The organism is Streptomyces sp. NPDC055025 (assembly GCF_053608565.1).
In genome coordinates, this window is the sequence record NZ_JBSGVS010000036.1 from 1 (window position 1) to 57671 (window position 57671).

Here is a 57671-nt window from a genome sequence, read left to right on the forward strand (position 1 = left end):
ATCCTGGCAGCCACCCAGGCCGCCATCGAATCGGCCGGCTTCGAACTGGATGCCGAGCTGTGGCAGGTCGGCCCGAAGGCCGTGGCCGCAGCCGAGTGCCAGCACGTGCCGTCCTGCGGGGACAACGACTGTGAGGTGGAGTGCGAATCGGGCCCGAACTGACCTGGCTGGACCCTATGGTGCTGGTATGAGCGCATCTGAACGCGACCAGCAGATGGCCGCGGTCCGCGAGTGCCAGCGTCTGTGGCGCACCATCAGGAGCCAGCGATCCGGGCGCCGCCAGTGTCCAGGTCCGGGGCCCACCGTGATGGTCACCAGCGGCGGCCCCGTCACCATCCCGTGCCTACGCTGCGGCGAAGGATCGTCGTAGCCGAACAACCAGAGAGCCCCGGCCGCACACGCGGCCGGGGCTCTTCTGTGTCCGCCGTTGCCCTGGGCGGAGGCGGTAGGGGAGAATGGTGAATGCGCTGGTCAGGGGCTCGGATCCTCCACGGATTGCGTGAGCGGTGCGTGAGCGAACTTCCCGGAGTGGGGCGGAGTGAGCCGGTGTGAGCCGGAGTGGAGAGCCCGAAACGTGTGGCTATTCATAGTGAGACGGAGTGGGCCGGTGTGAGCCGGAGTAACTGATCTCGTCCTACTATGCAGACGACGGGTCCGGTGCCCGTCAACGCCAGCGACGGCGTCAGGGGAGGAAGCCCGGTGAGAATCCGGCGCGGTCCCGCCACTGTGAGCCCGGCAGCAGCCGGGTGAGCCAGGAACTCCCGCCGTCCTCCCTACCGCCCGGGGCGCGGACCCCGAGGAAGGCAGACGCCGCATGATCCTGCTCCTGTCGACGTCCGACACCGATCTGCTCAGCGCCCGTGCTGCGGGCGGTCCGGTCCCGTACCGGTACGCCAATCCGGCCCGGCTCGCGCTCGACGAACTGCCCGCGCTGCTGGAGGGTGTCGGCCTTGTCGTCGTACGCCTCCTCGGCGGACTGCGCGCCTGGCAGGACGGGATCGATCTCCTCCTCGGCGACGGCGCGGCCGGCCGAAGCGCCGACGCGGACGAAGATGGGGACGGGGACGCGGAGGGGCCGGCGCCGCGCACGCCCTTCACCAGCCGTCCGCCCGTCGTGGTCCTGACCGGCGAACAGGCCCCGGACGCCCAGTTGATGGAGGCCTCCACCGTCCCCATCGGAATCGCCGCCGAGGCGCACGCGTATCTCGCCCACGGCGGTCCCGCCAACCTGGAGCAGCTCGCCCGCTTCCTCTCCGACACCGTCCTGCTGACCGGCCACGGCTTCGAGCCGCCCGCCGCGGCGCCCACCTGGGGCCGGGCCGAGCGCAGGGGCGAGCACCGAGCCGGCCACCAAGCCGAGCGCCACACCACCGAAGGCAGTCGCACGACGGCGGGCAGTCACGCCACCGCAGCCAGCCACGCCACCACGGACGGCCCGGACGCGGTCCGCCCGGACGCGGTCCGCCCGCACGAGGTCCGCCCGCTCGTCGCGGTGCTCTACTACCGCGCGCACCATCTGAGCGGCAACACCGCCTTCGTCGACACCCTGTGCGACGCCATCGAAGACGCCGACGGCCGCGCCGTCCCCATCTACGTGTCCTCGCTGCGCGCGCCCGAGCCCGCACTGCTGGAGGCGCTGAGCGGCGTCGACGTCATCATCACCACCGTGCTCGCCGCCGGCGGCACCCGGCCCGCCGAGGCCTCGGCGGGCGGCGACGACGAGGCATGGGACGCGGGCGCCCTGGCCGCGCTCGACGTACCGATCCTCCAAGCCCTGTGCCTCACGACCAGCCGCGCCACCTGGGAGTCCAGCGACGAGGGGCTGTCCCCGCTGGACGCCGCGTCGCAGGTCGCGGTGCCGGAGTTCGACGGCCGGCTCATCACCGTCCCGTTCTCCTTCAAGGAGATCGACGAGGACGGCCTTCCCGCCTACGTCGCCGACCCCGAGCGCTCCGCCCGGGTCGCCGGAATCGCCGTACGCCACGGCCGGCTGCGCCACCGTCCGAACGCGGACAAGCGCCTCGCGCTGGTGCTCTCCGCGTACCCGACCAAGCACTCCCGTATCGGCAACGCCGTCGGCCTGGACACCCCCGCCAGCGCCGTGGCCCTGCTGCGCGAACTGCGCGCCGAGGGCTACGACTTCGGTGACGAGGAAGTCCCCGGTCTGGAGTCGGGCGACGGCGACGAGCTGATCTACGCGCTCATCGAGGCCGGCGGCCATGACCAGGAGTGGCTCACCGAGGAGCAGCTCGCCCGTAACCCGGTCCGCATCCCGGCCGCCGACTACCGGCGGTGGTACGGGAAACTCCCCGCCGCGCTGCGGGAGTCCGTCGAGGAGCGTTGGGGACCGCCGCCCGGCGAGATGTTCGTGGACCGCAGCCGTGCCGCCTCGGGCGGGGACCCGGACGGTGACATCGTGCTCGCCGCCCTCCGGCGCGGCAATCTGCTGATCCTCATCCAGCCGCCGCGCGGCTTCGGCGAGAACCCCATCGCGATCTACCACGACCCCGATCTGCCGCCGTCGCACCACTATCTGGCCGCGTACCGCTGGATCCAGGCCGACCGCGAGGACGGCGGCTTCGGCGCCGACGCCATGATCCACCTCGGCAAGCACGGCAATCTGGAGTGGCTGCCCGGCAAGAACGCCGGTCTCTCGGCCGCCTGTGCCCCCGATGCCGCGCTGGGTGATCTGCCGCTGATCTATCCGTTCCTGGTCAACGACCCGGGCGAGGGTACGCAGGCCAAGCGGCGCGTACACGCCACGCTTGTGGACCATCTCGTACCGCCCATGGCGCGCGCCGAGTCGTACGGCGACATCGCGCGCCTGGAGCAGCTCCTCGACGAGTACGCGGCGATCTCCGCCATGGACCCGGCGAAGCTGCCCGCGATCCGCGCGCAGATCTGGACGCTGATCCAGGCCGCGAAGCTCGACCACGACCTCGGCCTCGAAGACCGGCCGGACGACGACGGGTTCGACGACTTCCTGCTCCATGTCGACGGCTGGCTGTGCGAGGTCAAGGACGCGCAGATCCGCGACGGACTGCATGTCCTGGGCGGCGCGCCGACCGGCGAGGCGCGGGTCAATCTGGTCCTCGCCATCCTGCGCGCCCGCCAGATCTGGGGCGGTACGACCTCCCTCCCCGGGCTGCGCGAGGCGCTGGGCCTGGACGAGTCGGCCGCGACCCGTACCGGCGCCGACGAGACGGAGCGGCGGGCCCGCGCGCTCGTCCAGGCGATGGAGGACGCGGGGTGGGACCCGGCGGCGGTGGCGCGCGTCGTGGCCGGGGATCCGTCCGGACCCGTGGTCGGTGAGGCGTCGGACGGCGCGACCGGTGCCGGGGCCGACAGCTCGTTCGCCCCGGGTCCCGTTCCCGCCGACCCGAAGCAGATCGCCGACATCCTCGATTTCGCGGCCCGTGAGGTCGTGCCGCGGCTGGCCGGCACCGTGGACGAGATCGACCATGTGGTGCACGCGCTGAACGGCGGGTTCGTACCGGCGGGCCCGTCCGGATCACCGCTGCGCGGACTGGTCAATGTGCTCCCGACCGGCCGTAACTTCTACTCCGTCGACCCCAAGGCCGTCCCGAGCCGGCTCGCCTGGGAGACCGGACAGGCCCTCGCCGACTCCCTCCTGGAGCGCTACCGCACCGACAACGGCGACTGGCCGACCTCGGTCGGGCTCTCGCTGTGGGGTACGAGCGCGATGCGCACATCCGGCGACGACATCGCCGAGGCCCTCGCGCTCCTGGGGATCAGGCCCGTCTGGGACGACGCCTCGCGCCGGGTCACCGGTCTGGAGCCGATCGCACCCGAGGAGCTGGGCCGGCCCCGTATCGATGTCACCCTCCGCATCAGCGGCTTCTTCCGTGACGCCTTCCCGCACGCGATCGGGCTGCTGGACGACGCGGTACGGCTGGCCGCGTCGCTGGACGAGCCCGCCGAGGCGAACCACATCCGCGCCCACGCCCAGGCCGATCTGGCGGCGCACGGTGACGAGCGCCGGGCCACCACCCGTATCTTCGGCTCCCGGCCCGGTACGTACGGCGCGGGCATCCTCCAGCTCATCGACAGCCGCGACTGGCGTACGGACGCCGATCTCGCCGAGGTCTACACGGTGTGGGGCGGCTACGCGTACGGCCGTGAACTCGACGGCCGGCCCGCCCGCGCCGAGATGGAGACCGCGTACAAGCGCATCGCGGTGGCCGCGAAGAACACCGACACGCGCGAGCACGACATCGCGGACTCCGACGACTACTTCCAGTACCACGGCGGGATGGTCGCCACGGTCCGCGCGCTGAAGGGCACGGCACCGGAGGCGTACATCGGTGACTCCACCCGTCCGGAGACCGTCCGTACGCGCACGCTGGTGGAGGAGACGTCGCGCGTTTTCCGCGCCCGTGTGGTCAACCCCCGCTGGATCGAGGCGATGCGCCGCCATGGTTACAAGGGCGCCTTCGAGCTTGCCGCGACCGTCGACTATCTCTTCGGGTACGACGCGACGACGGGCGTGGTCGCCGACTGGATGTACGACAAGCTGACCGAGACCTATGTCCTGGACCCGGAGAACCGCGCCTTCCTCCAGGAGGCCAACCCCTGGGCCCTCCACGGCATCGCGGAACGCCTGCTGGAGGCGGAGTCCCGCGGTATGTGGGCGAAGCCGGACCCGGCGGTACTGGACGAGCTGCGGAAGGTTTTCCTGGAGACAGAGGGCGACTTGGAGGGCGGGGAGGACGAGGAGGACGGGGAGGGCTGACCGCCTTCCCGTATCCCCGCCGGGTGACCGCCTTCCCGTATCCCCCCGGGGCCGGTTCCCGTGTCCCGGGGCCAGGCAGCGGGCCCGGGGCGTAACGAGAACGCCCTCCCGGGCCGCGACGAGAACGCCCTCCCGGGAGGACGCGACGAAAACGCCCCCTCCGCGAGGAGGGGGCGCATTGCTGCTCGGTCACGCCGGCTCGATCACATCGACACGGGGCCGACGGCGGGATTCGTACCCGCGATCCGAGATCACTGTAGCGCGGGGCGACCGTGATTCCGTGGAGGTTCGACGGACACGCCGACGCGATCTGTTTTAGCCATGCCCATGACGGAAATGGCCAAAGCGGATGTCACCTCCGTGTTGCCGCCGCGTAAAGGTGCACGTGACTCCGGCATAGGCCACTGTCCAACCTCGCACTGGCGTGTGTGCTTTGAGACAACGTTGTCTCGCGCTGCTGACAAAATACATCTTCCGCTGAAACGATCAACACACCGCGCGGTCGTCACATCCACATCGCACATCTCCCTGCCGTCATGAGCAAGCCGGACAGAAGGAGCACCAGGAGTGACGCACACCCCCCGTATGTCCCGTACGTCCCGCACCTCTCGTAACTCCCTTACGGACATGGCCGCTTCACCTCACCGTCGGCGCGTGGTGACGGCCGCGGCCATCACCGTGGCCGCGCTCTTCGTATCGGTCCTCCCTGCCACGGGCGCCGTCGCCGGGCCGGCCGGCCCGGCCGACGCGGACGGCGCGTCGCGGCAGACCGTGAACGAGCCCGGACTCGGCGCGAGACCCGTCGAGCTCTCCCCCGGGCAGAGGGAGAAGCTGCTCAAGGCGGCGGCCGACGCCGGGGCCGTCACCGCCCGCTCCCTGAAGCTGGGCGGCAAGGAGAAGCTGTTGCCGAAGGACGTCGTCAAGGACGCAGACGGCACCGTGCACACCCGTTACGAGCGGACCTACGCCGGACTCCCCGTTCTCGGCGGCGACTTGGTGGTCCACGAGCGCGCCGGCGCGCGTACGGGCGGCGCCACCGGCTCCGCCTCCTCCGCATCCGCACCTGCCTCCGCCTCCGCCACCGCGCCCGCTGTCACCGTCACCTGGGCGTCGGACGGGGCGATATCCGTGCCGACGACCAAGGCGACCGTCCCGGCCGCGGCGGCGAAGAAGACGGCCCTGGCCACCGCCAGGACCGAGGGGACCGGCGAGCCCGTCCCGGACGGAGCGCCGCGGCAGGTCGTCTGGGCGAAGGACGGCGTGTCCACCCTGGCCTGGGAATCCGTCGTCGACGGTGTACGGGAGGACGGCACGCCCAGCGAGCTGCACGTCGTGACCGACGCCAGGAGCGGCAAGAAGCTCCAGGAGTTCGACACGAAGCACGCCGGGGTGGGCAACGGCCAGTTCAGCGGCAAGGTGCAGGTCGGCAGCGTCCGCAACGGCGATGTCTACGAACTGACCGAGACGCAGGGCGGCAACCACAGGACGTACGACCTCAACGGCCGCACGTCCGGCACCGGAACGCTCTTCACCGACGCCGACGACCTCTGGGGCGACGGGACGGTGGCCGACCGCCAGACCGCGGCCGTGGACGCCGCCTACGGCGCGCGGAAGACGTTCGACTTCTACCACGACCAGTTCGGCCGCAACGGCATAGCCAACGACGGCGTCGGCGGCTACTCCCGGGTCCACTACGGCAACGAGTACGTCAACGCCTTCTGGGACGACGACTGCTTCTGCATGACCTACGGCGACGGTTTCGACAACGTCAACCCGCTGACCGCGCTCGATGTCGCCGCCCACGAGATGACCCACGGCGTCACCTCCACCACCGCCAACCTGTACTACTACAACGGCGAGTCCGGCGGTCTGAACGAGGGGACGAGCGACATCATGGCCGCCGCCGTCGAGTTCTTCGCCAACAACCCGAACGACGTCCCCGACTACGAGGTCGGCGAACTGATCGACATCAACGGCGACGGCACCCCGCTGCGCTACATGGACGAGCCCTCCAAGGACGGCATCTCCCAGGACTACTGGTCCACCGCCACCGAGGGACTCGACCCGCACTTCTCCTCCGGTGTGGCGAACCACTACTTCTATCTGCTCGCCGAGGGCAGCGGAAACAAGACCATCAACGGCGCCGCCTACCACAGCCCCACCTACGACAACGAGCCGGTTCCGGGCCTCGGCCTGCACAACGCCTTCAACGTCTGGTACCGGGCGCTGACCCTCTACATGACCTCCACCACGGACTACGCGGGCGCCCGCGTCGCCACCCTCCAGGCGGCCGCCGACCTGTTCGGCCGGTCCAGCGAGGCGTACGAGACGGTCGGCAACACCTGGGCGGCCGTCAACGTCGGCCAGCGCTTCGTCAACCACATCACGTTGAGCCCGCCCGCCGCCCAGGAAGCGGCCGTCGGCCAGCCGGCCGCCCTTCAGATCGACGCGGCGACCAGCCAGGCGGGCGGTCTGACGTACACCGCCTCCGGCCTGCCCGGCGGTCTGACGATCGGTGCCACCACCGGTCTGATCTCCGGCAGTCCGACGGAGGCCGGTGACTTCACCCCCACCGTCACCGTGAAGACCTCCGGCGGGAACTCGACCACGGCGGCCTTCCCCTGGACCGTCATCCCCTCCGGCGGTGACTTCTTCGTCAACCCCGGCAATGTGAACATCCCCGACGGCGGCGGCGACCCGGCCGAATCCGCCCTCGTCGTCACCGGCCACGACGGCGGCGCCCCCAGCGACCTCCAGGTCACGGTCGACATCGTCCACACCTGGCGCGGTGACCTGGTGATCGATCTGATCGGCTCCGACGGCACGGCCCACCGCCTGAAGAACTCCAACAGCGACAGCGCCGACGACGTACACGAGACCTACACCGTCGACGCCTCCGCGATCCCCGCCAACGGCACCTGGAAACTCCGCGTGCAGGACGTCTACGCCTACGACACGGGCTACATCGACAGCTGGAAGCTCACCTTCTGACGCTGTTTCCCCACCACCCTTCCCCACCACACCCACCCTCCCCGCCGCGCCCACCACCAGGGCGCGGCGGGGCCATCTCCCGCTCTGCACGCTTCGGTCACAGGTGTGTCACCAAGAGCGCACATACCCTCCATACCTCTGGGCGCCCCCGATACGTTCGTCCCTCTCGAACCACCCATAGGGGGACGCATGTCGTACAACCAGCCGCCTCAGCAACCGCCCTGGGGCCAGCCCCCTCAGCCGCCCCACCCTTCCGGGGCCCCGAACCCGTACGTGCCGTCCATACCCCCGCCGAGCAGGCCCGGGTGGACGCGGAAGCGGGTCCTCCTCCCGTGCGCCGCGCTGCTGCTGTTTGTCGGCGCCGCCATCGGCGCGGCCGACGACGGCACGAAATCCGGGCAGACGGTGAGCGAGAAGCCCCACCCCTCGGTGACGGTCACGACGACGGCGACCACCACCGCCGAGCCCCTCCCCGCCACAACAGTGACGGCGAGCGCGAAGCCGGCCCCGACCGTCACGAAGACGAAAACGGTCCGCGTCACCGTCGCCCCTGCCGCCGCCCCGGCCGACGACGAGGGCAGCGACACCTCGGACGACTCAGGCGGCTCCACGTACTACGCCAACTGCACGGCGGCCCGAGCAGCGGGCGCGGCCCCGGTCCACACCGGCGACCCCGGCTACGGACGCCACCTGGACAGGGACGGCGACGGCGTCGGCTGCGAATAACCCGCCCCGCCCAAAGAAGCAGTCCTTTTCCCGCCGACCTCGGCACAGGCGCCGCATGCCGACATCCTTCCGACGGCCACCGGCAGAATCCCAATGCGGCGTCGAGGACATTCCCCCTGACCCCAGGCCGACAGAGCGCGTCGGGGCCCGCGGACGGCGCCGGACCAGGCGTCCGTCAGTGGGCCCCAACTGCGCAGGTCAGGGCCAGACCAGGCAGTACGGCTGATGCCCCGCCTCGTGGAGGCGGTGGCTGAAGTCCTGCCATTCGTGCAGCAGTTGGTAGACGTTGTACGCGTCCCTCGGGCCGCCTCGGTCGGGGACCGTGGACCAGATGAAGGCCGCGGCGCCCACCGATTCCTCTCCTATGCCGCGCAGCGGGTCCACCACCGTCATCGGGAGCTTGACCACGGCGTAGTCGGGGTGGAGGACGACCAGTTCCAGTGGGGGGACCTTGTGGAGGGGCATGCCCTGGATGCCCGTGAGGACCATCGCCGCGATCGTCTCGGGCTTGATCTTGGTGAACATGCCACCCATGCCAAGCTCGTCCCCGCCCAGTTCCTCCGGGCGCATGGAAATGGGGACACGGGCGGCCGTGGCTCCGTCGGGCGCACCGAAGTACTTGTAGGTCACCCCCACCCGGCCACCACTCCTGCTCTCCGGACGTTGTTCGCTTCCCGGAGGTTGCTCACGCGCCTTGTGTTCGCGGCGCCGGTGCTTTCCACGCCGGGCAGGCTCGGGACCCAGGTCGTCGGTCCCCTCGCCCAGTCCGCCACCGCGATGCATATCTCCACCCGACCACTCGCAGCCCCGGCCGCGCAACCCGATCATCGTGACAGTGACCTCCCCCACGAGCGTGCGGTGAAACACCTGTCCGCAAGAACGTCCGAGGCTCTGACACCATGGATTGCGTGAGCTTCCCCTATGACGCCCCAGTTTCGCAGACGCTCTTCGACCGCGCGGCCCTCGTGACGCCCGGCGGCGTGAACTCTCCCGTCCGTGCCTTCCGCGCGGTGGGTGGTACGCCCCGGTTCATGGTGTCCGGTAACGGTCCATACCTCATCGATGCGGACGGTCGTGAATATGTCGACCTCGTATGTTCTTGGGGGCCGATGATTCTCGGTCATTCCCACCCGGAGGTCATCGAAGCGGTCCAGGCGGCGGTAGCCCGCGGTACGTCCTTCGGGACTCCGGGTGAGGGCGAGGTCGCGCTCGCCGAGGAGATCGTGGCCCGGGTGGCCCCCGTCGAGCAGGTACGGCTGGTGTCGTCGGGCACCGAGGCGACCATGTCCGCGATCCGGCTCGCCCGTGGGTTCACCGGGCGCGCGAAGGTCGTGAAGTTCGCCGGCTGCTACCACGGCCATGTCGACGCGCTCCTCGCCGCGGCCGGGTCCGGGGTCGCCACCTTCGGGCTGCCGGACACGCCCGGTGTGACCGGTGCCCAGGCCGGCGACACCATCGTCCTGCCGTACAACGATCTGGACGCCGTACGGCAGGCCTTCGCCGCGCACCCCGGCGAGATCGCCTGTGTGATCACCGAGGCATCGCCGGGCAACATGGGCGTCGTGCCGCCGCGCGACGGCTTCAACGCCGGGCTCAAGGAGCTCTGCGCCGCCGACGGCGCGCTGTACATCTCCGACGAGGTCATGACCGGTTTCCGTACGTCGAAGGCCGGCTGGTACGGCATCGACGGTGTCGCACCCGATCTGATGACCTTCGGCAAGGTCATGGGCGGTGGCTTCCCCGCCGCCGCGTTCGGCGGCCGGGCCGATGTCATGGGACGACTCGCCCCGGCGGGGCCCGTCTACCAGGCCGGCACGCTCTCGGGGAACCCTGTCGCCACCGCCGCCGGCCTCGCGCAGCTCCGGCTGCTGGACGACGCGGCGTACGAGAAGGTCGACGCGGCCTCTGTCCAGATCCAGCGACTGGTGACGGACGCGCTCAGCAAGGAGGGCGTCGCCCACCGGGTGCAGACGGCGAGCAATATGTTCTCCGTCTTCTTCACGGCCGACGAGGTGCGCGACTACGAGGACGCCAAGAAGCAGGAGTCCTTCCGCTTCACCCCCTTCTTCCACTCGCTGCTCGCGGATGGCGTCTATCTGCCGCCGTCCTCCTTCGAGTCGTGGTTCGTCTCCACCACGCACGACGAGCGCGCGATCGAGCGGATCGCCGCCGCACTGCCGGCCGCCGCTCGGGCCGCCGCGGAAGCCACCGAACCGGAGACGCCGAAGAAGCCGGAGAACGCCGCATGAGCGCCCCGAACGACATGAGCGACCTGAACGGCCCGGACGATGTGACCGTCGTCCATCTCATGCGGCACGGCGAGGTCCACAACCCCGACGGTGTCCTCTACGGCCGCCGTCCCGGCTATCACCTCTCCGAGCTGGGCCGACGGATGGCCGACCGGGTCGCCGAGCATCTCGCGGACCGTGACATCACCCATGTCGTCGCCTCCCCGCTGGAGCGTGCCCAGGAGACGGCGGCGCCGATCGCCACGTCCCATGGACTGCCCCTCGGCACCGACGCCCGGCTGATCGAGGCCGCGAACATCTTCGAGGGCAAGGCCTTCGGTGTCGGTGACGGCGCGCTGCGCAAGCCCGCCAACTGGAAGCATCTGACCAATCCCTTCCGGCCGTCCTGGGGCGAGCCGTACATCGATCAGGTCACACGGATGATGGGCGCGCTGGACGACGCCCGTGACGCGGCCCGCGGCCATGAGGCGGTCTGCGTCAGCCATCAACTGCCGATCTGGATCGTGCGCAGCTTTGTCGAGCGGCGCCGGCTCTGGCACGATCCGCGCCGGCGGCAGTGCACACTCGCGTCCCTGACGAGCTTCACGTACCACGGCGACAAGATCGTCGCCGTCGCCTACTCCGAGCCGGCCCGTGATCTCGTCCCCGCCCATCTCCTCGCCGGTGCCAAGCCGGTGAAGGGCGGAGCCAAGGCTTTCGGGGCATAGGGCGGGGGTCCGCCGCAGGCGCGGACCGCGGCAGGTATGGACTCCCGCAGGCATGGGCCGCCGCCGGTCGGTTCTCGTTGGACATCAGTAAAGATATGACAAGTCATGGAACCTCCGCGTTCAGTACGACCTCTCTCGTATTGCCGCTTGTAAAACTCGTACGAGCGGCATACGGACGAGATGAACGCGGATGGGATCTGTATGCGGGAGATCAGCCGAAGGGGTCTGCTCGGAGCCGGTATGGCCGGGATGGGTGCCGTCGCGACCGGAATCGCGGGATGCGGCTCCACCGGCTCCACCAGATCCGGCGACACCGTCGGCGCCGGTACACCGCGTCCTTCCGACGGAGGCGAAGGCGGTGGTGAGAGCGGAAAACCGGCACCCCGTTCCCGTCCCACCGGCAGAGACGTCAGACTGATCGGCGACGGTTCCACCGCCGACACCGGAAAGCAGCCGCGCCAGCCGCCCGCGCCTGTTCCCCTCGAACCCGGCGAGACCCCGCCGCAGTTCGTGGTCTTCTCCTGGGACGGGGCGGGTGAGGTCGGCAACGGTCTCTTTCCGCGCTTTCTCGAACTCGCCGAGAACCACGGCGCGGCCATGACCTTCTTCCTCTCCGGTATCTATCTGCTGCCCGAGTCGAAGAAGACCCTCTACCGCCCGCCGAACAATCCCGTCGGCGCGTCCGACATCGGCTATCTCACCGACGCCCATATCAAGGACACACTCCGGAATGTGCGGCAGGCATGGCTGGACGGCCATGAGATCGGCACCCACTTCAACGGACACTTCTGCGGCGGCTCGGGCTCGGTGGGCAACTGGACCCCGGAGCAGTGGCGCAGCGAGATCGACCAGGCCGTGTCCTTTGTCACGGAGTGGCGTACGAACAGCGGCTGGACCGATCTCGACCCGCTGCCCTTCGACTACCGCAAGGAACTCATAGGCGGCCGTACGCCGTGTCTGCTCGGCCAGGGAAAACTGCTGCCGACCGCGAAGAAGCTGGGATGGCGCTATGACGCCAGCTCCCCGGGCGGCACCCAGATATGGCCGGACAAAACGCATGGCGTCTGGAACCTTCCGCTTCAGGGTGTACCGTTCCCCGGTCATTCCTTCGAAGTCCTCTCCATGGACTACAACATGCTCGCCAATCAGTCCGTGAACGCGACCAGGGGCAGGACCTCCCGTTACGCGGGCTGGCGCAGACAGGCCACCGGCGCCTATCTCGGCGGTTTCCGCCGGGCGTACGAGACGAATCGCGCGCCGTTCTTCATAGGCAACCACTTCGAGCAGTGGAACGGCGGAATCTATATGGACGCCGTCGAAGAGGCTCTGAAGCGGATGGCGGAGAAGAAGGACGTACGGCTGGTCTCCTTCCGCCAGTTCACTGACTGGCTCGATGTCCAGGACCCGGCCGTACTCGCCAGGCTCCGTACGCTGGAGGTCGGACAGTCCCCGGCCGGCGGCTGGAACGCCTTCTTTAAGGCAGCCTGACAAGGGGCCTAACGGGCACCGAGGGGGGTGCCCAAGATCCTCGAAACGCCCATGCGAAACTTTTCACATGAACTCAGGCCGCGCCCCCCTACGCCGCTCCGACCGCAGGCTCCGCGCCATCACGCCGGTCGTGGCCGTCGCGGCGGCGCTGACGCTCTCGGCGTGCGGCGGCGGGGGTAAGTCCGGTGGTGGCGGCGACACCAATTTCGTGACGAACACCGGTGGTATCTCCACCGTCGCGGTGGCGGAACGCCGGCCTGTCAACAAGATCGCGGGCGAGACTCTCGACGGCGCGAAGCTCGATGTGGCCGATCTCAAGGGCAAGATCGTCGTGCTCAACGTCTGGGGCTCCTGGTGCCCGCCCTGCCGCCAGGAGGCCAAGCACTTCGCGAAGGTCGCCAGGGAGACCGAGTCCCAGGGGGTCGCGTTCGTCGGGATCAACACCCGCGATCCCAACAAGGGCCCCGCGCTCGCCTTCGAGAAGGACTACGGCGTCCCCTACCCGAGCCTGTACGACCCGATGGGCAAGCTGATCGTCAACGGCTTCCCCAAGGGCAGTCTCAATCCGCAGTCCATCCCCTCCACCATCGTGCTCGACCGGGACGGCAGGATCGCCGCCCGCTCGCTGATGGCGCTCAACGAGGAGAAGCTGCGCAAGATGATCGACCCGCTGATCGCGGAGAAGTGATCCCGTGCAGGTTCTCGTCGCGGCCTCGGGCATGAATGAGACGGTCTACAGCGGAGCGCTGCTGATCGCGCTGCCGATCGCGCTGCTCGGTGGGCTCGTCTCCTTCTTCTCGCCCTGTGTGCTGCCGCTCGTGCCCGGCTATCTCTCGTATGTCACCGGCGTCAGCGGCACCGATCTGGCCGAGACCAGACGCGGCCGGATGGTCGTCGGCGCCACGCTGTTCGTGGTCGGCTTCACCGCGGTCTTCGTCTCGGGCGGCGCGCTCTTCGGCTACTTCGGGGCGACGCTCCAGGGGCATCGGGAGATCCTCTCCAAGGTGCTCGGCGGGCTGATGATCGTGATGGGTGTGTTCTTCCTGGGGCTGATGCCCTGGCTCACCCAGCGTGAATTCCGCTTCCACCGGCGTCCGGTGACCGGTCTGGCGGGAGCCCCCTTGCTGGGCGCGCTCTTCGGGATCGGCTGGACGCCCTGTCTCGGTCCGACCATCTCCTCCGTCAACGCCCTCGCCTTCAGTGAGGCGAGCGCCGGCCGGGGGGCCATACTGACCGTCGCGTACTGCCTCGGTCTCGGTGCGCCGTTCGTGCTCGCGGCGGTGGCGTTCCGCAAGGCACTGGGCGCGTTCGGCTGGGTCAAGCGCCATTACGTCTGGGTGACGCGGATCGGCGGCGCGATGATGATCGCGACCGGTCTGCTGCTGCTGACCGGTGCGTGGGACAGCATCGTGCAGGAGATGCAGGGCTGGTCCAACGGCTTCACGGTGGGGATCTAGTTCCATGAGCAAGGCTTCCATGAGCGGCGGGACAACGGCGGCGGAGTCGACGGACGGCGCGAGGGACGGCACGGCGGACGGGACGCCGACGGAGACCTCGGCGGGGACGGCGGCGGAAGCGGCCGCGGCCGACCGGGCGGCCTCCGAGGCACGGGACGCGCGTGAACTCGGCGCCGCGGGCTCCCAGCTCTCCACCGCGCCCCGCGAGGAGACCGTCATCGGCGGCCCCACGCTCGGACTCGTCGGCTGGCTCCGCTGGTTCTGGCGGCAGCTCACCTCCATGCGGGTCGCGCTGATCCTGCTCTTCCTCCTCTCCCTCGGCTCCATCCCCGGTTCGCTGATCCCGCAGGCCGGTGTCGACGAACTGAAGGTCCAGGACTTCAAGGACCGGCACGAGACGCTGGCCCCGGTCTACGACAAGCTCCAGCTCTTCCACGTCTACAGCTCGGTGTGGTTCTCCGCGATCTACATCCTGCTGTTCATCTCCTTGATCGGCTGTATCGTCCCGCGCACCTGGCAGTTCGTCGGCCAGCTCCGCTCCCGTCCGCCGGGCGCCCCCAAGCGGCTCACCCGGCTGCCCGCGTACACCACCTGGCGCACCACGGCCTCGCCCGAGGCCACCCGCGAGGCCGCGCTCGCGATGCTGCGCAAGCGCCGCTTCCGCGTCCATACCGCCGCTGACGCGGTCGCCGCGGAGAAGGGCTTTCTCCGCGAGGCCGGAAATCTGATCTTCCATATCGCGCTGATCGTGCTGCTGGTCGCCTTCGCCACCGGACAGCTCTTCAAATCGGAGGGCGGCAAGCTGATCGTCGAGGGCGACGGCTTCTCCAACACCCTCACCCAGTACGACGACTTCAAGTCCGGCTCCCTCTTCGACACCGACGAACTGGTCCCGTTCAGCTTCACCCTGGACAAGTTCACCGGGACCTATGAGCGCAGCGGACCGCAGCTCGGCACCCCGCGGACCTACAAGGCCGACGTCCGCTACACCACCGGGGCGGGCGGCGAGGAGAAGAAGTCGGTCATCGAGGTCAACAAGCCCCTCGAACTCGACGGCACCAAGGTCTATCTGAACGCCCACGGCTACGCCCCCGTCGTCACCGTCCGGGACGGCTGTGGTCAGGTGGTCTTCAGCGGCGCGGTGCCGCTGCTGCCCATCGACAACAACGTCTCGTCCACGGGCGCCATCAAGGTGATGGACGGCTACCGCGACAAGAACGGCGAGAAGGACCAACTGGGCTTCGCCGCCTTCTTCGTACCGACCTATGGCGGGAAGGGGTCGGGCCAGATGTTCTCCCGCTTCCCCGCGCTCGACTTCCCGGTGCTCAACGTCGGCGCCTACCACGGCAGTCTGGGGGTCGACGCGGGGCTGCCGCAGAACGTGTACCAGTTGGACACCAGGAAGCTGAAGGCCTTCAAGGACGCCAAGGGCGATCTCCTGAAGAAGACCCTGCTGCCCGGTGAGAAGCTCACCCTGCCCGACGGTGCCGGCTCGATCACCTTCGAGAAGGAGGTCAAGGAGTGGGCGAGCTTCCAGATCTCACAGCAGCCCGGCACCTCCTGGGCCCTGGTCGGTGCCGTCGCCGCCATCGCGGGACTGGCGGGCTCCCTCTTCATCCAGCGGCGCCGGATCTGGGTCCGGGCCGTGCGGGGCGCCGACGGCGTCACCGTCGTCGAGATGGCGGGACTCGGCCGCAGCGAGTCCGCCAAGCTCCCCGAGGAACTGGCCGATCTGGCCGGCACCCTCCATTCAGAGGCGCCCAGCGCGCCTGATCCCGCGGACGATTCCGCAGAACAGACTGTCGAAGGGGCTGAGAAGTGAATCTCGCCGCCGCAGCAACCAATGAGAGCCTGGCACAGACCAGCAATGTGCTGATCTACTCCTCCATGGCCGTCTACACGCTGGCCTTCTTCGCGCATATCGCCGAGTGGCTGCTCGGCAGCCGCAGCAAGGTGGCCCGCACCGCCGCCGCGCTGACCGGCGACGCCCAGGGGTCCGCGGCGGGTTCGGTGAAGGTCCAGGTCACGCGCGAGGGCGGCGCGACAGCCGTGCTGGAACGGCCGAGGATCATCACCCGCTCGGCGTCCGGCACCCGCGACATCCCGGACGGCCCCGGCGCGCACGGCGGTGACGCGCAGGGCGATCTGTACGGCCGGATCGCCGTGTCACTCACCGTCCTCGCCTGGGTCATCGAGGCCGCCGGTGTGGTCGCCCGCGCGCTGTCCGTACAGCGGGCGCCGTGGGGCAACATGTACGAATTCAACATCACCTTCTCCACCGTCGCCGTCGGTGTGTATCTCGCCTTCCTCGCGCTGAAGAAGAACGTCCGCTGGATCGGCCTGCCGCTCATCACCACGGTCCTCCTCGATCTCGGCCTCGCTGTCACTGTCTTGTACACCGACAGTGACCAATTGGTTCCCGCCCTTCACTCGTACTGGTTGTGGATCCATGTCTCCACGGCGATCTTCTGCGGCGCGGTCTTCTATGTCGGCGCGGTCGCCACGCTGCTCTATCTCTTCCGTGAGCGGTACGAGACCAAGCTCGCGACCGGTCTGAAGCCCGGCTCCTTCGCCACCTCCGTGATGGAGCGGCTGCCCGCCTCCGGGACGCTCGACAAGTTCGCGTACCGCGTCAACGCCGCCGTCTTCCCGCTCTGGACCTTCACGATCATCGCGGGCGCGATCTGGGCGGGCGACGCCTGGGGCCGCTACTGGGGCTGGGACCCCAAGGAGGTCTGGTCCTTCATCACCTGGGTCGCGTACGCCTGCTATCTGCACGCCCGCGCCACCGCCGGCTGGAAGGGCCGCAAGGCCGCCTATCTGGCGCTGATCGCCTTCGGCTGCTGGCTGTTCAACTACTACGGCGTCAATATCTTCGTCACCGGCAAGCACTCGTACGCGGGCGTCTGACCTACGGCCGCGAGCGACGACGCCGGCGAGCACGCCGGACGCCGGACAACAGACGCCCCACGCGGCACCGGCTCCGCGTGGGGCGTCTTCGCACATGGGGGCGTCCGCGCACATACCCGGCCCGTCAGCCGTGCCCGTCAGTCGCGGCCGATGTCCTCGTGCCACAGCTCGGGCCGCTCCGCGATGAACGTACGCATCATCGCCGCGCATTCGGCGTCGTCGAGCAGCACGATCTCCACGCCGTGCTCCGCCAGCCAGTCATGACCGCCGCGGAAGGTCTCCGCCTCGCCGATCACCACCCGCGAGATCCCGAACTGCCGTACCAGCCCCGAGCAGTACCAGCACGGCGAGAGCGTCGTCACCATCGTCGTGCCCCGGTACGACCGCTGCCGCCCGGCCGCACGGAACGCGGCCGTCTCGGCGTGCAGGGACGGATCACCGTCCTGGACACGGCGGTTGCGGCCCCTGCCGAGCAGCGTTCCGTCCGCGCCGTACAGCGCCGCGCCGATCGGGATACCGCCCTCCGCCAGCCCCGCCCGCGCCTCGGCGACGGCCGTCGCCAGCCACCGCCGCGCCTCCGCGGCTCCCAGCGCCCGTGCCCGTACCGCTGCCATGGCGTCGTCGTCCGGCTCAGGCCTTCGGCGGCGTGTCGTCCGAGGCCGAGGTGCCGCCGTCCTGCTCACGCCGCTTGATCTCCTCCTCGCGGCGGCGCAGATCCGCTTCCCAGTCCTTCAACAGGGCCTCGTCCTTGGTGTTCTCCTCCTTCAAGGAGGCCAGGAACGCGGGGTTGTCATCGGGAGCCGTCCACTTCCCGCGGTGGCCGCGGTGCCACTCGGCGGGCGTCGAGCCGCCGGCCGGTGCGCGCCGGACCTTGCCCACCACCAGCCAGGCGACCGGACCGACCAGCACCTCGCCGAAGAGCAGGATGATGATGACCCATACCACCTTGGGGAGGCCCTTGATCTCTTCCTCGGGGGTGTTCAGACAGTCGATGAAGGCGTAGATCCACAGCGCCAGGACCAGCAGGAACGGCAGATACCTGAGCATGGTTGGACGGTCCCCCCGGGAACGGTTGGAGGCCGCGCGACGGCCCCGGTGACCGGCCCAGGGTACCGGGTGGCCGATACTGGGACGCATGGCTTACGACGATCTTCGCTCGCTGCTCCGGGCGCTGGAGCGCGAGGGCGACCTCAAGCGCATCAAGGCCGAAGTCGACCCCTATCTGGAGGTCGGGGAGATTGTCGACCGGGTGAACAAGTCCGGTGGGCCCGCGCTGCTCTTCGAGAACATCCGGGGCTCGTCGATGCCGCTGGCCATGAATGTGTACGGCACGGACCGCAGACTTCTCAAAGCGCTGGGCCTCGGCTCGTACGCCGAGATCGGCGAGAAGATCGGCGGGCTGCTCAAACCGGAGCTGCCGCAGGGCTTCATGGGGGTGCGCGAGGCCTTCGGGAAACTCGGCGCCATGGCCCATGTACCGCCGAAGAAGATCAAGGACGCGCCCGTCCAGGAAGTGGTCCTCACCGGTGAGGACGTGGATCTCGACCAGCTTCCCGCGCTCTTCACCTGGCCGGGGGACGGCGGGTCCTTCTTCAACCTCGGTCTGACACACACCAAGCACCCGGAGACCGGGGTCCGCAATCTCGGGCTCTACCGCCTCCAGCGCCATGACCGGCGCACCATCGGTATGCACTGGCAGATCCACAAGGACAGCCGCAACCACTACCAGGTGGCCGCCAAGCGCGGCGAACGGCTGCCCGTCGCGATCGCGTTCGGCTGTCCGCCGGCCGTGACGTACGCCTCCACCGCGCCGTTGCCCGGTGACATCGACGAGTACCTCTTCGCGGGCTTCGTACAGGGCCGGCGGATCGAGATGGTCGACTGCAGGACCGTGCCGCTCCAGGTCCCCGCCAACGCCGAAGTCGTGATCGAGGGATGGCTGGAGCCGGGGAAGACCCTCCCCGAGGGCCCCTTCGGGGACCACACCGGTTTCTACACCCCGCAGGAGCCGTTCCCGGCGCTCACCATCGACTGTGTGACGATGCGCAGGCGCCCGCTGCTCCAGTCGATCGTGGTGGGCCGCCCGCCGACCGAGGACGGACCGCTGGGACGTGCGACGGAACGGTTCTTCCTGCCGCTGCTGAAGATCATCGTGCCGGACATCGTGGACTACCACCTGCCCGAGTCGGGCGGTTTCCACAACTGTGCGATCGTCTCGATCGACAAGAAGTATCCGAAGCACGCGCAGAAGGTGATGCACGCGATCTGGGGCGCGCACATGATGTCGCTGACCAAGCTGATCGTGGTCGTTGACGCGGACTGCGATGTCCACGATCTGCACGAGGTGTCCTGGCGCGCGCTGGGCAACACCGACTACGCGCGTGATCTCACGGTCGTCGAGGGACCGGTCGATCATCTCGACCACTCCTCCTACCAGCAGTTCTGGGGCGGCAAGGCGGGGATCGACGCGACGAGGAAACTCCCCGAGGAGGGGTACACGCGGGACGGCGGCTGGCCGGAGATGGTCGAGTCCGACCCGGAGACGGCGGCGAAGGTCGACCGCCGGTGGAGGGAGTACGGCCTGTGAGCGCAGCGGAGATTCTCGGGCCAGGACCGGCACAGCCCGGCAGCAGGACCCGGGCGTTCCTGCGGCTGGTGATGATCGAGCACTCGGTCTTCGCGCTGCCGTTCGCGTATATCGCGGCACTGACCGCGATGTTCCAGTTCGACGGGAATGTCCACTGGGGCCGGCTGCTGCTGGTCACGATCGCGATGGTCGGTCTGCGTACCTTCGCGATGGCCTGCAACCGGATCATCGACCGTGAGATCGACGCGCGCAATCCGCGCACCGCGGGACGGGAGTTGGTGACGGGCGCGGTGTCCGTGCGCTCCGCGTGGACGGGCGCCCTGGTCGCCGTCGTGGTCTTCCTCGCGGCCGCGGCGGCGCTGAACCCGCTCTGTCTCGCCCTCGCGCCGATCGCCGTGATCCCGATGGTGGTCTATCCGTACGGGAAGAGGTTCACCAACTTCCCGCACGCCATCCTCGGACTCGCCCAGGCCATAGGGCCGGTGGGCGCCTGGATCGCGATCACCGGGGCATGGTCGTGGGACGCGGTGATCCTGGGGCTGGCGGTCGGGATCTGGATCGGAGGCTTCGATCTGATCTTCGCCTGCCAGGACGTCCAGGCGGACCGCGCGCACGGCGTGATGTCCGTGCCGGCCCGCTTCGGTATCCCCGGGGCGCTGTACGGAGCGCGCGCCTGCCATGCCGTCACGACCGTACTGCTGGTGTGGTACGCGCTGGCCACGGACGCCGGGGTGTTCTTCTGGACCGGGCTGGTGATCGTGGTGGCGGCCTTCCTCTACGAGCACACGATTGTGAGGCCGCACGATCTGTCGCGGCTCAACCGCGCCTTCTTCACGGTCAACGGTTTCATCGGGATCGCCCTGTTCGTGTGCGCGCTGCTCGACCTGCTGGTGCGCGGTCTCACGGGGTGACGGCGCTCCGGGCCGCCGGCCGGCGGAACATGAACGCCGTGGCGACGCCCGCTGTCAGACCGATCAGATGGCCCTGCCAGCTCACGGTCGTATTGGCCGGGGAGATGCCGAGCAGGATCGAACTGCCCCATATCGCGCCGATCACCAGACCGACGAGGATGCCGGCCGGCTTGCGCTCGACGAAACCGCGCACCAGGAGATAGCCGAACAGCCCGAAGATCAGACCGGACGCGCCCGCCGTGTTGGTGCCCGAGGGGGAGATCAGCCAGACGCCGAGGCCGTCGGCCACGATGATCACGGCGCAGACGGCGATGAAGCGGCGGATGCCGCCGAGGGCGGCTATGAAACCGAAGACCAGCAGCGGAACGCTGTTGGCCGCGACATGGGCGAAGCCGAAGTGGATGAAGGCGGCCGGGATGACATCGGCCAGCTCGGACGGCTCGCGCGGCACGATGCCGTACCCGTCGAGCGAGTGGGCCGTGGCCACATCCACCACTTCGAGGACCCAGAGCAGGGCCACCCAGCCCGCCATCAGCTTGGCGGCCGTCCTGGTCCGGGCCGTGCGGGGCCAGTCGAATCCGGTACCGGTCACGCCGACCCCCCTCGGTTCACCTGCTCGTACCCCGGGAACGGCCGGGGCACCTTACCCGGTTCCCGGTGGAGTGTGCCGGATAGGCTCGGATCCGTGAAGCCCGGATCGTACGCACAGCACGAAGGCCAGGAAGACCGGGAGGCCCCGGCGGCCCCGGAAGACCGGGACAGGGGAGACCGGGCGGACCGCGACGGCCCTCGGCTGCCGCCCCCGCCCCGGCGCCCCTGGGTCGTGGGTGTCTCCGGCGCGTCCGGTACGCCGTACGCCGCGGCCGTACTGCGCGCGCTGCTGGCGGCCGGGGAGAGCGTGGACCTGGTCGTGTCACGCGCGTCACGGCTGACCCTGCTCGACGAGACCGGGATCGCCTTCAGGGACGCGCACTGGCGGGACGACCTGCGGTCCTGGCTGTCCAGGGGCGCGGACGGCAAGCCCGACCGCTTCGGACCCGGAGGCCTGGACCTCGACGACGTACGGCACTGGGGCGCCGGGGATCTGGCGGCGGGGCCGTCATCCGGCTCGTACCCCGTCCAGGGGATGCTGATCGTGCCGGCCTCCACGGCGTGTGTGGCCGGGGTGGCGCTCGGACTGTCGAAGGATCTGCTCCAGCGCGCGGCGAGCGTGACCCTCAAGGAGCGCCGGAAGCTGGTCGTCGCCGTACGGGAGACACCGCTGAACGGCCAGACGCTCAGGCACCTTGTGGCGCTGGACGAGGCGGGCGCCGTGGTGCTGCCCGCCTCACCGGCGTTCTACGCGGGGGCGACGCATATCCAGGATCTGGTGGACTTCGTCGCCGGGCGGGTGCTGGACGCGGCCGGGGTGCCGCACCGGCTCTACCGCCGTTGGGAGGGGGAGCTTGGCGGCTCTCGCGGCGACTGACGGAGCGTCCGGCAGGCCGGCCCGGCCGATCGGGCAGCGCCGGCCGGCCGGACGCGCGGACCGCGCCGTGTCCGACGCGGTGACCGGCGAGGTGCCCCGCGAGGTGCCCCGCGAGGTGACCGTCAGGGGCGGACCGACTCGTCGGCCGTGCCCGTGGGAACGGCGCGGTGCGAAGAGCGGCCCGCCTGCTCACGGCGGCGCGCGGCGAGCACCTGACGGGCACGCGAGCGGTTGGCGTGCTCCTGGAGCGACCGCATCCGGGCATAAGCCATCTCGATCGTGTACACGGTGAAACTCACTCCTGAAAGTCTGAGGGATCTGAGGTCCGAGAGGTCCGAGGTCTGAGAGGTCCGCGAGGTCAGAGGATTCGGACATTCGTCGCTGATTACTTGATCGTTTGAAAGATTCGCAGGACTAAACCCCCTGCATGCCTTAGATTCTACATGTAAGTTTGCGAGATCGCTGAACAATGGAAGGCTTCAGGCTTATGGACGCCGTGGATAGGCAGCTCATCCAGGCCCTCAGGGAGAACGGCAGGGCTTCGTACGCCGAACTGGGCCGCCTCGTGGGGCTCTCCGGGCCGAGCGTCACCGACCGCATCAACCGGCTCGAAGCGGCCGGCGTCATCACCGGCTACCGCGCCACGGTCGACTCGGCCTCGCTCGGCCTCGGCGTCACCGCGCTGATCGGGATCTCGCTCTCCGACGCGGCCGACCACGAGGACGTCGCCCGCCGGATGCGCGATCTGGGGGAGATCGAGGACTGCTGGTTCATCGCGGGCGACGACTCGTACATGCTCAAGGTGCGGGCCGGCGACGTGGACGGGCTGGAGAGGACGATCCGCCGGCTGAGCGGTACGAAGGGGGTCTCCCGGACCCGTACCACCATCGTTCTCTCCACGAAATGGGAGAACAGAGTCGGTGAACTGCCCGAGGAGTGACGGCCGGGCGGAGGGCCGCGTCAGCACTGTCCGACCGGGGGCGTAGGCTCGACTGGCCCGATTGGTAGACGTATGGGAGGCGGCCTGATGACTGCATCTGTCCAAGATGTAGGTCTCAAGCGCGAGCTGGAGGAGAAGGTCAGATCCGGGGAGAGGCTGACCCGCGAGGACGGCATCGCCCTGTACGAGACGGACGATCTGGCCTGGCTCGGCGGTCTCGCCCACGAGGTGCGGACACGCAAGAACGGCGATGTCGTCCACTTCAACGTCAACCGTCATCTCAATATGACGAACGTGTGCACCGCCTCCTGCGCGTACTGCTCGTTCCAGCGCAAGCCGGGCGAGAAGGACGCGTACACGATGCGTATCGAGGAGGCCGTCCGTCTCGCCAAGGCGATGGAGGGCGAGAGCCTCACCGAGCTGCACATCGTCAACGGCCTCCACCCGACGCTGCCGTGGCGCTACTACCCGCGCTCGCTCAGCGCGCTCAAGGAGGCCCTTCCGGAGGTCTCCCTCAAGGCGTTCACCGCCACCGAGATCCACCACTTCGAGACGATCTCGGGGCTGTCGGCCTCCGACATCCTCGACGAACTGATCGACGCCGGACTCGAATCGCTGACCGGTGGGGGCGCCGAGATCTTCGACTGGGAGGTCCGGCAGCACATCGTCGACCACAACACCCACTGGGAGGACTGGTCGCGCATCCACCGGCTCGCGCACGCCAAGGGGCTCAAGACCCCGGCCACGATGCTGTACGGGCATATCGAGGAGCCGCGCCACCGCGTCGACCATGTGCTGCGGCTGCGTGAACTCCAGGACGAGACCGGCGGTTTCCAGGTCTTCATCCCGCTGCGCTACCAGCACGACTTCGTGGACATGAAGGACGGCAAGGTCCGCAACCGCCTCCAGGCGCGTACGACGATGGCCACGGGCGCCGAGGCGCTGAAGACGTTCGCGGTCTCCCGGCTGCTCTTCGACAATGTTCCGCACGTCAAGGTCTTCTGGGTGATGCACGGCGTCCAGACCGCGCAACTGGCGCTCCAGCACGGCGCGGACGACATGGACGGCTCGGTCGTCGAGTACAAGATCACGCACGACGCGGACAACTACGGCACGCCCAACAAGCTCGGCCGCGAGGATCTGCTCGACCTCATCCGTGACGCGGGCTTCCGTCCCGTCGAGCGGAACACCCGTTACGAGATCATCCGCGAGTACCCCGGCCCGGACCCCGACCGCCGTGAGTCCCCGCAGCCGATGCGGGTCTGAGAGGGCACGCGATGACCCTCATATTCGAGCTGGATCCACCGGTGGACCGGGCCCTGCGTGACGGTGTGCTCGCGCTCTGGACGGATGTCTCGAACGCGGGCGGTGCGGTCGGGTTCGTCCCGCCGGTGACGGCCGACGACATACGGCCCGAGCTGGTCAAGCATCTCGTGGCGATGGCCGACGGCCGGTGCCGGCTGCTGGTCGGGTACGACGAGGAGGGCGCCGTCGCCGCGACGGTGTTCCTCACGCTCAACACCCACCGGCTGATGCGGCACTGGCTCTGGCTCTACACCGTGATGGTCCATCCCCGGCATCAGGGGCGGGGGTACGGCCGCGATCTCATGGCCGCGGCGGCCGAGGCCGCGAGCGGTATGGAAGGCATCGAGGCGATCCGGCTCACGTGCCGGGGCGGCACGGGCCTCGACCGCTTCTACGCCTCGTGCGGTTACAAGGAGGTGGGCCGGGTACCGGACGCGATCAGGGTCGGCCCAGGTGACGACCGTGATGACATCTTCATGCTGCTCCCCCTGAATCAGTACTGAAGGGGACGTGCTTGACTGTTCGGGCAGGAGCGGAACCTGCCCGGCAGGAACCAGGACCCAGGAAGAGAGAGAAGGCCCGCTGTGACCGCTGTGAAGACAAGCGCCACGATCCGGTACACCGCGATGCGCCTCGGCATCTTCGCCGGCTGCTTCGTCGTGGTCGCCGGCCTGGTCCAGGTCGGTGCGCTGCCGAAGGGCCTCGGCGGGTCCAACTTCATCTGGGTACTGCTGCTCGCCCTGGTGATCTCGGCACCGCTCAGCCTGGTCCTGCTGCGCAAGCAGCGCGACGAGATGTCCGCGCAGCTCGTCACCAAGGTCGACGGGGCCAAGGCGAAGCTGGAGGCCAACCGGGCCCAGGAGGACGGCGCGACGCAGTGACGGCGCGGGCCTGGTAGGACCGGGCTCCGTGACGGAGCGATCCCGTGAGGACGCCGCCCCGTGAGGACACCGCTCGGTGAGGACACCGCCTGGTGAGGACGCGGTCCCGTCACGGCACCTCGCCGACGACCTCACGACACGCCCGGCGGAGCAGCACGCCCGGCGGGACAGAGCGCGGAGAAACCGGCCGGAAAAGAGGCAGGAGTCCTGCTTGCCCCACCCGAGTGGGGCAAGCAGGACTCCTTGGTGGTGCGTAAGTCGTGCGCGATCGCCGACCCGGGCAACTAGGCCGGGGTGACGTTCTCCGCCTGCGGGCCCTTCGGGCCCTGAGTGACGTCGAAGTTCACGACCTGGTTCTCCTCGAGGGAGCGGAAGCCGGTCGCGTTGATCGCGGAGTAGTGGACGAAGACATCCGGGCCGCCGCCGTCCTGGGCGATGAAGCCGAAGCCCTTTTCAGCGTTGAACCACTTGACGGTTCCGGTAGCCATAAGCCCTCCTTGGGCCAAAGGGTTGCCCTGCTCCAGAACCTGCAAAGAAGTCTGAAAACTACAAAAGCCTGCGGGTCACATGCTCCGCAGGCTCTGTACTGCAAGGGAAACCAAACTGCAACTTGCGGCGAGCCTAGCACGCACTCCGCGCTCGGCGGTAGAGGGAAAGATCACTTCACCCGGACGTTTGTATAGGCGTCTGACGTGCTGACGAACCGTGCCCCGGGGCGCTCGTCCGCGCGCCGCGGGGCTAGCCTCGCGCTGTGGACAGTCCCGTGGAAAACACAGAGGCAGAGACCGCGCCGGAGGCGGCGGAGCCGGTGCCGGAGCCCGCGGCATCGCGCCGGGCGGCTCCCGCGACAGGACCCGCAGGAAGCGATCACCCCCGCAGTCGGCCGCGTGTCGGCCATATCCAGTTCCTGAACTGCATGCCCCTCTATTGGGGGCTCGCCAGGACCGGAACCCTTCTTGATCTGGAGCTGACCAAGGACACGCCGGAGAAGCTCAGCGAACAGCTCGTGCGAGGTGAGCTGGATATCGCCCCGATCACCCTTGTCGAATTCCTCCGCAACGCCGACGATCTTGTCGCATTCCCCGATCTCGCGGTCGGCTGCGACGGGCCGGTGATGTCCTGTGTGATCGTTTCGCAGGTGCCGCTGGAGCAGCTCGACGGTGCCCGGGTGGCCCTCGGCTCCACTTCTCGCACTTCTGTGCGACTTGCTCAGCTTCTGCTCAGCGAGCAGTACCGCGTCCGGCCCGAGTACTACACCTGCCCGCCCGATCTCGGTCTGATGATGCAGGAGGCGGAGGCGGCCGTCCTGATCGGTGACGCGGCGCTGCGCGCCTCGCTGCACGACGCGCCCCGGCTCGGTCTTCAGGTCCACGATCTGGGGCTGATGTGGAAGGACTGGACCGGTCTGCCGTTCGTCTTCGCGGTATGGGCGGCGCGCAAGGAGTATCTGGCGCGCGAGCCGGCGGTCGTACGGAAGGTCCACGAGGCGTTTCTCGCGTCCCGGGACCTCTCCCTGGAGGAGGTCGCGAAGGTGGCCAAGCAGGCGGCGCGCTGGGAGGCCTTCGACGCGGAGCTGCTGGAGCGCTACTTCACGACGCTCGACTTCCGCTTCGGCCCCGAGCAGCTCGCCGGTGTGCGGGAGTTCGCGCGCAGGACGGGCCCGACGACGGGGTTCCCGGCCACGGTGAACGTAGAACTGCTCACGGCCTGAACCGGGCCATCCTTCCTCAACCCCCTCGCCACCCCCACCCCCTACTCTGCTGCTACGCGTACAGGCGGAAGACATGACGAGGGGGGACGGGCATGCGGAGTCTGGAGGCAGGTGAACCGCCGGCCATCGGTCCGTACCGGCTGCTCGGGCGGCTGGGGTCGGGCGGAATGGGCCGGGTCTATCTCGCGCGCTCGGCCGGCGGCCGTACGGTCGCGGTCAAGGTCGTCCATCCGCACTTCGCGACGGACGAGGAGTTCCGCGCCCGCTTCCGGCGTGAGGTCGAGGCGGCGCGGCGTGTCGGTACGGCCCCCGACGGTCCCCGCTGGTCCGCGCCGGTGCTGGACGCGGATCCGGAAGCGGCCGTTCCGTGGGTGGCCACCGCCTATGTGGCGGGCCCTTCGCTGACCCAGGCGGTCGCGGGGCACGGCCGGCTGCCCGAGCACTCCGTACGGGCACTGGGCGCGGGGCTCGCGGAGGCGCTGACGGCCGTCCACGCCCTCGGACTGGTCCACCGGGACGTCAAACCGTCCAACGTCCTGCTCTCCCTCGACGGCCCCCGGCTGATCGACTTCGGTATCGCCCGTGCCACGGACGGCACCGCCTCCCTCACCTCCACCGGGGTCTCGGTCGGCTCGCCCGGCTATATGTCGCCGGAGCAGATCCTCGGCAAGGGCGTCACCGGCGCCGCCGATGTCTTCTCGCTGGGCGCGGTCCTCGTGTACGCGGCGACGGGCGAGAGCCCCTTCCCCGGTGACTCCTCGGCCGCCCTGCTCTACAAGGTGGTGCACGAGGAGCCCGCGCTGGGGGCCCTGCGGGGCGATCTGCGGGACCTGGCCGCGCGCTGTCTCGCCAAGGACCCGTCCGCACGGCCCGCGCCGGGCGAGGTCGCGGGCGTACTCGCGCCCGGCGGGGCCGCCGGGCTGGTGGCGGCGGGCTGGCTGCCGGGGCCGCTGGTCGAGGAGGTCAGCCGGGCGGCGGTGCGGCTGCTGGATCTGGAGGCGGCGGCACCGGTCGCGGCCGACGGACACGGCTTCCCGGCGGGCGGCTTCCCGGCGGGCGGTGGCGCGGCGGGCGGTGGCGCGCCGCTGGGGGTCTTCGGCCCGCCGGTGGATCCGGCCGCGGGCCCGGCCACGGACCCGCCGGTGGATCCGGTGCGGGATGCCTCTGTCCCGTCTCTCCCGGGACAGCGGGCATCCGACGGACGGCTGTCGGTCTCCTTCACCACGGACGCCGGTCCGGGCACCGGATCGGGTACGGGTACGGCCCCGGGCGGCGGCACCGGCACCGGCAACGGGACCGGCGCGGGCACCGGCACCGGTCGGCGCGGGCGCAGGGTGAGCTGCACGGTGGCCCTGACGGTGGCGGGCGCGCTGGCCGCCGTGATGGTGGGCAGCGCCTTTCTTTTCGACCTGCTGCCGGGCGGCGGAGACGACAACGAGACCAACGGCTCGGCGTCCCGCCCGCCCTCGGGCGTCTCCACCTCGAAGCCGTCCGCCGATTCGAGCACGGGCCCGGACCCGTCCCCGGACAGCCCGTCCCCGGAGGATTCGTCCTCGGACGCACCCGGGCAGGTAACCGAGGTGCCCGCGAGATTCATCGGCACCTGGAAGGGGCCGACCACCGAGCGCGGCGGGGTGACGCACGGCGACGCCACCGCCGTGATCAGCGAGGGCGCCAAGGGCGACGACGTGGTCCGTATGACGTACACGATCTCCGTCCTCGGGGTGGACACGGAGTGCCGCAGCATCGGCACCTTCGTCTCGGGCACCGCCGAGCGGCTCCGGGTCACGGAACGGACCGACGAGGACAACGCCGGTACCCAGGGACTGTGCACCGGTGCCGAGGCGGGACTGACCTTCACCGTCAAGGGTGATGGGGCACTTCTCTACGAGTCCGACGAGGCGGCGGCCGGCAGCCCGAGCGGCACGCTCACCAAGCAGTGAACCCCGACGAACGGGCGTGAACGGCCGTCAGCCGGGGCGGGTCCGGGCCTGGCCGACGGCGCCCACGGTCCGCGCCGCGCCCTGACGTAGGCTGGACCGTCGTCTACAGCCCCCTTGGGAAGGACCCGCCCCGGTGACCGAGAAGGCCGACCCCACGTCCGTACATGTCACTGGCGTCCTCGACCGCGCCGCCGCGGGCGGTCGTATCACTCCCGAGGAGGCGCTCGATCTGTACCGCTCGGCGCCCCTGCACGCGCTGGGCGCCGCGGCCGACGCCGTGCGCCGGCGCCGGTACGCCGGGACGGAGCACATCGCGACGTACATCATCGAGCGGAACATCAACTACACCAACGTCTGTGTGACGGCCTGCAAGTTCTGCGCCTTCTACGCCGCGCCCAAGGACACCGCCAAGGGCTGGACCCGCGACCTCGACGACATCCTGCGCCGCTGCGCGGAGACCGTGGAGCTGGGCGGTACGCAGATCATGTTCCAGGGCGGGCACCACCCGGACTACGGCGTGGAGTACTACGAGAAGCACTTCCGCGCCATCAAGCAGGCCTTCCCGCAGCTCGTCATCCACTCCCTCGGCGCCTCCGAGGTCGAGCACATGGCCCGGATCTCCGGTGTCTCCGTCGAGGAGGCCATCCGGCGTATCCATGACGCGGGTCTCGACTCCTTCGCCGGCGCGGGCGCCGAACTCCTGCCCGCACGGCCGCGCAAGGCGATCGCCCCGCTCAAGGAGTCCGGCGAGCGGTGGCTGGAGATCATGGAGACGGCGCACGGGCTGGGTGTCGAGTCGACGTCCACGATGCTCATGGGGACGGGCGAGACCAACGCCGAGCGCATCGAGCACCTTCGGATGATCCGTGACGTACAGGACCGTACGGGCGGTTTCCGCGCCTTCATCCCGTACACCTACCAGCCCGAGAACAACCATCTGAAGGGCCGGACGCAGGCCACGCTCTTCGAGTACCTGCGCATGATCGCGATCGCGCGGCTCTTCCTCGACAACGTCGCGCACATCCAGGGCTCCTGGCTGACCACGGGCAAGGAGGTCGGCCAGCTCTCGCTGCACTACGGGGCGGACGATCTCGGCTCGATCATGCTGGAGGAGAACGTCGTCTCCTCGGCCGGCGCCAGGCACCGCTCCAACCGGCTGGAGATCATCGATCTGATCCGCAAGGCGGGCCGGGTCCCGGCGCAGCGCGCCACCACCTACGAACACCTCGTCGTGCACGACGACCCGGCGAACGACCCGGTCGACGACCGCGTGGCCTCGCACATCTCGTCGACGGCGATCGAGGGCGGTACGGCCCACCCGGAGCTGAAGCTGCTCAGTGCCAACTGAGCTGTCCGGATCGAGCTGTCCGTGCTGACGATTCACCACGCCGAGCTGCTGCTTCCCGGCGCGGGCCGCGAGCCCGTGCCCGGGGGCGCGGTCCTGGTCGAGGGCCGTACGGTCGCGGCCGCCGGCCCGTACGAGGAGCTCGCCGCCGCGCGCCCGACGGCGCGGGTCAGACGCTGGCCGGGTGTGATCACGCCCGGTCTGCGCAATCCCTACGGTCCCGAACTGCTGGAGCGCGCCTACCATCCCGATCCGCGTGAGGCCGGCGAACTGGGTACCGAGCCGCTCACCGGCGAGGCTCTCGCCGCGCTGGAGATGACCGACGCCCGCTGGGGCGCGAGCGCGCGGCGGGGGGTACAGCGGATGCTGGCGCACGGCACGGTCGCGGTCGCGGGGGAGCCGCGGCGGCACACCGTGCGGGAAGCGGTGACGCGGGCGGGGCTGGGCGTCGAGGAGCGGTTCACGGACCCGCCGGGGCCTCCCACGTTCGATCTCTTCGCCGGAGGGCGGCCGGTCGCCGAGGCGTTCACACTTCCGCCTCTGAGCCATGCGGGCGGGGACGCGGACTTCGCGGTCTTCGCCGTACCGACGGACGGCGACCCGTACGCGGCGCTCGCCGAGCACGGCGCGGTCACCTGCGTGGCCACGGTCCTGGCCGGCCGGCTGGTCCACCGCCGCCGCTGACCGGCCTGACCGGTCTGACCGGTCTGATGGTCTGACAGCCTGACAAGGCCGCCAAGGGTGGTCCGGGCGTCGCCCCCGGGTTCGGCGCTCGGCCGGTCTGGGGACACAATGGGCGGGTGACCCGCGCATCCCTGGACAAGCAGCCGCACGAAGTCGCCTCCATGTTCGATGACGTGGCGGCCAACTACGACCTCACCAACGATGTGCTCTCGCTCGGTCAGGACCGGGTGTGGCGCAAGGAGGTCGCGAAGGCCGTGAACGCCCGCCCGGCGGAGAAGGTCCTCGACCTGGCTGCGGGCACCGCCACCTCCTCGCTGCCCTTCGCCGCCACCGGCGCCTATGTCGTGCCGTGCGACTTCTCCCAGGGCATGCTGCGGGAGGGCAAGCGGCGCCACCCCTGGATGCCGTTCACGGCGGGGGACGCGACGCGGCTGCCGTTCGCGGACGAGGTCTTCGACGCGGTGACGATCTCCTTCGGCCTGCGCAATGTCCAGGACACGGATCGCGCGCTGCGTGAGCTGTACCGGGTGACGAAGCCGGGCGGGCGGGTGGTGATCTGTGAGTTCTCCCATCCCACCTGGGCGCCGTTCAGGACCGTCTACACCGAGTATCTGATGCGGGCCCTGCCGCCGGCCGCGCGCGCCGTCTCCTCCAACCCCGACGCGTACGTCTATCTCGCCGAGTCGATCCGCGCCTGGCCGGACCAGCCCGCGCTCGCGGCGCGCTTGCAGACGGCGGGCTGGTCCAAGGTGGCGTGGCGGAATCTGACGGGTGGAATCGTGGCGCTGCACAGGGGCGTACGGGACTGAACCGGCCGGAAGCGTTCCGGACCGGAACAGCTCTGATCACATCCGAACCGGCGCGACCGTTCCCGAAGTCCCGCGGTCCCGGAGTCCTGCGGCCCCGGGGCACGGCAGCCCTGAGGCCGGGAGTCCCGCGGCCCCGCGGCGCTACAGCTCCAACCCGAAGCAGTACGCCTGCTGTTCGGTTCCCCGTGACGTGAACGGATAGGTCTCCACCAGCTCCATCCCGAGCCGCCGGGTCACCGAGACCGATCGCTCGTTGCGTGTGTTCACCATCGCGACGACCCGGCCGACGCCCGCCGCCCGTACCCGTGCCAGCGTGGCCCGCGCGGCGGCCGTCGCGTAACCGCGGCCCCAGTGCGTCCGGCCGAGACGCCAGCCGATCTCGATCTCACCCACCGGCCCGAACGACTCGTGCGGCCAGGGCTGCGCGCCGGTGAAGCCGATCACCTCGCCGTCCCCGTCCAGCAGCGTCCAGAGGCAGAAGCCGCGTTCCGCGTCGTGTCGGCGCTGCCGGGCGGTCAGCTCCTCGTACACCGAGAGCTCCGCCGGCGCACCGCCGTGGAACTCCATCACCTCGGGATCGTCGAACACCCGGTGCCAGTTGAGCGCGTCCTCGTCGGTGGGGACACGGAGCTGTACCACGGGGGCGGGGAGCGGCGTGGTCATGTTGTTCACGGGGGCAGCCCTTCGGCGGAGGCATCGGTGCGCCTGCATAGACTGCACATGTCCAGTGCCGTCCGGTACGCAATTTCGAGTCTTCGGGAGAACCCGCCGTGACCGAGTCCCGCCCCGAAAGCACCGCGGATGTGATCGTCGTCGGCGCCGGCCCCGCCGGTTCCACGACCGCGTACTACCTGGCCAAGGCGGGCCTGGACGTATTGCTGCTGGAGAAGACGGCGTTCCCGCGCGAGAAGGTCTGCGGGGACGGGCTCACCCCGCGTGCCACCAAGCAGCTGGTGTCGATGGGTATCGACATCTCCGAGGAGGCCGGCTGGCTTCGCAACAAGGGCCTGCGGATCATCGGCGGCGGTGTGCGGCTCCAGCTCGACTGGCCGGATCTGGCCTCGTACCCGGACTACGGACTGGTCCGCAAGCGGGACGACTTCGACGAGCAGCTCGCGCGGCAGGCGCAGAAGGCGGGCGCGCGGCTGTACGAGCGCTGCAATGTCGGCGCTCCGATCACCGACGAGCGCACCGGCCGCATCACCGGCGTGCACGCCAAGCTGGGCGAGGAGAAGACGCCGGTCACCTTTCACGCGCCGCTCGTCGTCGCCGCCGACGGCAACTCGACGCGGCTGTCGCTCGCGATGGGGCTGCACCGGCGCGAGGACCGCCCGATGGGGGTGGCCGTCCGTACGTACTTCACCTCGCCCCGGCACGACGACGACTATCTGGAGTCCTGGCTGGAGCTGTGGGACCGGCGGGGCCCCGGCGAGGACCGGCTGCTGCCGGGGTACGGCTGGATCTTCGGGATGGGCGACGGTACGTCCAATGTCGGTCTCGGCGTCCTCAACACCTCCGACTCCTTCAAGGAACTGGACTGGCGCGAGGTGCTGAAGGCGTGGTGCGCGTCGATGCCGGAGGACTGGGGCTACACCCCGGAGAACATGACGATGCCCATCCGCGGCGCCGCGCTGCCGATGGCGTTCAACCGTCAACCGCACTACACCAAGGGCCTGCTGCTGGTGGGTGACGCGGGAGGACTGGTCAACCCGTTCAACGGCGAGGGCATCGCGTACGCCATGGAGTCGGGCCAGATCGCCGCCGATGTGATCGTCCAGGCCCATGCCCGCGCCACGCCCGCCCAGCGTGAACTGGCCCTGCACCACTATCCGAAGGTCCTCAAGGACACCTACGGCGGCTACTACACGCTGGGCCGGGCGTTCGTGAAGCTGATCGGCAACCCGAAGATCATGAAGCTGGCGACCCAGCGCGGTCTGACGCATCCGCTGCTGATGAAGTTCACGCTGAAGATGCTGGCGAACCTGACCGACCCGACGGGCGGCGACGCGATGGACCGGATCATCAACGGCCTGTCGAAGGTGGCCCCGAAGGCATGAATCCGGGGGCATGAACCCGGGCGCCCGCCGCGGGCCGGTGGGCGCCGGCGGACGCTACCCGTCCGCCCACTTCCGCAGCGCGGCCCGGTCGGCGAACGCTCCGACGTTGGTGTCGACCGGGCTGTCGGTGTACTGGTGGAACCTCCATCTGGCCTTGATCCGGGGCGCTCCCGGCGTCACATAGTCCGCGATCCACAGCGCGTCGCCCGCGTTGCTCGTGGTGTCCCTGTTCAGCCAGTAGTACTGCCCGCAGTACAGCCCGACGCGGTGCGTCGCGCCCCGGAGCCGCTTCACCTCGGCCAGGAACGCGTCCTTCTCGGCACAGGAGACCCCGTCGTCCTCCCAGTCCGCGAAGAGCGGATCGCCCTCGATGCTCGCGCACTCCTCCACGAAATATCTGGCCTGCGCCTTCATGCTCCCGGGCCGCAGGAAGTGATAGAACCCCACCACCAGTCCGGCCGCCCGCCCATGCGCGGCCTGCGCCGTCATCTTCGGATTGATGTACGAGACACCTTCGGTGGCCTTCACAAAGACGAACGAGAGCCCGTTCGTACCGAAGGTTGAATTCTGGTGCGAGGAAATGTCGATCCCGCGGATGGTCATATGCGGTACCTCCTGGGGCGGTGCGCTACGTCCACCTGGGTTCTACCCAGAAGCGATCGGCCTGCCTTTCACTCGATCGGGGGACAACGAAGGCCCGCATCCCCCCGAGCGGGGTGCGGGCCCTCGGTAACACCTATCAGGCGGGACGTCAGAGGACGCGGACCGCGCCGCTCGGCGGGTCCCAGTCCAGGGACTTCTGGACCACGCCGGAGCTGGGGTTCTGCGCGCCGATGAACTCGCCGCCGCCGATGTAGATCGCGGTGTGGTACGCGCTGCCCGCGCCGCCCCAGTAGAGGATGTCGCCCGGCTGGAGGTTGCTCAGGGAGACCTGGGTGCCGGCCGTCGACTGGTCCTGCGAGACCCGCGGGAGGTCGACGCCGATCTGCCGGTACGCGGCCTGGACCAGACCGGAGCAGTCCCAGGCGTTGGGTCCCGTGGAGCCCATCACGTACGCGTCACCGAGCTGGGCCTGTGCGAACGCGATGAGCGCGCCCGCGGAGCCGGAGGCCGACGTGGTCGCCTTCGGGGGCGTGGAGGCCGTGCTGGAGCCCGAGCCGCTGTCCGAGGACGCGGAGGACAGCGTCGTGCGCTCGGCGGTACGGGACGCGCGCTCCGCCGCGTCGGCCTTGGCGCGGGCGGCGGCCTCGGCCTTCTTCCTGGCCTCGGCCTTCTGGGCCTCCGCCTTGCGCTCCGCCTCGGCCCTGGCCTTCTTGGCGGCCTGCGCGGCCTTGGTGGCGGCGGCGTTCTCCTGGGCGCCGAGCTCAAGGTTGAGAGCGACCCTCTGGGTGGCGTCCGCGGACTGTGCGACGGCGCCGGCGAGCCCGGATGTGAGCGTGGGCATTTCGATGGTCTCGGTCACCGGCTCGGCGGCGTTCGCCGGTCCGGCGGCACCGGCCACCGCGATCGTGCTGAGGACGCCACCGGCGACTCCGGCACGGATGGCGACTTTCGACGCGCCGCGGCGGGGTTTCCGGTGGCTGGGTATGTGAGCGGTGTGGGACATGGGTACACCGGTATCAGGAATGACCTGGTTCCCGTCAAGCATCGTGTATTGCGCCACAGTTACGTCCGGAATATTTGAATCCGCTTAGTTGTCACCTTTATTGACGCCGGAACGGGCAAAACGGGCATCAGTGATCATGGCCTTGATCATGGACTTTCAAGGAAAGGTCCGAATTGCCCACTGCCTACCACCCCTTCACACTCATGGCCAAGCCCGCTTCTCTCGGAGGTTGAGTGAAGTGGTACAGGTCACAGGATGGTCACCGCTCGGTGCTCGAAACGATCACGGAGGCGGCCCGGAGGATTCGCGAGGGTGAATCGCGGATGCGGCGAGGGTGAAGCAGGGAGCCGCGAGCCGGGAGTGGTGGGTCGGGAGCCGGGAGCCGGGAGCCGGGAGCCGTGAGCCGGGAGCCGTGAGCCGCGGGTCGGGCGAGGGTGGGGCCGGGTGAGCCCGAGGGTGAGGCCGGGCGCGGCGGCGGGTGAACCCGTGCTCCCCGCGGTGTCGTCCCGCTTGCTCGTGAATGCGTGCACGTGTCCACTTCGGTCCCCCGCACCCCTCGCCCGGGTGAGGCGCGGCCTCATACCACTTCCCGTCGTCCCATCGCCAATTTGCTTGTATGGTGCATCCCTTGATAGAGCAATGGGCCTCCGACCAGCGAAAACGAGCGCGGATGTCACATCTGGTGATGGCCCGGCCGCTTCGCGTATGAAGATCACCGCTCATCCGACTTCATGATCGTTCGTCAGGTGGTGGAGATCACAAAGGTCTTGCCGTACCCCGTGTCGCAGATCACAGACCAGCAGGCATAGGATGCGGGGCAGTCGGGCTTGTGAACTGCCTCACATGTACGCGATCTTCGATGATCGGGGTGGGGCGGCGAGGTGGATGCCCGGTGCGGTCCAACGGTCAAGGACGACTGGAAGGAGCTGAGGAGCGTGAATTCCTACGCGCCGATCCTCGCGCTCGGCGCCCTCGGGGCTGGGTTTGCCATCTTCTCCGTGGTCATGGCCACGCTTATCGGCCCAAAGCGGTACAACCGGGCGAAACTTGAGGCGTACGAGTGCGGCATCGAGCCCACGCCCACGCCGGCCGGAGGCGGCCGTTTCCCCATCAAGTACTACCTGACGGCGATGCTCTTCATCGTCTTCGACATCGAGATCGTCTTCCTTTACCCCTGGGCCGTCACCTTCGACGCGCTGGGGATTTTCGGGCTCGTGGAGATGCTGCTCTTCGTGCTCACCGTCTTCGTCGCCTACGCCTATGTATGGCGGCGCGGCGGCCTAGAATGGGACTAAAGGGGCCAAGGGGGCACCAATGGGACTCGAAGAGAAGCTGCCGAGCGGTTTTCTGCTCACCACCGTCGAGCAGGCATCGGGCTGGGTGCGGAAGTCGTCCGTCTTCCCCGCCACCTTCGGCCTCGCCTGCTGCGCGATCGAGATGATGACGACCGGCGCCGGTCGCTACGACCTGGCGCGGTTCGGCATGGAGGTCTTCCGCGGCTCGCCGCGGCAGGCCGATCTGATGATCGTGGCCGGACGGGTGAGCCAGAAGATGGCGCCCGTCCTGAGGCAGGTCTATGACCAGATGCCCAATCCCAAGTGGGTGATCTCCATGGGGGTTTGTGCCTCATCAGGCGGGATGTTCAATAATTATGCGATTGTCCAGGGTGTTGATCACATTGTCCCTGTCGACATCTATTTGCCCGGCTGCCCGCCGCGCCCCGAGATGCTGATGGACGCCATCCTCAAGCTTCACGAGAAGATCCAGGGCTCCAAGCTCGGGGTCAACGCCGAGGAAGCGGCCCGTGAGGCGGAGGAAGCGGCTCTCAAGGCGCTCCCGACGATCGAGATGAAGGGGCTGCTGCGGTGAGCGACGAGCAGCAATCCGGAAATAACGTTCCGTCCCCCCGTGACGACACCGGTGAGGTCATCGGCGTACGGAAGGGCATGTTCGGCGCCAACAACGGCGGCGACACCTCCGGTTACGGCGGACTCGTACGGACCGTGACCCTGCCCGGCGCCTCGGTCCGGCCGTACGGCGGCCCCGGCGGTGTCTTCGACGAGATCGCCGACGAACTCGAAGGCGCGCTGGAGGAGCAGGGACTCGCTCCCGGGAACGCCATCGAGAAGACGGTCGTCGACCGCGCCGAGATCACCTTCCATATCGCCCGCGAACACCTTGTGCAGGTGGCGCGTACGCTCCGTGACGACCCGGCGCTCCGCTTCGAGCTCTGCACCGGGGTCTCGGGCGTCCACTTCCCGGGTGACAAGGGCCGTGAGCTGCACGCCGTCTACCATCTGCGCTCGCTCACCCACGGCCGGCTGATCCGGCTGGAGGTCTCCGCCCCCGACGCCGATCCGCATGTCCCGTCGCTGGTCGCGGTCTATCCGACCAATGACTGGCACGAGCGCGAGACGTACGACTTCTTCGGCCTGATCTTCGACGGCCACCCCGCGCTGACCCGGATCATGATGCCGGACGACTGGCAGGGCTTCCCGCAGCGCAAGGACTATCCCCTCGGCGGTATCGCCGTCGAGTACAAGGGCGCCCAGATCCCGGCTCCGGACCAGCGGAGGTCGTACTCCTGATGTCTGCTCCCCACGAAACCCCGCACGCCACCGCCCGCGCGACGACCGAGGGCACCGTCTACACCGTCACCGGCGGCGACTGGGACGAGGTCGTCCAGTCCGCCGCCAAGGCGGACGACGAGCGGATCGTCGTCAACATGGGTCCCCAGCACCCCTCCACCCATGGAGTGCTCCGGCTGATCCTGGAGATCGAGGGCGAGACCGTCACCGAGGCCCGCTGCGGTATCGGCTATCTGCACACCGGTATCGAGAAGAACCTCGAATTCCGCAACTGGACGCAGGGCACCACCTTCGTCACGCGCATGGATTATCTGACCTCGTTCTTCAACGAGACGGCGTACTGCCTCGGCGTGGAGAAGCTGCTCGGTATCGAGGACGACATCCCGGACCGGGCCACGCTGCTGCGCGTCCTGCTGATGGAGCTGAACCGGCTCTCCTCGCACCTCGTCTGTATCGCCACCGGCGGTATGGAACTGGGTGCGACGACGATCATGATCTACGGCTTCCGCGATCGTGAATTGATTCTCGATGCCTATGAGCTGATCACCGGCCTGCGGATGAACCACGCGTTCATCCGGCCCGGCGGACTCGCCCAGGATCTGCCCCCGGGCGCCGTCGACCATCTGCGTGAGCTGGTCAGGACACTGCGGAAGAACCTGCCCGAGTACGACAAGCTCGCCACCGGCAACCCGATCTTCAAGGCCCGTATGCAGGACGTCGGCTATCTCGATCTGGCCGGCTGCATGGCGCTGGGCGCGACCGGACCGATCCTGCGCTCCGCCGGGCTCCCGCACGATCTGCGCAGGTCGGACCCGTACTGCGGATACGAGACATTCGAGTTCGACGTGCCGACCGCCGATTCCTGCGACTCGTACGGCCGCTTCCTCATCCGGCTGGAGGAGATGCGGCAGTCGCTCCACATCGTCGAGCAGTGCCTGGACCGGCTGGAGCCGGGACCGGTGATGGTCGCCGACAAGAAGATCGCCTGGCCCGCCCAGCTCGCGCTCGGCCCCGACGGCCTGGGCAACTCGCTCGACCACATCAAGAACATCATGGGCACGTCCATGGAGGCTCTGATCCATCACTTCAAGCTGGTGACGGAGGGCTTCCGGGTGCCGCCGGGGCAGGCGTACGCCGCCGTCGAGTCGCCCAAGGGCGAGCTGGGCGCGCATGTCGTCTCCGACGGGGGCACACGCCCCTACCGGGTCCACTTCCGCGACCCGTCCTTCACCAATCTCCAGGCCATGGCGGCCATGTGCGAGGGCGGCCAGGTCGCCGATGTCATCGTCGCCGTCGCGTCCATCGACCCCGTGATGGGAGGCGTCGACCGGTGACCGCCACACCGCCCAACTCCGAGGTCAGCCTGGGCATGCCCCAGCTCCCCGCCCCCGACTACCCGGCCGAGGTACGGGCCAGGCTCGAAGCGGACGCCAAGGAGATCATCGCCCGCTACCCCGGGACGCGCTCCGCGCTGCTCCCCCTGCTGCATCTGGTGCAGTCGGAGGAGGGATATGTGTCCCGTACGGGCATGGCCTTCTGCGCCGAGCTGCTCGAACTGACCACCGCCGAGGTCACGGCCGTCGCGACCTTCTACTCCATGTACCGGCGCAAGCCGGGCGGCGACTACCAGGTCGGCGTCTGTACCAACACGCTCTGCGCGGTGATGGGCGGCGACGCCATCTTCGACGAGCTGAAGGAGCACCTCGGCGTCGGCAACGACGAGACGACCGAGGACGGCAAGGTCACCCTCGAACACATCGAGTGCAACGCGGCCTGCGACTTCGCGCCCGTGGTGATGGTCAACTGGGAGTTCTTCGACAACCAGACGCCCGACAGCGCCAAGCGGCTCGTCGACGATCTCCGCGACGGCCGCGCCGTCGAACCCACCAGGGGCGCGCCCCTGTGCACCTACAAGGAGACCGCGCGCATCCTCGCGGGCTTCCCCGACGAGCGCCCCGGCGCCGTCGGAGCCACGGGCGGCGCCGGTCCCGCGTCGCTGATCGGTCTGCGGCTGGCCAAGGGCGAGGCACCCCGGCCACGGGTGGTCCGCCCCCGCGACTCGGAGGCACCGCACGACGCCCCGCAGCCGGGCTCGCAGCACCTCAGTTCGCACGACGCACCGCGGCAGACGTCGGCCTCCGACCCTGCCCACCCGGCCGGACCCGTAGCTGAGGAGGGGGAGTGATGACCATGACAGCCGAGCTGGACGAGAACGGGACGAGTCCCGAGAAGCTCCTCGCACCCGTTCTGTCCGCCTTCTGGGACCAGCCGGAATCCTGGACCCTGGCCACCTATGAGCGGCACGACGGATACGAGGGGCTCAAGAAGGCCCTCGCGATGGCGCCCGACGACCTCATCGCGTACGTCAAGGAATCCGGCCTGCGCGGCCGGGGCGGCGCGGGTTTCCCCACCGGGATGAAGTGGCAGTTCATTCCGCAGGGCGACGGCAAGCCGCACTATCTCGTCGTCAACGCGGACGAGTCGGAACCGGGCACCTGCAAGGACATCCCCCTTCTCTTCGCCAATCCGCACTCCCTCATCGAGGGCATCGTGATCGCCTGCTACGCGATCCGCTCGCAGCACGCCTTCATCTATCTGCGCGGCGAGGTCGTCCCCGTACTGCGCAGACTGCACGAAGCGGTCCGCGAGGCCTACGCGGCGGGCTATCTCGGCAAGAACATCCTGGGCAGCGGACTCGATCTCGATGTCACCGTGCACGCGGGCGCGGGCGCGTACATCTGCGGCGAGGAGACCGCGCTGCTCGACTCCCTGGAGGGCCGTCGCGGCCAGCCCCGGCTGCGTCCCCCCTTCCCGGCGGTCGCGGGTCTGTACGCGTGCCCCACTGTGGTGAACAACGTCGAGTCCATCGCGTCGGTTCCCGCGATCCTGCACCGCGGCAAGGACTGGTTCCGGTCCATGGGCAGCGAGAAGTCCCCGGGCTTCACGCTCTACTCGCTCAGCGGACATGTCACCAACCCCGGCCAGTACGAGGGCCCCCTCGGCCTCACCCTGCGCCAGCTCCTCGACATGAGCGGCGGTATCCGCAAGGGCCACCGGCTCAAGTTCTGGACGCCCGGCGGCTCCTCGACCCCGATGTTCACCGACGAGCACCTCGATGTCCCGCTGGACTACGAGGGCGTGGGCGCCGCCGGCTCCATGCTCGGCACCAAGGCGCTCCAGTGCTTCGACGAGACCACCTGTGTCGTACGGGCCGTCACCCGCTGGACCGAGTTCTACGCGCACGAGTCCTGCGGCAAGTGCACCCCCTGCCGTGAAGGTACCTACTGGCTGGTCCAGTTGCTGCGCGACATCGAGGCCGGCAAGGGACAGATGTCCGATCTCGACAAGCTCAACGACATCGCCGACAACATCAACGGCAAGTCGTTCTGCGCGCTCGGCGACGGCGCCGCCGCCCCGATCTTCTCCTCGCTCAAGTACTTCCGCGGGGAGTACGAGCAGCACATCACCGGCAAGGGCTGCCCCCTCGACCCGTCCAGGTCGACCGCCTGGGCCGACAACCACCTGGAGGTGAACGCATGACCGTCACCACGTCGGCCGCCAACTCCGGGAGCGGTGAGGCCCCGGTCCCGCCCGAGGACCTCGTCTCGCTGACCATCGACGGCATCGAGATCTCCGTCCCCAAGGGGACCCTGGTGATCCGCGCCGCCGAGCTGCTCGGCATCGAGATCCCGCGCTTCTGCGACCATCCGCTGCTCGATCCGGCCGGTGCCTGCCGGCAGTGCATCGTCGAGGTCGAGGGCCAGCGCAAGCCGATGGCCTCCTGCACCATCACCTGCACCGACGGCATGGTCGTCAAGTCGCAGCTCACCTCGCCGGTCGCCGAGAAGGCCCAGCGCGGGGTGATGGAGCTGCTGCTCATCAACCACCCGCTGGACTGCCCGGTCTGCGACAAGGGCGGCGAGTGCCCGCTCCAGAACCAGGCGATGCAGGTCGGCGATCCGGACACCCGCTTCGAGGGGAAGAAGCGCACCTTCGAGAAGCCCGTCCCGATCTCCACCCAGGTGCTGCTCGACCGTGAGCGGTGTGTGCTCTGCGCCCGCTGCACCCGGTTCTCCAACCAGGTCGCGGGCGACCCGATGATCGAGCTGCTGGAGCGCGGCGCGCTCCAGCAGGTCGGCACCGGCGAGGGCGACCCCTTCGAGTCGTACTTCTCCGGCAACACCATCCAGATCTGCCCGGTCGGCGCGCTGACCTCGGCGGCCTACCGCTTCCGCTCCCGCCCGTTCGACCTGGTGTCCTCGCCGAGCGTCTGCGAGCACTGCGCGGGCGGCTGCGCGACCCGTACCGACCACCGGCGCGGCAAGGTCATGCGGCGGCTGGCGGCGGACGACCCCGAGGTCAACGAGGAGTGGATCTGCGACAAGGGGCGGTTCGGCTTCCGTTACGCGCAGAAGCCCGACCGGCTCACCACCCCGCTCGTACGGAACGAGGACGGTGTCCTCGAACCGGCGAGCTGGCCCGAGGCGCTGGAGGCCGCCGCCCGCGGTCTGGGTGCCGCGCGCGGCCGGGCGGGGGTGCTGGCCGGCGGCCGGCTCACCGTCGAGGACTCCTACGCGTACGCCAAGTTCGCCCGGGTCGTCCTCGACACCAACGACATCGACTTCCGCGCGCGCGTGCACAGCGCCGAGGAGGCCGACTTCCTCGCCGCCCATGTCGCGGGACGCGGCCGTGACCTGGACGGTACGGGTCTCACCTACTCCACGCTGGAGAAGGCCCCGAGCGTTCTGCTCGTGGGCTTCGAGTCGGAGGAGGAGGCGCCCGGCGTCTTCCTGCGGCTGCGCAAGGCGCAGCGCAAGCACGGCCAGCGGACCTTCTCGCTCGCCACCCACGCCACCCGCGGTCTGGAGAAGGCCGGAGGCACCCTGCTGCCGGCCGCTCCCGGCACCGAGACCGAGTGGCTGGACGCGCTCACCTCCGCCACGGGACTGGACGGGGACGGGGCACGCGCCGCCGAGGCGCTGCGCGCTCCCGGCGCGGTGATCATCGTCGGCGAGCGGCTGGCCGCCGTCCCCGGCGGGCTCACCGCCGCGGCACGGGCCGCCACCGCGACCGGCGCCCGGCTGGTGTGGATCCCCCGGCGGGCCGGCGAGCGCGGCGCGGTCGAGGCGGGCGCGCTTCCGGCACTGCTGCCCGGCGGCCGTCCCGTCGTCGACCCGCGGGCCCGTGAGGAGACCGCGGCGCTCTGGGGCGTACGCGAACTGCCGCACCGCTACGGCCGTGACACCGGCCGGATCATCGAGGCCGCCGCCACCGGCGAGCTGGGCGCCCTGGTGGTCGCGGGCGTCGAGGTCGCGGACCTGCCCGACCCGGCGGGCGCGCTGGCCGCGCTGGACTCGGTCGGCTTCCTGGTCTCGCTGGAGCTGCGGCCCACCGAGGTCACCGAGCGGGCGGACGTGGTCTTCCCGGTCGCCGCCGTCGCGGAGAAGCCGGGCACCTTCCTCAACTGGGAAGGCAGGGCGCGGACGTTCGAGGCCGCGCTCAAGCCCGAGCAGATGACCCGGCGCCTCGCACCGAGCGACGCGCGGGTGCTGCACATGCTCGCCGACGCGATGGACGCACACCTCGCGCTGCCGGACCTGAGGTCCGTACGCGCGGAACTCGACCGGCTCGGCGGCTGGGACGGAGCGCGCGCCGACGAACCGTTCGAGTCGTCCCGTCCCGTACCGCGCCCCGGCGACGGCGAGGCGGTCCTCGCGGGCCACCGGCTCCTGCTCGACCAGGGCAGGCTCCAGGAGGGCGACGACGCGCTGGCGGGTACCCGCCACGCCGCGGTCGCCCGGCTCTCCGCCACGACGGCCGCCGAGACGGGCGTCAAGAACGGCGACGAACTGGCCGTCACCGGGCCCGCGGGCACGGTCACTCTGCCGCTGCTGGTGACGGAGATGCCCGACCGGGTCGTGTGGCTGCCGCTGAACTCCACGGGCGGCGGTGTTCTCGCGGACACCGGGTCACGCCCCGGCACGCTGGTCCGTATCGGCCCGGCCAACCCGGCACCGGAGGTGCGCGCATGACCGCCCTCGCCCACTTCGCGACGGCTCCGCAGACGGTTCTCGCCGCCGAGGACCTGTCGATGTTCGGCCGCGACCCATGGTGGCTGGTGGCGGTCAAGGCCGTCTTCTGCTTCGCGTTCCTGATGGTGACCGTGCTCTTCTCCATCGTGTGGGAGCGCAAGGTCGTCGCCTGGATGCAGCTGCGGATCGGGCCCAACAGGCACGGCCCCTGGGGCATGCTCCAGTCGCTCGCCGACGGCATCAAGCTGATGCTGAAGGAGGATCTGATCGTCAAGCGCGCGGACAAGGTCGTCTATGTCCTCGCGCCGATCATCGCGGCGGTGCCGGCCTTCATGGCGATCGCCGTGATCCCCTTCGGTCCGGCCGGCAACGAGGTCTCGATCTTCGGCCAGCGCACCACGATGCAGCTCACCGACCTGCCGATCGCGATGCTCTACATCCTCGCCGTCGCCTCGGTCGGGATCTACGGCATCGTCCTCGCGGGCTGGTCGTCGGGCTCGACGTATCCGCTGCTCGGCGGTCTGCGCTCGTGCGCGCAGATGATCTCGTACGAGATCGCCATGGGCGCCGCGTTCGCCTCGGTCTTCCTCTACTCGGGCTCGATGTCGACGTCGGCGATCGTCGAGGCGCAGGCCGACCGCTGGTTCATCATCCTGCTGCCGGTCTCCTTCATCATCTACATCGTCACGATGGTGGGCGAGACCAACCGCGCCCCCTTCGACATGCCCGAGTCCGAGGGCGACCTCGTCGGCGGCTTCAACACCGAGTACTCGTCGATCAAGTTCGCGATGTTCATGCTCGCCGAGTACGTCAACATGGTCACCGTCTCGGCCGTCGCGACCACCCTCTTCCTCGGCGGCTGGCGCGCGCCGTGGCCGATCTCCACCTTCTGGGAGGGCGCGAACCACGGCTGGTGGCCGATGCTCTGGTTCGTCGTCAAGGTGCAGCTCCTGCTGTTCTTCTTCATCTGGCTGCGCGGCACGCTGCCCCGAGTCCGCTACGACCAGCTGATGAAGCTCGGCTGGAAGGTCCTGATCCCCGTCTCGGTGGTCTGGCTGATGCTCGTCGCGACCGTACGGGCGCTGCGGAACGAGAACTACGAGTTCCAGTCGATCCTGCTGTACGTCGGCGGGGCGGTCATCGCGCTGCTGCTGCTCTCCTTCGTCGTGGACATCTTCCGCGACAAGCAGGAGAGGGCCGCGGCGGCCCGGGAACCCGAGCCCCCCGCCTTCGACCCGATGGCGGGCGGATTCCCCGTACCGCCACTGCCCGGCCAGACGCTGCCACCCGTACCGCGCAGGCGGCCGAGGCGTGAGCGCGAGCTGATTGTCAGTGGCGGGGCCAATACTGTGAGTGACGGAACCGAGAGTGACGGAAAGGAGGCTGACGGTGTCTGACTCTTCGCACGGGGACATCCCCCGTCCTCCCCGGAATCCGGTGGCCGGCTTCGGCGTGACCTTCAAGGCCATGTTCAAGAAGCGGCTGACCGAGCAGTATCCGGAACAGCAGAAGGTGACGGCTCCGCGCTTCCACGGACGGCACCAGCTCAACAGGCATCCGGACGGCCTGGAGAAGTGCATCGGCTGCGAGCTGTGCGCCTGGGCCTGCCCGGCCGACGCGATCTATGTGGAAGGCGCGGACAACACCGAGGAGGAGCGCTACTCCCCGGGTGAGCGGTACGGCCGCGTCTACCAGATCAACTACGCGCGCTGCATCCTCTGCGGTCTGTGCATCGAGGCGTGCCCGACCCGGGCGCTCACGATGACCAATGACTTCGAGCTGGCCGACAGCTCCCGCGAGAACCTGATCTATACGAAGGAGCAGCTTCTCGCGGGGCTCGACGAGGGCATGGTCGAGTCACCGCACTCGATCTTCCCCGGCACGGACGAGCAGGACTACTACCGGGGGCTGGTCACCGAGGCCGCGCCCGGCACGGTCCGGCAGGTCGCGGTGAGCAAGGGCGAGACCCCGTCCGACGAGGGGGTCGGCGCATGAGCGCGCTCGCCGCCTCCGTCAGCTCGCTGACGTCCGTCACCGCCGCGGCCTCCACCACCTCGACCGGGGAGGCCGTGCAGTTCTGGATCCTCGGCACCGTGGCGGTGATCGGCGCGCTCTGTACGATCCTGATGAAGAAAGCCGTGCACAGCGCGCTGAGCCTCGCCGGGACGATGATCGTCCTGGCAGTCTTCTATCTGGCCAACGGGGCGTACTTCCTCGGCGTCGTCCAGATCATCGTCTACACCGGCGCGATCATGATGCTGTTCCTCTTCGTGGTCATGCTGGTCGGTGTTACCGCCGCCGACTCCCTCAAGGAGACGCTCAAGGGACAGCGCTGGCTCGCCGCCCTCTGCGGCGTCGGCTTCGGCGTACTGCTGATCGCGGGAATCGGCAATGCCTCGCTGAACTCCTTCACGGGACTCGGCCAGGCCAACGCGGGCGGCAATGTCGAGGGACTGGCCGCCCTGCTCTTCACCAAGTACGTCTTCGCCTTCGAGATCACCGGCGCGCTGCTGATCACCGCGTCCGTCGGCGCGATGCTGCTGACACACCGCGAGCGCACCGAACGGGCCAAGACGCAGCGGGAGATGGCCGAGGAGCGGGTGCGCAGGGGTACGCAGCTTCCGCCGCTGCCCGCGCCCGGTGTCTACGCCCGGCACAACGCGGTGGATGTCGCCGGTCTGCTGCCGGACGGCTCGGCCTCCGATCTGACGGTCAACAAGACGCTGAAGGACCGGGGCCAGATCCGCGATGTGTCGAGCGAGGCGATCGCGGACCTGAAGGCGCTGGAGCGGCGTTCCGCGGAGCGGCTCGGCCGTGACGAGGAGGAGGTCAACTCGTGAATCCGGTCTACTACCTCTATCTCGCCTCCCTGCTGTTCACCATCGGCGCCGCCGGTGTGCTGATCCGGCGGAACGCGATCGTGGTCTTCATGTGTGTCGAGCTGATGCTCAACGCCTGCAATCTCGCGTTCGTGACCTTCTCCCGTTTGCACGGCAATCTCGACGGCCAGATCATCGCCTTCTTCACCATGGTCGTCGCAGCCGCGGAGGTCGTGGTCGGGCTGGCGATCATCGTGTCCGTGTTCCGTTCCCGCCACTCGGCCTCGGTCGACGACGCCAGCCTGATGAAGCTCTGAGGGGTCGCTGAATCGTGGAGAACTTGATCGCGCTGCTCATCGCGGCGCCTCTACTGGGAGCAGCGGTCCTCCTCTGCGGGGGCCGCCGGCTCGACCGCGTGGGCCACTGGCTCGGCACGCTGCTGGCCGCGGCGTCGTTCGTGATCGGCGTGGTGCTGTTCAGCGACATGCTCGGCAAGAGCGGTGACGGACGCACGCTGCACCAGCATCTCTTCAGCTGGGTCCCCGTCGAGAGCTTCCAGGCGGACATCGCCTTCCAGCTCGACCAGCTGTCGATGACCTTCGTCCTGCTGATCACCGGTGTGGGCACGCTGATCCACATCTACTCGATCGGGTACATGGAGCACGACGAGCGGCGGCGCCGTTTCTTCGGCTATCTGAACCTGTTCCTGGCGGCGATGCTGCTGCTGGTCCTCGCCGACAACTACCTCCTGCTGTACTTCGGCTGGGAGGGCGTCGGTCTCGCCTCGTACCTGCTCATCGGGTTCTGGCAGCACAAGCCCAGCGCGGCCACCGCGGCCAAGAAGGCCTTCCTGGTCAACCGCGTCGGCGACATGGGTCTGTCGATCGCGATCATGCTGATGTTCACCACCTTCGGGACCTTCGCCTTCGGACCGGTCCTCGGCTCCACCGGGGACGCCACCGAGGGGAAGATGACGGCGATCGGGCTGATGCTGCTGCTCGCCGCGTGCGGCAAGTCGGCGCAGGTGCCGCTCCAGTCCTGGCTCGGTGACGCGATGGAGGGCCCGACTCCGGTCTCGGCCCTGATCCACGCGGCCACGATGGTGACCGCGGGCGTGTATCTGATCACCCGGTCCGGTGCCATCTTCAACGCCGCACCGGACGCCCAGACGGTGGTCGTGGTGGTCGGCGCGGTGACGCTCCTCTTCGGTGCGATCGTCGGTTGCGCGAAGGACGACATCAAGAAGGCCCTCGCGGGCTCGACGATGTCGCAGATCGGCTACATGATCCTGGCGGCGGGCCTCGGTCCGATCGGCTACGTGTTCGCGATCATGCACCTGGTGACGCACGGCTTCTTCAAGGCCGGGCTCTTCCTCGGGGCCGGTTCGGTCATGCACGGCATGAACGACGAGGTCGACATGCGGAAGTACGGCGGCCTGCGGAAGTACATGCCGGTCACCTTCGTGACCTTCGGTCTCGGCTATCTGGCGATCATCGGCTTCCCCGGTCTCTCAGGTTTCTTCTCCAAGGACCTGATCATCGAGGCGGCCTTCGCCAAGGGCGGTACCCAGGGCTGGATCCTCGGCTCCGTCACCCTGCTCGGCGCGGCGATCACCGCGTTCTACATGACCCGGGTGATGCTGCTGACCTTCTTCGGTGAGAAGCGCTGGCAGCCGGACGAGCACGGACACCAGCCGCATCCGCACGAGTCCCCGAAGTCCATGACCATCCCGATGATCATCCTGGCCTTCGGCTCGGTCTTCGCGGGCGGGTTCTTCGCCATCGGCGAGCGGTTCGTGCACTGGCTGGAGCCGGTCACGGGATACCACCACGGGGAACCGCCGATCAGCGCGGCCACCGTCACCGGGGCCACCATGGTCGTCCTGGTGATCGGGGTGGCGCTGGCCTGGGCGATGTACGGACGCCGGCCGGTCCCGGTGACCGCCCCGCGCGGCTCGCTGCTCACCCGGGCCGCCCGCCGCGATCTGCTCCAGGACGACTTCAACCATGTGGTCCTGGTCCGCGGCGGCGAGCACCTCACCCGCTCCCTGGTCTATGTCGACCACACCCTGGTCGACGGAGTGGTCAACGGCACCGCGGCGTCGTTCGGCGGGCTCTCCGGCCGGCTGCGCAAGCTGCAGAACGGCTACGCCCGCACCTATGCGGTCTCGATGTTCGGAGGTACGGCAGTGCTCATCGCCGCGACCCTGCTGATGAGGGCGGTGTAACCGGATATGTCGTTCCCTCTTCTGACGGCCACGGCGGTGCTGCCCGCGGTCGGCGCGATCGCCACGGCGGCCGTCCCGGCCGCCCGGCGCACCGCCGCCAAGTGGCTGGCGCTGGTCTTCTCGCTCGCCACCCTGGTGCTGGCCGCCCTGGTCGTGGTCCGCTTCGAGCCGGGCGGCGCCCGGTATCAGCTCACCGAGTCGCATGCCTGGATCTCCGACTTCGGGGTGCGTTACGAGCTGGGCGTGGACGGTATCGGGGTGGCGCTCCTCGCCCTGACCGCGCTGCTGATCCCGTTCGTGATCCTGGCCGGCTGGCATGACGCCGATCCGCTGGAGGACTCCCGGCCGAACCGCCGCTGGCGGCCGACCCAGGGCTTCTTCGCGCTGATCCTGATGGTCGAGGCGATGGTGATCCTCTCCTTCGAGGCCACCGACGTCTTCCTCTTCTACATCCTCTTCGAAGCCATGCTCATCCCGATGTACTTCCTCATCGGCGGCTTCGGGGACCGTGCGGCGCCCGCCCAGTTCGCCGCCACCACGGCGGGCGGCGGGGACGAGGCGGCGGCGACGCAGCGCTCGTACGCGGCGGTCAAGTTCCTCCTCTACAACCTGGTCGGCGGCCTGATCATGCTGGCCGCGGTGATCGGGCTCTATGTCGTGGCGGGGACGTTCTCCCTCTCCGAGATCGCCGAGGCGCGGGCCAGCGGTTCGCTGTCGATCGCGACGAGCACGGAGCGATGGCTCTTCCTGGGCTTCTTCTTCGCGTTCGCGGTGAAGGCACCGCTGTGGCCGCTGCACACCTGGCTGCCCAACGCCATGGGCGAGTCCACCGCGCCCGTCGCCGTACTGATCACCGCGGTGGTGGACAAGGTCGGCACCTTCGCGATGCTGCGCTTCTGCCTCCAGCTCTTCCCGGAGGCGTCCAAGTGGGCCACCCCGGCGATCCTGGTGCTGGCGCTGATCAGCATCGTCTACGGAGCACTGCTCGCGGTCGGCCAGCGCGACATCAAGCGGCTGATCGCGTACGCGTCGATCTCGCACTTCGGCTTCATCATCATGGGCATCTTCGCGATGACCAGCCAGGGCCAGTCGGGCGCCACGCTCTACATGGTCAACCACGGGATCTCGACGGCCGCGCTGATGCTGGTGGCCGGCTTCCTGATCACCCGGCGCGGCTCGCGGCTCATCGCGGACTACGGCGGGGTGCAGAAGGTCGCCCCGGTTCTCGCGGGCACGTTCCTGATCGGCGGTCTGGCCACGCTCTCGCTGCCGGGGCTCTCCCCGTTCGTGAGTGAGTTCCTGGTCCTGGTCGGCACCTTCAGCAGATATCCGGTGGTCGGCATCATCGCCACCATCGGCATCGTGCTCGCCGCGCTCTATGTCCTCGTGCTCTATCAGCGCACGATGACCGGACCGGTGAAGGCCGAGGTCAGGACCATGCCTGATCTGGGAGTCCGGGAGCTGGTGGTTGTCGCCCCGCTGATCGCGCTGCTGCTCTTCCTGGGCGTCTATCCGAAGCCGCTCACCGAGATCGTCAACCCGGCGGTGGAGCACACGATGTCCGACGTACAGCAGACCGACCCCAAGCCCGAGGTGGAGGCCGCCCCGTGAGTGCGACAGCCGTCCACAGCCTGTGGACAACGACGGCGGCCGACGGGATCGACAAGATCCCGGCCCCGAACATCGAATACGCCCAGCTGGCGCCGACCCTGATCGTGGCGGGCGCCGCCGTCCTGGGGATCCTGATCGAGGCGTTCCTCCCTCGTAAGGCGCGCTACCACGCGCAGCTCTTCCTCTCCGTCGTCGCCCTGGCCGCCGCTTTCGCGGCGGTGGTCGCCCTGGCGGCCGGCGGATACGGCACCTCGAAGAAGCACATCGCGGCCATGGGCGCCATCGCCATCGACGGCCCGACGCTCTTCCTCCAGGGCACGATCCTGCTGGCCTCGGTCGTGGCCGTGTTCACCTTCGCCGAGCGCCGGCTCGATCCGGAGTCCCACGGCAACCGGATCGACTCCTTCGTCGCGCAGGCCGCGGCCGTGCCCGGCAGTGAGAGCGAGAAGGCCGCGGTCAGGGCAGGGTTCACCACCACCGAGGTGTTCCCGCTGGCCCTGTTCGCCGTCGCGGGCATGCTGGTCTTCCCGGCGGCGAACGATCTGCTGACGCTCTTCATCGCGCTGGAAGTCTTCTCCCTGCCGCTCTATCTCCTCTGCGCCCTCGCCCGCCGCAAGCGGCTGATGTCGCAGGAGGCCGCGGTCAAGTACTTCCTGCTGGGTGCCTTCTCGTCGGCCTTCCTGCTCTTCGGGATCGCTCTGCTCTACGGGTACGCGGGCTCCGTGTCGTACGGGCGCATCGCGGAGGTCGTCGACGGCACCGTCCAGAACGTCAGCCCGGCGCTCGCGGACACCATGGGCAATGACGCGCTGCTGCTGATCGGCGGCGCGCTGATCCTGATGGGACTGCTCTTCAAGGTCGGCGCGGTGCCGTTCCACATGTGGACGCCGGACGTCTACCAGGGCGCTCCCACCCCCGTCACCGGCTTCATGGCCGCGGCGACCAAGGTGGCGGCCTTCGGCGCGCTGCTGCGGCTGCTGTATGTCGTCCTGCCGGGGCTGCGCTGGGACTGGCGGCCGGTCATGTGGGCCATCGTCATCGTCACCATGCTGGGCGGTGCGATCGTCGCGATCACCCAGACCGACATCAAGCGGCTGCTGGCGTACTCCTCGATCGCGCACGCGGGCTTCATCCTGGCCGGTGTGATCGCCGCGACGCCCGAGGGCATCTCGTCCGTCCTCTTCTATCTGGGGGCGTACTCCTTCGTCACGATCGGCGCGTTCGCGGTCGTCACGCTGGTACGGGACGCGGGTGGCGAGGCGACGCATCTGTCCAAGTGGGCCGGGCTCGGGCGGCGTTCGCCGCTGGTGGCCGCGGTCTTCGCGGTCTTTCTGCTCGCCTTCGCCGGTATCCCGCTGACCTCGGGCTTCTCCGGGAAGTTCGCGGTGTTCAAGGCGGCGGCCGACGGAGGCGCGGGCGCGCTGGTGGTGGTCGGTGTGATCGCCTCGGCGATCGCGGCGTTCTTCTACATCCGGGTCATCGTGCTGATGTTCTTCAGCGAGCCGAAGCCCGAGGGTCCGACGGTCGCGGTGCCCTCGGCGCTGACGACGATGGCGATCGGTATCGGTGTGGTCGTCACGCTGGTGCTCGGTGTGGCTCCGCAGTACTTCCTGGACCTGGCGAGCCAGGCCGGGGGCTTTGTGCGCTAGGCCCGGCACGGCGCGGGGAACGGGGCGGGCGTCTCCGCCTCCGTCCGGTGTACCCGTACGCATATATACGACAGAGCCCGGCACCTCATCGAGGTGCCGGGCCCTGTGCGTGGGGCATCGTCCGTGGGTCATCCGGAGACGATCCGGCCCGTCACCCCGCCGAGCCCGACCCGGGTACCGTCGGGGCCCGGGGCCCAGGCCGTCAGGGTGACCTCGTCGCCGTCCTCCAGGAACGTCCGCTTGCCGTCGGGCAGTTCGAGCGGCTCGGTGCCGTTCCAGGTGAGTTCGAGGAGGGAGCCGCGCTCCTCCCGGGCCGGGCCGCTGACCGTACCGGACGCGAAGAGGTCGCCCGTACGGAGCGAGGCGCCGTTGACCGTCATATGGGCCAACTGCTGGGCCGCCGTCCAGTACATCGACGAGAACGGCGGCTCCGAGATCACCTGGCCGTTGAGTGACACCGTGATCCGCAGATCGAAGCCGCCCGGCTCCTCGTCGTCCGCGTCGTCCAGATAGGGGAGCAGCGGGTCGGTGCGGACCGGGGGCGCCACCCTGGCCGCGTCCAGGGCCTCCAGCGGGGTCACCCAGGCCGAGACGGACGTGGCGAAGGACTTCCCGAGGAACGGGCCGAGCGGTACGTACTCCCACGCCTGGATGTCGCGTGCCGACCAGTCGTTGAGGAGGGAGAGCCCGAAGACATGGTCGCGGAAGGAGGCCGCCTCCACCGCCGTGCCGCGCGCCGAGGGCGTACCGACGACAAAGCCGACCTCCGCCTCGATGTCGAGCTTGCCGGAGGGCCCGAAGACGGGTGCCGGGTCGGAGGGTGCCTTGCGCTGGCCCGAGGGGCGCACCACATCCGTACCGGAGACGACGACCGTGCCGGCCCGGCCGTGGTAACCGATCGGAAGATGCTTCCAGTTGGGGGTCAGCGCGGCACCGTCGGGCCGGAAGATCCGGCCCACATTGGTGGCGTGGTGCTCGCTCGCGTAGAAGTCGACATAGTCCGCGACCTCGTACGGCAGATGCAGGGTGACGGCGTCGAGCGGATGGAGCAGGGGCTCTATGTCCGCCCGGTGCGCCGGGACGGTGACCCACGCGGTCAGGGCCCGGCGTACATCGCGCCAGGCCGTGCGCCCGGCGGCCATCAGGGGGTTGAGGCTCGGCCGGTCCAGCAGCGCCGCGTACGGGGAGCCCAGGGCCTTCGCCGCCGCTCCCGCGTCGAGCACCTGATCGCCGATACGGACACCCAGCCGTCGGCGGTCGGGCTCGTCGGCCGTGGAGAAGACTCCGTACGGCAGGTTGTGCGGGCCGAAGGGGTCGCCCTCGGCCGGTACGAGCGGGCTCTGCTCGGGCATGGGTGCTGCCTCGCTTTCCGGGTCGATGCAGGACACGTTACGTCGACGTTGCCCCGCCGCAGCACTGGCGAAAAGTCCGCTTCGACCCAAAAGTGCGAGGTGTGCCCGGCGGTCCGGCGAACGTACCCGCGGTAGCCCCGAACCGGCGCCGTCCGGGCGCCCGTCCGGGGGCTTCGCGGGGGCTCACGGACCTGCCCTCGCGCACCGGAGCGGCGCTGGTGTCGCCAGATGGCGGCTGCCCCCTGTTCGCCCGGGTGTCGGCCGCCGTTCCGGACAGAACGGCCACGCCCGGTCGTATGGCCGATCCCGAACATACCGGCGGTGCCGGGAAGGCGCCCATGGTGATCGAAAGGCGACCGGATACGCTGACTTGAGTGATGGCAGCGACACATCGACAATCCGTGTGATCGTCAGCAGACAGGAGTACCTCTCGTGACCGTCGTCGAGCCGTTCGGGCTGAGCGTGCGGGGCCAGGCTCTTGAGGCCGATGTCCAGACCGGACTGGCGGCTGTCGAGGCGGGGCTGCTCAAAGCCACCAAGAGCGAGGTGCCCTTCATCACGGAGGCCGCTCAGCATCTGGTACGGGCCGGCGGCAAACGGTTCAGGCCGCTCCTGGTGATGCTCGCGGCCCAGTTCGGTGACCCGTACGCGCCCGGGATCGTGCCCGCGGCCGTGGTCGTCGAGCTGACCCATCTCGCGACGCTGTACCACGACGATGTCATGGACGAGGCGGAGGTCCGCCGCGGGGTGGACAGCGCCAACGCCCGCTGGGGCAATTCGGCCGCGGTCCTCACGGGTGACTTTCTCTTCGCCCGCGCCTCGCACATCGTGGCCGACCTGGGCCCCGAGGCCGTCCGTATCCAGGCGGAGGCGTTCGAACGGCTGGTGACGGGCCAGATCCTGGAGACGGCGGGACCGCGCGACGGACGGGATCCGGTCGACCACTATCTCGATGTCATCGGCGGCAAGACGGGCTCCCTGATCGCCGTCTCCGGCCGGTTCGGCGCGATGATGTCCGGCGCGGACGAGGCCGTCGTCGACATCCTGACGCAGTACGGTGAGCGGCTCGGCGTAGCCTTCCAGCTCGCCGACGACGTCCTCGACATCGGCAGCGACACGCACGAGTCGGGCAAGACACCCGGTACGGACCTGCGCGAGGGCGTCGCGACGCTGCCGGTGCTGCTGCTGCGCGCGCAGGCCGAGGCGCACCGGCTCCCGGACGATCTGGCGCTGGTCGAACTCCTGGACGGCGATCTGGCGGACGACGCGCGGCACGCGGAGGTGCTGCGCCGGCTGCGCGCGCATCCGGCGCTGGAGCAGGCCCGGCGCGACACCGTGCGGTACGCGGAGGAGGCACGGTCGACGCTGACGCCGCTGCCGGAGTGCTACGCGAAGTCGGCGCTGGTGGAGCTCTGCGACGCGGTGGTCCACCGCGCGGGCTGACGGCTCGGGCTGACGGCGCGGGCTGACCGCACGGGCTGACGGCTCGGGCTGACGGCTCGGGCTGACGGCGCAGGCCGCGGCAAGCCGAAGACCCGGCCGGGGTCCGGGGCGCCCCGGACCTCCCTCCTCCACGACGGTCCCCCGGATGGGCTGACGCCCCGTCATCACCCATGTGGTGGCGGTGAGCGCCGCCGCCGGTGCCTTCCCCGGCCGCCCCCGAGCTGATCAACGGGCCTCCCCCTACTGGGCAGGGGCGGCATCTCGTCCGAATGTCATCCCAGAGCAGTAGGGGAAGTTGCACCCGGGGTCTGACGCTTACGCCCGGCCGATTTGGTCAGATGGACAACACCACTCCTGACCAATTCGGGTGAGACTGGCGGCGCGGAGTGGACATGTGCAGAGGACGGAAGACCGCCGACCACGGAGGTAGGGCACACATGGCACCGAACGACAGCGCACAGATCACCGAGGAGGGCAGGGAGCCTCGCGCGGGCCGTCGTCTGGCGGCGCGCTACGCGGTCCCCGCCGCGGTGGCGGGAGTGGCTGCGGCGACCATCGGGCTCGTCCCGGCACTGGCCGCGACCGGAGACCCCGAGCTGCCGAAGATCAGCGCGGAGGAGCTCATCGAGAAGATCGCCGCGTCGGACACCGAGCAGCTCTCGGGCTCGGTGAAGATCACCACGGATCTGGGGCTCCCCTCGCTGGGCGGCCTCGGAGGCGCGGCGGGCAGCGCGCTCATCCCCAAGGGCGGCGCGGGGGCGAGCGGATCCACCGCGGACCCGAACGCCAAGCTGATGGAGCTGACCTCCGGTACGCACACACTGCGGATCGCGGCGGACGGCCCCGACAAGCAGCGGCTCTCGATCCAGGACGACGCCGCCGAGTACAGCCTGATCCGCAACGGCGACGAGGTCTGGGCGTATGACAGCGCCTCGAACGAGGCGTACCACGCGGCCTCCCCGAAGAACGGCGAGAAGGGCAAGCACGAGCGGACCGAGAAGGGTGCCGGGGCCAAGGGTGCGCCGGCCACTCCTCAGGACTTCGCCCGGGAGGCGCTGAAGGCGTCGGCCGACACCACCTCGGTGACGGTCGACGGCACGTCCAGGATCGCCGGGCGCGACGCCTACCAGCTCCTGATCAAGCCCAGGCAGACCGGTTCGACGGTCGGCTCGATCAAGATCGCGGTCGACGCCGAGACCGGCACCCCGCTCAAGTTCACGCTCACGCCGAGCAGCGGCGGCAAGGCCGTGCTCGACATTGGCTTCACCAAGGTCGACTTCGCCAAGCCCGCCGCCTCGGCCTTCGACTTCACGCCCCCCAAGGGCACGAAGGTGACGCGGGCCGAGGACAACAAGGCGCCGGAGATCCCCAAGGCGGACACGGGCGCCTTCGCGGAGTCCGGCAGCCAGAAGGTCATCGGCAAGGGCTGGAACGCCGTCTACGAGCTGACGACTCCGGATGGCGCGGACGTGCCCTCGGCAACGTCGGGCGATCTGCCGGCCGAGGCACAGTCGTTCCTCGACGCGCTGGGCGACAAGGCCACGGGCAAGTTCGGCTCGGGCACCGTCTACAAGACCCGTCTCGTCAATGCGCTGTTGACGGACGACGGAAAGGTCTACGTCGGCGCCGTGACGAAGGATGTGCTGGTCAAGGCGGCCAACGAGGCCAAGTGACGCACTGGCGGACCGCCCCGTCGCACGTCATGTGCGGCGGGGCGGAACGCTGACCGGGGCCGGTCCGTTCTCGAAAGGGTGCCCGACGAGACCGAGAACGGGGGAGCGGGATGACAGCCGTCACCGAGGCCGTGTCCGGCCACGAGCCGGGCGGGCCGGGTGCGCCCGGAGATTCCGGCGTGCCCCCTGTGATCGAGACGCACGGGCTCACCAAGCGCTTCCGCGGCGGGCAGCTCGCTGTCGACCGCCTCGATCTGACCGTTCCCGCCGGCAGTGTCTTCGGCTTCCTCGGCCCCAATGGATCGGGCAAGACCACCACCATCCGGATGCTGATGGGGCTGATCCAGCCGACGGCCGGCTCGGCCACGCTGCTCGGCCGCCCGATGCCACGCGCGGCACGCGCGGTACTGCCCCAGGTGGGCGCGCTGATCGAGGGCCCCGCGCTGTACGGCTATCTGACCGGCCGGGACAATCTCGTGAGGTACGACTCGGCGGACCCGACGGCAGATCCCCGCACCCGCCGCGCCCGGGTGACCGAGGCCCTGGACCGGGTCGGGCTGACCGCCGCCGCGGGCAAGAAGGCCAAGGCGTACTCCCTCGGTATGAAGCAGCGGCTCGGGCTCGCCGCCGCCCTGCTGCAACGGCGCCGGCTGCTGGTGCTCGACGAACCCACGAACGGGCTCGATCCGCAGGGCATGCGGGAGATCAGGACCCTGGTGCGGGAGCTGGCGGCCGACGGCACGACGGTC

General features: G+C 69.4%; 50 protein-coding genes and 1 riboswitch (1 of these 51 running past the window's edge). Of the genes, 40 read left to right on the forward strand and 10 right to left on the reverse strand.

Features of this window, described 5'->3' with window-relative positions; translation table 11 throughout:
• The first annotated feature begins 632 nt into the window (after window positions 1-632).
• Window positions 633-780, forward strand: a riboswitch (cobalamin riboswitch).
• Window positions 781-814: 34 nt separating this feature from the next.
• From cobN to ACWGDX_RS22075, 3 genes are all read left to right on the forward strand, one after another.
• Window positions 815-4753: a cobaltochelatase subunit CobN gene (cobN, locus tag ACWGDX_RS22065; protein WP_453628000.1), complete on the forward strand. Its 3939-nt coding sequence runs from the start codon at window positions 815-817 to the stop codon at window positions 4751-4753.
• Window positions 4754-5380: 627 nt separating this feature from the next.
• Complete coding sequence (locus tag ACWGDX_RS22070) at window positions 5381-7744, forward strand: M4 family metallopeptidase (protein ID WP_453628002.1); 2364 nt, start codon at window positions 5381-5383, stop codon at window positions 7742-7744.
• A 273-nt stretch (window positions 7745-8017) separates the two neighbouring features.
• Window positions 8018-8470, forward strand: a complete 453-nt coding sequence (locus ACWGDX_RS22075) for an excalibur calcium-binding domain-containing protein (protein ID WP_453628004.1) — start codon at window positions 8018-8020, stop codon at window positions 8468-8470.
• Window positions 8471-8668: 198 nt separating this feature from the next.
• On the opposite strand, the gene ACWGDX_RS22080 is transcribed toward ACWGDX_RS22075, so the two are convergent.
• Entirely contained in the window at window positions 8669-9253 is a 585-nt protein-coding gene (locus tag ACWGDX_RS22080; RefSeq protein WP_363079107.1) for a hypothetical protein, read from the reverse strand.
• 116 nt (window positions 9254-9369) lie between these two features.
• On the opposite strand from ACWGDX_RS22080, the gene hemL reads away from it, so the two are divergent.
• From hemL to ccsB, 7 genes are all read left to right on the forward strand, one after another.
• Window positions 9370-10719, forward strand: coding sequence for a glutamate-1-semialdehyde 2,1-aminomutase (gene hemL / locus ACWGDX_RS22085; RefSeq protein WP_453628006.1), 1350 nt, complete (start codon window positions 9370-9372; stop codon window positions 10717-10719).
• 14 nt (window positions 10720-10733) lie between these two features.
• Window positions 10734-11426: a histidine phosphatase family protein gene (locus ACWGDX_RS22090; RefSeq protein ID WP_453628123.1), complete on the forward strand. Its 693-nt coding sequence runs from the start codon at window positions 10734-10736 to the stop codon at window positions 11424-11426.
• Between the two features lie 201 nt (window positions 11427-11627).
• Window positions 11628-12914, forward strand: a complete 1287-nt coding sequence (locus tag ACWGDX_RS22095; protein WP_453628125.1) for a hypothetical protein — start codon at window positions 11628-11630, stop codon at window positions 12912-12914.
• A 67-nt stretch (window positions 12915-12981) separates the two neighbouring features.
• Window positions 12982-13602: a TlpA family protein disulfide reductase gene (locus ACWGDX_RS22100; RefSeq protein ID WP_453628008.1), complete on the forward strand. Its 621-nt coding sequence runs from the start codon at window positions 12982-12984 to the stop codon at window positions 13600-13602.
• A gap of 31 nt (window positions 13603-13633) precedes the next feature.
• Window positions 13634-14371: a cytochrome c biogenesis CcdA family protein gene (locus ACWGDX_RS22105; protein WP_453628127.1), complete on the forward strand. Its 738-nt coding sequence runs from the start codon at window positions 13634-13636 to the stop codon at window positions 14369-14371.
• A 4-nt stretch (window positions 14372-14375) separates the two neighbouring features.
• Entirely contained in the window at window positions 14376-16193 is a 1818-nt protein-coding gene (gene resB / locus ACWGDX_RS22110) for a cytochrome c biogenesis protein ResB (RefSeq protein ID WP_453628010.1), read from the forward strand.
• Window positions 16190-17281, forward strand: coding sequence for a c-type cytochrome biogenesis protein CcsB (gene ccsB, locus ACWGDX_RS22115; protein ID WP_453628012.1), 1092 nt, complete (start codon window positions 16190-16192; stop codon window positions 17279-17281). The genes resB and ccsB overlap by 4 nt, the downstream gene beginning before the upstream one ends.
• Before the next feature lie 137 nt (window positions 17282-17418).
• On the opposite strand, the gene ACWGDX_RS22120 is transcribed toward ccsB, so the two are convergent.
• Complete coding sequence (locus ACWGDX_RS22120; RefSeq protein ID WP_453628014.1) at window positions 17419-17895, reverse strand: nucleoside deaminase; 477 nt, start codon at window positions 17893-17895, stop codon at window positions 17419-17421.
• A gap of 16 nt (window positions 17896-17911) precedes the next feature.
• Window positions 17912-18328, reverse strand: a complete 417-nt coding sequence (locus tag ACWGDX_RS22125; protein ID WP_453628016.1) for a PLD nuclease N-terminal domain-containing protein — start codon at window positions 18326-18328, stop codon at window positions 17912-17914.
• Between the two features lie 88 nt (window positions 18329-18416).
• On the opposite strand from ACWGDX_RS22125, the gene ACWGDX_RS22130 reads away from it, so the two are divergent.
• Both ACWGDX_RS22130 and mqnP read left to right on the forward strand, forming a co-directional pair.
• Entirely contained in the window at window positions 18417-19868 is a 1452-nt protein-coding gene (locus ACWGDX_RS22130) for a menaquinone biosynthesis decarboxylase (protein ID WP_453628018.1), read from the forward strand.
• Entirely contained in the window at window positions 19865-20779 is a 915-nt protein-coding gene (gene mqnP, locus ACWGDX_RS22135; protein WP_453628020.1) for a menaquinone biosynthesis prenyltransferase MqnP, read from the forward strand. Before ACWGDX_RS22130 ends, mqnP begins: the two co-directional genes overlap by 4 nt.
• On the opposite strand, the gene ACWGDX_RS22140 is transcribed toward mqnP, so the two are convergent.
• The gene (locus ACWGDX_RS22140; RefSeq protein WP_453628022.1) at window positions 20769-21371 is read right to left on the reverse strand and encodes a rhomboid family intramembrane serine protease; all 603 of its coding nucleotides are present in this window, start codon (window positions 21369-21371) and stop codon (window positions 20769-20771) included. The two genes, mqnP and ACWGDX_RS22140, sit on opposite strands and share 11 nt — an antisense overlap.
• Before the next feature lie 201 nt (window positions 21372-21572).
• Between ACWGDX_RS22140 and ACWGDX_RS22145 the strand changes: the two genes are divergently transcribed.
• Window positions 21573-22247: a UbiX family flavin prenyltransferase gene (locus ACWGDX_RS22145; RefSeq protein ID WP_453628129.1), complete on the forward strand. Its 675-nt coding sequence runs from the start codon at window positions 21573-21575 to the stop codon at window positions 22245-22247.
• 122 nt (window positions 22248-22369) lie between these two features.
• On the opposite strand, the gene ACWGDX_RS22150 is transcribed toward ACWGDX_RS22145, so the two are convergent.
• Window positions 22370-22546 (reverse strand): hypothetical protein, encoded by a 177-nt coding sequence (locus ACWGDX_RS22150; RefSeq protein ID WP_453628024.1) that lies wholly within the window; start codon window positions 22544-22546, stop codon window positions 22370-22372.
• 188 nt (window positions 22547-22734) lie between these two features.
• On the opposite strand from ACWGDX_RS22150, the gene ACWGDX_RS22155 reads away from it, so the two are divergent.
• The 4 genes from ACWGDX_RS22155 to ACWGDX_RS22170 all read left to right on the forward strand — a co-directional run bounded on the left by ACWGDX_RS22155 (window position 22735) and on the right by ACWGDX_RS22170 (window position 25373).
• Window positions 22735-23187, forward strand: coding sequence for an Lrp/AsnC family transcriptional regulator (locus tag ACWGDX_RS22155; RefSeq protein ID WP_363079097.1), 453 nt, complete (start codon window positions 22735-22737; stop codon window positions 23185-23187).
• A gap of 87 nt (window positions 23188-23274) precedes the next feature.
• Window positions 23275-24453: an aminofutalosine synthase MqnE gene (gene mqnE, locus ACWGDX_RS22160; RefSeq protein ID WP_453628026.1), complete on the forward strand. Its 1179-nt coding sequence runs from the start codon at window positions 23275-23277 to the stop codon at window positions 24451-24453.
• Window positions 24454-24464: 11 nt separating this feature from the next.
• The gene (locus ACWGDX_RS22165; protein WP_453628028.1) at window positions 24465-24995 is read left to right on the forward strand and encodes an N-acetyltransferase family protein; all 531 of its coding nucleotides are present in this window, start codon (window positions 24465-24467) and stop codon (window positions 24993-24995) included.
• A gap of 81 nt (window positions 24996-25076) precedes the next feature.
• On the forward strand, window positions 25077-25373 hold the full coding sequence (locus tag ACWGDX_RS22170) for a DUF4229 domain-containing protein (protein WP_363079094.1): 297 nt from the start codon (window positions 25077-25079) through the stop codon (window positions 25371-25373).
• A gap of 284 nt (window positions 25374-25657) precedes the next feature.
• Here ACWGDX_RS22170 and ACWGDX_RS22175 read toward each other — a convergent pair whose 3' ends face one another.
• Window positions 25658-25861 carry a cold-shock protein gene (locus ACWGDX_RS22175; RefSeq protein WP_017948713.1) on the reverse strand — a complete coding sequence of 68 codons (204 nt, stop codon included), beginning with the start codon at window positions 25859-25861 and terminating at the stop codon, window positions 25658-25660.
• A 410-nt stretch (window positions 25862-26271) separates the two neighbouring features.
• On the opposite strand from ACWGDX_RS22175, the gene ACWGDX_RS22180 reads away from it, so the two are divergent.
• From ACWGDX_RS22180 to ACWGDX_RS22200, 5 genes are all read left to right on the forward strand, one after another.
• Window positions 26272-27084, forward strand: a complete 813-nt coding sequence (locus ACWGDX_RS22180; protein WP_453628131.1) for a menaquinone biosynthetic enzyme MqnA/MqnD family protein — start codon at window positions 26272-26274, stop codon at window positions 27082-27084.
• Window positions 27085-27176: 92 nt separating this feature from the next.
• On the forward strand, window positions 27177-29027 hold the full coding sequence (locus ACWGDX_RS22185; RefSeq protein ID WP_453628031.1) for a serine/threonine-protein kinase: 1851 nt from the start codon (window positions 27177-27179) through the stop codon (window positions 29025-29027).
• Between the two features lie 133 nt (window positions 29028-29160).
• Window positions 29161-30375: a cyclic dehypoxanthinyl futalosine synthase gene (gene mqnC / locus ACWGDX_RS22190; protein ID WP_453628033.1), complete on the forward strand. Its 1215-nt coding sequence runs from the start codon at window positions 29161-29163 to the stop codon at window positions 30373-30375.
• Window positions 30376-30396: 21 nt separating this feature from the next.
• Window positions 30397-31056: a hypothetical protein gene (locus ACWGDX_RS22195; RefSeq protein WP_453628034.1), complete on the forward strand. Its 660-nt coding sequence runs from the start codon at window positions 30397-30399 to the stop codon at window positions 31054-31056.
• Between the two features lie 116 nt (window positions 31057-31172).
• Window positions 31173-31865, forward strand: coding sequence for a demethylmenaquinone methyltransferase (locus ACWGDX_RS22200; protein ID WP_453628036.1), 693 nt, complete (start codon window positions 31173-31175; stop codon window positions 31863-31865).
• A 141-nt stretch (window positions 31866-32006) separates the two neighbouring features.
• Here the strand turns inward: ACWGDX_RS22200 and ACWGDX_RS22205 are convergent, their stop codons facing one another.
• Window positions 32007-32528 (reverse strand): GNAT family N-acetyltransferase, encoded by a 522-nt coding sequence (locus ACWGDX_RS22205; protein WP_453628038.1) that lies wholly within the window; start codon window positions 32526-32528, stop codon window positions 32007-32009.
• A 107-nt stretch (window positions 32529-32635) separates the two neighbouring features.
• Between ACWGDX_RS22205 and ACWGDX_RS22210 the strand changes: the two genes are divergently transcribed.
• Entirely contained in the window at window positions 32636-33922 is a 1287-nt protein-coding gene (locus tag ACWGDX_RS22210) for a geranylgeranyl reductase family protein (RefSeq protein WP_453628040.1), read from the forward strand.
• A 54-nt stretch (window positions 33923-33976) separates the two neighbouring features.
• Here ACWGDX_RS22210 and ACWGDX_RS22215 read toward each other — a convergent pair whose 3' ends face one another.
• Window positions 33977-34525 carry a glycoside hydrolase family 25 protein gene (locus ACWGDX_RS22215; RefSeq protein WP_453628042.1) on the reverse strand — a complete coding sequence of 183 codons (549 nt, stop codon included), beginning with the start codon at window positions 34523-34525 and terminating at the stop codon, window positions 33977-33979.
• A 148-nt stretch (window positions 34526-34673) separates the two neighbouring features.
• Window positions 34674-35528, reverse strand: coding sequence for a C40 family peptidase (locus ACWGDX_RS22220; protein WP_453628043.1), 855 nt, complete (start codon window positions 35526-35528; stop codon window positions 34674-34676).
• A gap of 935 nt (window positions 35529-36463) precedes the next feature.
• Here ACWGDX_RS22220 and ACWGDX_RS22225 point away from each other — a divergent pair.
• From ACWGDX_RS22225 to nuoN, 14 genes are read left to right on the forward strand one after another with little or no spacing between them, the layout of a single operon-like run.
• Window positions 36464-36823: an NADH-quinone oxidoreductase subunit A gene (locus ACWGDX_RS22225; RefSeq protein ID WP_046505070.1), complete on the forward strand. Its 360-nt coding sequence runs from the start codon at window positions 36464-36466 to the stop codon at window positions 36821-36823.
• Between the two features lie 19 nt (window positions 36824-36842).
• The gene (locus ACWGDX_RS22230; protein ID WP_363079085.1) at window positions 36843-37397 is read left to right on the forward strand and encodes a NuoB/complex I 20 kDa subunit family protein; all 555 of its coding nucleotides are present in this window, start codon (window positions 36843-36845) and stop codon (window positions 37395-37397) included.
• On the forward strand, window positions 37394-38116 hold the full coding sequence (locus ACWGDX_RS22235) for an NADH-quinone oxidoreductase subunit C (protein WP_453628046.1): 723 nt from the start codon (window positions 37394-37396) through the stop codon (window positions 38114-38116). The genes ACWGDX_RS22230 and ACWGDX_RS22235 overlap by 4 nt, the downstream gene beginning before the upstream one ends.
• Window positions 38116-39450 (forward strand): NADH-quinone oxidoreductase subunit D, encoded by a 1335-nt coding sequence (locus ACWGDX_RS22240; RefSeq protein WP_365904538.1) that lies wholly within the window; start codon window positions 38116-38118, stop codon window positions 39448-39450. The genes ACWGDX_RS22235 and ACWGDX_RS22240 overlap by 1 nt, the downstream gene beginning before the upstream one ends.
• Window positions 39451-39485: 35 nt before the next feature.
• Window positions 39486-40301, forward strand: a complete 816-nt coding sequence (nuoE, locus tag ACWGDX_RS22245) for an NADH-quinone oxidoreductase subunit NuoE (RefSeq protein ID WP_453628133.1) — start codon at window positions 39486-39488, stop codon at window positions 40299-40301.
• Window positions 40301-41656 carry an NADH-quinone oxidoreductase subunit NuoF gene (gene nuoF, locus ACWGDX_RS22250; protein ID WP_453628048.1) on the forward strand — a complete coding sequence of 452 codons (1356 nt, stop codon included), beginning with the start codon at window positions 40301-40303 and terminating at the stop codon, window positions 41654-41656. The genes nuoE and nuoF overlap by 1 nt, the downstream gene beginning before the upstream one ends.
• Window positions 41653-44148: an NADH-quinone oxidoreductase subunit G gene (locus ACWGDX_RS22255; protein WP_453628050.1), complete on the forward strand. Its 2496-nt coding sequence runs from the start codon at window positions 41653-41655 to the stop codon at window positions 44146-44148. Before nuoF ends, ACWGDX_RS22255 begins: the two co-directional genes overlap by 4 nt.
• Entirely contained in the window at window positions 44145-45545 is a 1401-nt protein-coding gene (gene nuoH, locus ACWGDX_RS22260) for an NADH-quinone oxidoreductase subunit NuoH (RefSeq protein WP_453628052.1), read from the forward strand. Before ACWGDX_RS22255 ends, nuoH begins: the two co-directional genes overlap by 4 nt.
• Window positions 45538-46143: an NADH-quinone oxidoreductase subunit NuoI gene (gene nuoI / locus ACWGDX_RS22265; RefSeq protein ID WP_363079079.1), complete on the forward strand. Its 606-nt coding sequence runs from the start codon at window positions 45538-45540 to the stop codon at window positions 46141-46143. Before nuoH ends, nuoI begins: the two co-directional genes overlap by 8 nt.
• On the forward strand, window positions 46140-46988 hold the full coding sequence (locus ACWGDX_RS22270) for an NADH-quinone oxidoreductase subunit J (protein WP_453628054.1): 849 nt from the start codon (window positions 46140-46142) through the stop codon (window positions 46986-46988). The genes nuoI and ACWGDX_RS22270 overlap by 4 nt, the downstream gene beginning before the upstream one ends.
• Window positions 46985-47284, forward strand: a complete 300-nt coding sequence (gene nuoK / locus ACWGDX_RS22275; protein ID WP_046505044.1) for an NADH-quinone oxidoreductase subunit NuoK — start codon at window positions 46985-46987, stop codon at window positions 47282-47284. Before ACWGDX_RS22270 ends, nuoK begins: the two co-directional genes overlap by 4 nt.
• 14 nt (window positions 47285-47298) lie before the next feature.
• Complete coding sequence (gene nuoL, locus ACWGDX_RS22280) at window positions 47299-49194, forward strand: NADH-quinone oxidoreductase subunit L (RefSeq protein WP_453628056.1); 1896 nt, start codon at window positions 47299-47301, stop codon at window positions 49192-49194.
• Between the two features lie 6 nt (window positions 49195-49200).
• Entirely contained in the window at window positions 49201-50805 is a 1605-nt protein-coding gene (locus tag ACWGDX_RS22285) for an NADH-quinone oxidoreductase subunit M (RefSeq protein ID WP_453628058.1), read from the forward strand.
• On the forward strand, window positions 50802-52454 hold the full coding sequence (gene nuoN / locus ACWGDX_RS22290) for an NADH-quinone oxidoreductase subunit NuoN (protein ID WP_453628060.1): 1653 nt from the start codon (window positions 50802-50804) through the stop codon (window positions 52452-52454). Before ACWGDX_RS22285 ends, nuoN begins: the two co-directional genes overlap by 4 nt.
• Before the next feature lie 128 nt (window positions 52455-52582).
• Here the strand turns inward: nuoN and fahA are convergent, their stop codons facing one another.
• Window positions 52583-53806 carry a fumarylacetoacetase gene (gene fahA, locus ACWGDX_RS22295; RefSeq protein WP_453628062.1) on the reverse strand — a complete coding sequence of 408 codons (1224 nt, stop codon included), beginning with the start codon at window positions 53804-53806 and terminating at the stop codon, window positions 52583-52585.
• Window positions 53807-54238: 432 nt separating this feature from the next.
• Here fahA and ACWGDX_RS22300 point away from each other — a divergent pair, with 432 nt between their 5' ends.
• The 3 genes from ACWGDX_RS22300 to ACWGDX_RS22310 form a co-directional block, all read left to right on the forward strand.
• On the forward strand, window positions 54239-55249 hold the full coding sequence (locus ACWGDX_RS22300; RefSeq protein WP_453628064.1) for a polyprenyl synthetase family protein: 1011 nt from the start codon (window positions 54239-54241) through the stop codon (window positions 55247-55249).
• Window positions 55250-55686: 437 nt separating this feature from the next.
• The gene (locus ACWGDX_RS22305) at window positions 55687-56922 is read left to right on the forward strand and encodes a LolA family protein (protein ID WP_453628066.1); all 1236 of its coding nucleotides are present in this window, start codon (window positions 55687-55689) and stop codon (window positions 56920-56922) included.
• Between the two features lie 110 nt (window positions 56923-57032).
• A protein-coding gene (locus ACWGDX_RS22310) for an ATP-binding cassette domain-containing protein (protein ID WP_453628068.1) crosses the window boundary here: on the forward strand, window positions 57033-57671 show its 5' portion. It continues 378 nt past the right edge of the window; the window shows 639 of its 1017 coding nt (coding positions 1-639); its start codon is at window positions 57033-57035; its stop codon lies off the right edge, out of view.

Bases quoted from the DNA above. Each gene is read 5' to 3' on its own strand.
- cobN (WP_453628000.1), top strand. From the start codon at position 815: ATGATCCTGCTCCTGTCGACGTCCGACACCGATCTGCTCAGCGCCCGT.
- ACWGDX_RS22070 (WP_453628002.1), top strand. From the start codon at position 5,381: ATGGCCGCTTCACCTCACCGTCGGCGCGTGGTGACGGCCGCGGCCATC.
- ACWGDX_RS22080 (WP_363079107.1), bottom strand. From the start codon at position 9,253: ATGCATCGCGGTGGCGGACTGGGCGAGGGGACCGACGACCTGGGTCCC.
- hemL (WP_453628006.1), top strand. From the start codon at position 9,370: ATGGATTGCGTGAGCTTCCCCTATGACGCCCCAGTTTCGCAGACGCTC.
- ACWGDX_RS22090 (WP_453628123.1), top strand. From the start codon at position 10,734: ATGAGCGACCTGAACGGCCCGGACGATGTGACCGTCGTCCATCTCATG.
- ACWGDX_RS22095 (WP_453628125.1), top strand. From the start codon at position 11,628: ATGCGGGAGATCAGCCGAAGGGGTCTGCTCGGAGCCGGTATGGCCGGG.
- ACWGDX_RS22100 (WP_453628008.1), top strand. From the start codon at position 12,982: ATGAACTCAGGCCGCGCCCCCCTACGCCGCTCCGACCGCAGGCTCCGC.
- ACWGDX_RS22105 (WP_453628127.1), top strand. From the start codon at position 13,634: ATGAATGAGACGGTCTACAGCGGAGCGCTGCTGATCGCGCTGCCGATC.
- resB (WP_453628010.1), top strand. From the start codon at position 14,376: ATGAGCAAGGCTTCCATGAGCGGCGGGACAACGGCGGCGGAGTCGACG.
- ACWGDX_RS22120 (WP_453628014.1), bottom strand. From the start codon at position 17,895: ATGGCAGCGGTACGGGCACGGGCGCTGGGAGCCGCGGAGGCGCGGCGG.
- ACWGDX_RS22125 (WP_453628016.1), bottom strand. From the start codon at position 18,328: ATGCTCAGGTATCTGCCGTTCCTGCTGGTCCTGGCGCTGTGGATCTAC.
- ACWGDX_RS22130 (WP_453628018.1), top strand. From the start codon at position 18,417: ATGGCTTACGACGATCTTCGCTCGCTGCTCCGGGCGCTGGAGCGCGAG.
- ACWGDX_RS22155 (WP_363079097.1), top strand. From the start codon at position 22,735: ATGGACGCCGTGGATAGGCAGCTCATCCAGGCCCTCAGGGAGAACGGC.
- mqnE (WP_453628026.1), top strand. From the start codon at position 23,275: ATGACTGCATCTGTCCAAGATGTAGGTCTCAAGCGCGAGCTGGAGGAG.
- ACWGDX_RS22165 (WP_453628028.1), top strand. From the start codon at position 24,465: ATGACCCTCATATTCGAGCTGGATCCACCGGTGGACCGGGCCCTGCGT.
- ACWGDX_RS22175 (WP_017948713.1), bottom strand. From the start codon at position 25,861: ATGGCTACCGGAACCGTCAAGTGGTTCAACGCTGAAAAGGGCTTCGGC.
- ACWGDX_RS22185 (WP_453628031.1), top strand. From the start codon at position 27,177: ATGCGGAGTCTGGAGGCAGGTGAACCGCCGGCCATCGGTCCGTACCGG.
- ACWGDX_RS22205 (WP_453628038.1), bottom strand. From the start codon at position 32,528: ATGACCACGCCGCTCCCCGCCCCCGTGGTACAGCTCCGTGTCCCCACC.
- ACWGDX_RS22215 (WP_453628042.1), bottom strand. From the start codon at position 34,525: ATGACCATCCGCGGGATCGACATTTCCTCGCACCAGAATTCAACCTTC.
- ACWGDX_RS22220 (WP_453628043.1), bottom strand. From the start codon at position 35,528: ATGTCCCACACCGCTCACATACCCAGCCACCGGAAACCCCGCCGCGGC.
- ACWGDX_RS22230 (WP_363079085.1), top strand. From the start codon at position 36,843: ATGGGACTCGAAGAGAAGCTGCCGAGCGGTTTTCTGCTCACCACCGTC.
- ACWGDX_RS22240 (WP_365904538.1), top strand. From the start codon at position 38,116: ATGTCTGCTCCCCACGAAACCCCGCACGCCACCGCCCGCGCGACGACC.
- nuoE (WP_453628133.1), top strand. From the start codon at position 39,486: ATGCCCCAGCTCCCCGCCCCCGACTACCCGGCCGAGGTACGGGCCAGG.
- nuoF (WP_453628048.1), top strand. From the start codon at position 40,301: ATGACCATGACAGCCGAGCTGGACGAGAACGGGACGAGTCCCGAGAAG.
- ACWGDX_RS22255 (WP_453628050.1), top strand. From the start codon at position 41,653: ATGACCGTCACCACGTCGGCCGCCAACTCCGGGAGCGGTGAGGCCCCG.
- nuoH (WP_453628052.1), top strand. From the start codon at position 44,145: ATGACCGCCCTCGCCCACTTCGCGACGGCTCCGCAGACGGTTCTCGCC.
- ACWGDX_RS22270 (WP_453628054.1), top strand. From the start codon at position 46,140: ATGAGCGCGCTCGCCGCCTCCGTCAGCTCGCTGACGTCCGTCACCGCC.
- ACWGDX_RS22285 (WP_453628058.1), top strand. From the start codon at position 49,201: ATGTCGTTCCCTCTTCTGACGGCCACGGCGGTGCTGCCCGCGGTCGGC.
- fahA (WP_453628062.1), bottom strand. From the start codon at position 53,806: ATGCCCGAGCAGAGCCCGCTCGTACCGGCCGAGGGCGACCCCTTCGGC.
- ACWGDX_RS22305 (WP_453628066.1), top strand. From the start codon at position 55,687: ATGGCACCGAACGACAGCGCACAGATCACCGAGGAGGGCAGGGAGCCT.